At 46.1% G+C, this 57,671-nt stretch carries 54 protein-coding genes and 2 pseudogenes (2 of these 56 only partly in view); 18 read left to right on the top strand and 38 right to left on the bottom strand.

All coding sequences use genetic code 11. The features are described from left to right. Positions 1–858, bottom strand: the beginning of a protein-coding gene (locus tag AC1MEO_RS18070) for a DNA/RNA non-specific endonuclease (protein WP_480333082.1). Its footprint begins 879 nt before the window's first position; only the first 858 of its 1,737 coding nucleotides appear in the window; its start codon is at positions 856–858; its stop codon lies beyond the left edge, outside the window. Positions 859–1,009: 151 nt separating this feature from the next. Next, positions 1,010–1,285 carry a hypothetical protein gene (locus tag AC1MEO_RS18065; protein ID WP_480333080.1) on the bottom strand — a complete coding sequence of 92 codons (276 nt, stop codon included), beginning with the start codon at positions 1,283–1,285 and terminating at the stop codon, positions 1,010–1,012. Positions 1,286–1,880: 595 nt separating this feature from the next. On the opposite strand from AC1MEO_RS18065, the gene AC1MEO_RS18060 reads away from it, so the two are divergent. The 3 genes from AC1MEO_RS18060 (at position 1,881) to AC1MEO_RS18050 (ending at position 4,225) form a co-directional block, all read left to right on the top strand. Further along, positions 1,881–2,705, top strand: a complete 825-nt coding sequence (locus AC1MEO_RS18060; protein ID WP_480333078.1) for an aldo/keto reductase — start codon at positions 1,881–1,883, stop codon at positions 2,703–2,705. A 126-nt stretch (positions 2,706–2,831) separates the two neighbouring features. Continuing rightward, complete coding sequence (locus tag AC1MEO_RS18055) at positions 2,832–3,233, top strand: DUF2512 family protein (protein ID WP_480333076.1); 402 nt, start codon at positions 2,832–2,834, stop codon at positions 3,231–3,233. Between the two features lie 218 nt (positions 3,234–3,451). Beyond that, the gene (locus AC1MEO_RS18050; protein WP_480333074.1) at positions 3,452–4,225 is read left to right on the top strand and encodes an acetoin reductase; all 774 of its coding nucleotides are present in this window, start codon (positions 3,452–3,454) and stop codon (positions 4,223–4,225) included. Positions 4,226–4,402: 177 nt separating this feature from the next. Here the strand turns inward: AC1MEO_RS18050 and AC1MEO_RS18045 are convergent, their stop codons facing one another. The 18 genes from AC1MEO_RS18045 to AC1MEO_RS17960 form a co-directional block, all read right to left on the bottom strand. Next, complete coding sequence (locus tag AC1MEO_RS18045; protein WP_480333072.1) at positions 4,403–8,554, bottom strand: tetratricopeptide repeat protein; 4,152 nt, start codon at positions 8,552–8,554, stop codon at positions 4,403–4,405. 185 nt (positions 8,555–8,739) lie between these two features. After that, positions 8,740–9,612, bottom strand: a complete 873-nt coding sequence (locus tag AC1MEO_RS18040; RefSeq protein WP_480333070.1) for a polysaccharide deacetylase family protein — start codon at positions 9,610–9,612, stop codon at positions 8,740–8,742. Then, positions 9,609–10,067, bottom strand: a complete 459-nt coding sequence (locus AC1MEO_RS18035; protein WP_480333068.1) for a hypothetical protein — start codon at positions 10,065–10,067, stop codon at positions 9,609–9,611. Before AC1MEO_RS18035 ends, AC1MEO_RS18040 begins: the two co-directional genes overlap by 4 nt. After that, a complete protein-coding gene (pgaC, locus tag AC1MEO_RS18030) occupies positions 10,025–11,212 on the bottom strand; it encodes a poly-beta-1,6-N-acetyl-D-glucosamine synthase (RefSeq protein WP_480336135.1) in 1,188 nt (395 codons plus the stop codon). Before pgaC ends, AC1MEO_RS18035 begins: the two co-directional genes overlap by 43 nt. A gap of 843 nt (positions 11,213–12,055) precedes the next feature. Then, positions 12,056–12,556 (bottom strand): hypothetical protein, encoded by a 501-nt coding sequence (locus AC1MEO_RS18025; protein WP_480333066.1) that lies wholly within the window; start codon positions 12,554–12,556, stop codon positions 12,056–12,058. A gap of 250 nt (positions 12,557–12,806) precedes the next feature. Further along, positions 12,807–13,283: a VanZ family protein gene (locus AC1MEO_RS18020; protein WP_480333064.1), complete on the bottom strand. Its 477-nt coding sequence runs from the start codon at positions 13,281–13,283 to the stop codon at positions 12,807–12,809. A 69-nt stretch (positions 13,284–13,352) separates the two neighbouring features. Next, positions 13,353–14,828 (bottom strand): S1C family serine protease, encoded by a 1,476-nt coding sequence (locus tag AC1MEO_RS18015; protein ID WP_480333062.1) that lies wholly within the window; start codon positions 14,826–14,828, stop codon positions 13,353–13,355. A gap of 129 nt (positions 14,829–14,957) precedes the next feature. Beyond that, entirely contained in the window at positions 14,958–15,749 is a 792-nt protein-coding gene (nagB, locus tag AC1MEO_RS18010) for a glucosamine-6-phosphate deaminase (RefSeq protein WP_480333060.1), read from the bottom strand. 46 nt (positions 15,750–15,795) lie between these two features. Next, positions 15,796–16,638 (bottom strand): MurR/RpiR family transcriptional regulator, encoded by an 843-nt coding sequence (locus AC1MEO_RS18005; protein WP_480333058.1) that lies wholly within the window; start codon positions 16,636–16,638, stop codon positions 15,796–15,798. Between the two features lie 13 nt (positions 16,639–16,651). Beyond that, complete coding sequence (locus tag AC1MEO_RS18000) at positions 16,652–17,548, bottom strand: ROK family protein (protein WP_480333056.1); 897 nt, start codon at positions 17,546–17,548, stop codon at positions 16,652–16,654. Between the two features lie 81 nt (positions 17,549–17,629). Further along, positions 17,630–19,333 carry an FAD-binding protein gene (locus tag AC1MEO_RS17995; RefSeq protein ID WP_480333054.1) on the bottom strand — a complete coding sequence of 568 codons (1,704 nt, stop codon included), beginning with the start codon at positions 19,331–19,333 and terminating at the stop codon, positions 17,630–17,632. 21 nt (positions 19,334–19,354) lie between these two features. Next, positions 19,355–20,863 carry a sodium:solute symporter family protein gene (locus AC1MEO_RS17990; RefSeq protein ID WP_480333052.1) on the bottom strand — a complete coding sequence of 503 codons (1,509 nt, stop codon included), beginning with the start codon at positions 20,861–20,863 and terminating at the stop codon, positions 19,355–19,357. A 23-nt stretch (positions 20,864–20,886) separates the two neighbouring features. After that, positions 20,887–21,753, bottom strand: a complete 867-nt coding sequence (locus tag AC1MEO_RS17985; RefSeq protein WP_480333050.1) for an N-acetylneuraminate lyase — start codon at positions 21,751–21,753, stop codon at positions 20,887–20,889. After that, positions 21,750–22,451 carry an N-acetylmannosamine-6-phosphate 2-epimerase gene (locus AC1MEO_RS17980; RefSeq protein WP_480333048.1) on the bottom strand — a complete coding sequence of 234 codons (702 nt, stop codon included), beginning with the start codon at positions 22,449–22,451 and terminating at the stop codon, positions 21,750–21,752. Before AC1MEO_RS17980 ends, AC1MEO_RS17985 begins: the two co-directional genes overlap by 4 nt. 308 nt (positions 22,452–22,759) lie before the next feature. Then, positions 22,760–23,056, bottom strand: coding sequence for a putative quinol monooxygenase (locus AC1MEO_RS17975; protein ID WP_480333046.1), 297 nt, complete (start codon positions 23,054–23,056; stop codon positions 22,760–22,762). Positions 23,057–23,094: 38 nt separating this feature from the next. Next, entirely contained in the window at positions 23,095–23,523 is a 429-nt protein-coding gene (locus tag AC1MEO_RS17970; RefSeq protein ID WP_480333044.1) for a MarR family winged helix-turn-helix transcriptional regulator, read from the bottom strand. A gap of 112 nt (positions 23,524–23,635) precedes the next feature. After that, on the bottom strand, positions 23,636–24,274 hold the full coding sequence (locus AC1MEO_RS17965) for a nitroreductase family protein (protein ID WP_480333042.1): 639 nt from the start codon (positions 24,272–24,274) through the stop codon (positions 23,636–23,638). A gap of 136 nt (positions 24,275–24,410) precedes the next feature. After that, entirely contained in the window at positions 24,411–25,832 is a 1,422-nt protein-coding gene (locus AC1MEO_RS17960) for an IS1096 element passenger TnpR family protein (protein WP_480333040.1), read from the bottom strand. 176 nt (positions 25,833–26,008) lie between these two features. On the opposite strand from AC1MEO_RS17960, the gene AC1MEO_RS17955 reads away from it, so the two are divergent. Together AC1MEO_RS17955 and AC1MEO_RS17950 are read left to right on the top strand one after the other, a co-directional pair. After that, positions 26,009–26,758: an SDR family NAD(P)-dependent oxidoreductase gene (locus AC1MEO_RS17955; RefSeq protein ID WP_480333038.1), complete on the top strand. Its 750-nt coding sequence runs from the start codon at positions 26,009–26,011 to the stop codon at positions 26,756–26,758. 283 nt (positions 26,759–27,041) lie between these two features. Then, positions 27,042–28,145: a Fic family protein gene (locus tag AC1MEO_RS17950; protein WP_480333036.1), complete on the top strand. Its 1,104-nt coding sequence runs from the start codon at positions 27,042–27,044 to the stop codon at positions 28,143–28,145. Positions 28,146–28,777: 632 nt separating this feature from the next. Here the strand turns inward: AC1MEO_RS17950 and AC1MEO_RS17945 are convergent. Continuing rightward, positions 28,778–29,083: a putative quinol monooxygenase gene (locus AC1MEO_RS17945; RefSeq protein WP_480333034.1), complete on the bottom strand. Its 306-nt coding sequence runs from the start codon at positions 29,081–29,083 to the stop codon at positions 28,778–28,780. A 71-nt stretch (positions 29,084–29,154) separates the two neighbouring features. Continuing rightward, a complete protein-coding gene (locus AC1MEO_RS17940; protein ID WP_480336134.1) occupies positions 29,155–30,222 on the bottom strand; it encodes an S-layer homology domain-containing protein in 1,068 nt (355 codons plus the stop codon). A gap of 255 nt (positions 30,223–30,477) precedes the next feature. On the opposite strand from AC1MEO_RS17940, the gene AC1MEO_RS17935 reads away from it, so the two are divergent. After that, a complete protein-coding gene (locus AC1MEO_RS17935) occupies positions 30,478–31,851 on the top strand; it encodes an LA2681 family HEPN domain-containing protein (RefSeq protein ID WP_480333032.1) in 1,374 nt (457 codons plus the stop codon). A 724-nt stretch (positions 31,852–32,575) separates the two neighbouring features. Here AC1MEO_RS17935 and AC1MEO_RS17930 read toward each other — a convergent pair. The 3 genes from AC1MEO_RS17930 to AC1MEO_RS17920 form a co-directional block, all read right to left on the bottom strand. Continuing rightward, positions 32,576–34,129, bottom strand: coding sequence for an S-layer homology domain-containing protein (locus AC1MEO_RS17930; RefSeq protein WP_480333030.1), 1,554 nt, complete (start codon positions 34,127–34,129; stop codon positions 32,576–32,578). Positions 34,130–34,622: 493 nt separating this feature from the next. Next, on the bottom strand, positions 34,623–35,189 hold the full coding sequence (locus tag AC1MEO_RS17925; protein ID WP_480333028.1) for an NADPH-dependent FMN reductase: 567 nt from the start codon (positions 35,187–35,189) through the stop codon (positions 34,623–34,625). Positions 35,190–35,201: 12 nt separating this feature from the next. Then, positions 35,202–36,260 carry an LLM class flavin-dependent oxidoreductase gene (locus AC1MEO_RS17920; protein WP_480333026.1) on the bottom strand — a complete coding sequence of 353 codons (1,059 nt, stop codon included), beginning with the start codon at positions 36,258–36,260 and terminating at the stop codon, positions 35,202–35,204. A gap of 118 nt (positions 36,261–36,378) precedes the next feature. On the opposite strand from AC1MEO_RS17920, the gene AC1MEO_RS17915 reads away from it, so the two are divergent. Next, positions 36,379–36,729, top strand: coding sequence for a winged helix-turn-helix transcriptional regulator (locus AC1MEO_RS17915; RefSeq protein ID WP_480333024.1), 351 nt, complete (start codon positions 36,379–36,381; stop codon positions 36,727–36,729). A gap of 675 nt (positions 36,730–37,404) precedes the next feature. After that, positions 37,405–38,025, top strand: coding sequence for a hypothetical protein (locus tag AC1MEO_RS17910; RefSeq protein WP_480333022.1), 621 nt, complete (start codon positions 37,405–37,407; stop codon positions 38,023–38,025). Positions 38,026–38,037: 12 nt separating this feature from the next. Here the strand turns inward: AC1MEO_RS17910 and AC1MEO_RS17905 are convergent, their stop codons facing one another. After that, a complete protein-coding gene (locus AC1MEO_RS17905) occupies positions 38,038–38,196 on the bottom strand; it encodes a hypothetical protein (protein ID WP_480333020.1) in 159 nt (52 codons plus the stop codon). A 314-nt stretch (positions 38,197–38,510) separates the two neighbouring features. Beyond that, complete coding sequence (locus AC1MEO_RS17900; protein ID WP_480333018.1) at positions 38,511–39,005, bottom strand: hypothetical protein; 495 nt, start codon at positions 39,003–39,005, stop codon at positions 38,511–38,513. A gap of 338 nt (positions 39,006–39,343) precedes the next feature. On the opposite strand from AC1MEO_RS17900, the gene AC1MEO_RS17895 reads away from it, so the two are divergent. Next, entirely contained in the window at positions 39,344–40,435 is a 1,092-nt protein-coding gene (locus AC1MEO_RS17895) for a ketopantoate reductase family protein (RefSeq protein ID WP_480333016.1), read from the top strand. 222 nt (positions 40,436–40,657) lie between these two features. Here the strand turns inward: AC1MEO_RS17895 and AC1MEO_RS17890 are convergent, their stop codons facing one another. Next, the gene (locus tag AC1MEO_RS17890) at positions 40,658–40,933 is read right to left on the bottom strand and encodes an excalibur calcium-binding domain-containing protein (protein ID WP_480333014.1); all 276 of its coding nucleotides are present in this window, start codon (positions 40,931–40,933) and stop codon (positions 40,658–40,660) included. A gap of 501 nt (positions 40,934–41,434) precedes the next feature. Between AC1MEO_RS17890 and AC1MEO_RS17885 the strand changes: the two genes are divergently transcribed. Beyond that, positions 41,435–42,181 (top strand): polysaccharide deacetylase family protein, encoded by a 747-nt coding sequence (locus tag AC1MEO_RS17885; protein WP_480333012.1) that lies wholly within the window; start codon positions 41,435–41,437, stop codon positions 42,179–42,181. A 395-nt stretch (positions 42,182–42,576) separates the two neighbouring features. Further along, positions 42,577–42,831: an AbrB/MazE/SpoVT family DNA-binding domain-containing protein gene (locus AC1MEO_RS17880; RefSeq protein WP_480333010.1), complete on the top strand. Its 255-nt coding sequence runs from the start codon at positions 42,577–42,579 to the stop codon at positions 42,829–42,831. Between the two features lie 124 nt (positions 42,832–42,955). Here the strand turns inward: AC1MEO_RS17880 and AC1MEO_RS17875 are convergent, their stop codons facing one another. From AC1MEO_RS17875 to AC1MEO_RS17850, 6 genes and pseudogenes are all read right to left on the bottom strand, one after another. Next, on the bottom strand, positions 42,956–43,429 hold the full coding sequence (locus AC1MEO_RS17875; RefSeq protein WP_480333008.1) for a ParB/Srx family N-terminal domain-containing protein: 474 nt from the start codon (positions 43,427–43,429) through the stop codon (positions 42,956–42,958). 147 nt (positions 43,430–43,576) lie between these two features. Then, positions 43,577–43,840, bottom strand: coding sequence for a hypothetical protein (locus AC1MEO_RS17870; protein ID WP_480336150.1), 264 nt, complete (start codon positions 43,838–43,840; stop codon positions 43,577–43,579). Between the two features lie 87 nt (positions 43,841–43,927). Then, positions 43,928–44,014: pseudogene (locus tag AC1MEO_RS17865) on the bottom strand (zinc-ribbon domain-containing protein); the annotation flags it as partial. Positions 44,015–44,045: 31 nt separating this feature from the next. Then, complete coding sequence (locus tag AC1MEO_RS17860) at positions 44,046–44,402, bottom strand: DUF2085 domain-containing protein (protein WP_480333006.1); 357 nt, start codon at positions 44,400–44,402, stop codon at positions 44,046–44,048. Between the two features lie 18 nt (positions 44,403–44,420). After that, complete coding sequence (locus tag AC1MEO_RS17855) at positions 44,421–44,816, bottom strand: double zinc ribbon domain-containing protein (protein ID WP_480333004.1); 396 nt, start codon at positions 44,814–44,816, stop codon at positions 44,421–44,423. 386 nt (positions 44,817–45,202) lie between these two features. After that, positions 45,203–45,793, bottom strand: coding sequence for a hypothetical protein (locus AC1MEO_RS17850; protein WP_480333002.1), 591 nt, complete (start codon positions 45,791–45,793; stop codon positions 45,203–45,205). A gap of 200 nt (positions 45,794–45,993) precedes the next feature. Here AC1MEO_RS17850 and AC1MEO_RS17845 point away from each other — a divergent pair, with 200 nt between their 5' ends. Next, a complete protein-coding gene (locus AC1MEO_RS17845) occupies positions 45,994–47,352 on the top strand; it encodes a hypothetical protein (protein WP_480333000.1) in 1,359 nt (452 codons plus the stop codon). A 274-nt stretch (positions 47,353–47,626) separates the two neighbouring features. Here AC1MEO_RS17845 and AC1MEO_RS17840 read toward each other — a convergent pair whose 3' ends face one another. Then, positions 47,627–50,320 (bottom strand): CDP-glycerol glycerophosphotransferase family protein, encoded by a 2,694-nt coding sequence (locus AC1MEO_RS17840; protein ID WP_480332998.1) that lies wholly within the window; start codon positions 50,318–50,320, stop codon positions 47,627–47,629. A gap of 888 nt (positions 50,321–51,208) precedes the next feature. Here AC1MEO_RS17840 and AC1MEO_RS17835 point away from each other — a divergent pair. The 6 genes from AC1MEO_RS17835 (at position 51,209) to AC1MEO_RS17810 (ending at position 54,756) form a co-directional block, all read left to right on the top strand. Beyond that, positions 51,209–51,886, top strand: coding sequence for a magnesium chelatase domain-containing protein (locus AC1MEO_RS17835; RefSeq protein WP_480332996.1), 678 nt, complete (start codon positions 51,209–51,211; stop codon positions 51,884–51,886). Then, positions 51,796–52,233 carry an ATP-binding protein gene (locus tag AC1MEO_RS17830; protein WP_480336133.1) on the top strand — a complete coding sequence of 146 codons (438 nt, stop codon included), beginning with the start codon at positions 51,796–51,798 and terminating at the stop codon, positions 52,231–52,233. Before AC1MEO_RS17835 ends, AC1MEO_RS17830 begins: the two co-directional genes overlap by 91 nt. A gap of 14 nt (positions 52,234–52,247) precedes the next feature. Further along, positions 52,248–52,379 carry a magnesium chelatase subunit ChlI family protein gene (locus AC1MEO_RS17825; RefSeq protein WP_480332994.1) on the top strand — a complete coding sequence of 44 codons (132 nt, stop codon included), beginning with the start codon at positions 52,248–52,250 and terminating at the stop codon, positions 52,377–52,379. Positions 52,380–52,382: 3 nt separating this feature from the next. Continuing rightward, positions 52,383–52,994, top strand: a complete 612-nt coding sequence (locus tag AC1MEO_RS17820) for a transposase (protein WP_480332992.1) — start codon at positions 52,383–52,385, stop codon at positions 52,992–52,994. A gap of 351 nt (positions 52,995–53,345) precedes the next feature. After that, positions 53,346–54,197 (top strand): macro domain-containing protein, encoded by an 852-nt coding sequence (locus AC1MEO_RS17815; RefSeq protein WP_480332990.1) that lies wholly within the window; start codon positions 53,346–53,348, stop codon positions 54,195–54,197. Beyond that, positions 54,187–54,756, top strand: coding sequence for a TIR domain-containing protein (locus AC1MEO_RS17810; RefSeq protein WP_480332988.1), 570 nt, complete (start codon positions 54,187–54,189; stop codon positions 54,754–54,756). The genes AC1MEO_RS17815 and AC1MEO_RS17810 overlap by 11 nt, the downstream gene beginning before the upstream one ends. Positions 54,757–55,137: 381 nt before the next feature. Here AC1MEO_RS17810 and AC1MEO_RS17805 read toward each other — a convergent pair. From AC1MEO_RS17805 to AC1MEO_RS17795, 3 genes and pseudogenes are all read right to left on the bottom strand, one after another. Beyond that, positions 55,138–55,488, bottom strand: a pseudogene (locus AC1MEO_RS17805) (DUF7686 domain-containing protein). 197 nt (positions 55,489–55,685) lie between these two features. Continuing rightward, the gene (locus AC1MEO_RS17800) at positions 55,686–56,081 is read right to left on the bottom strand and encodes a hypothetical protein (RefSeq protein WP_480332986.1); all 396 of its coding nucleotides are present in this window, start codon (positions 56,079–56,081) and stop codon (positions 55,686–55,688) included. Next, positions 56,074–57,671, bottom strand: the 3' portion of a protein-coding gene (locus AC1MEO_RS17795; protein ID WP_480332984.1) for a dynamin family protein. 184 nt of this gene lie beyond the right edge of the window; only the last 1,598 of its 1,782 coding nucleotides appear in the window; the start codon falls outside the window, past its right edge; the stop codon is at positions 56,074–56,076. The genes AC1MEO_RS17800 and AC1MEO_RS17795 overlap by 8 nt, the downstream gene beginning before the upstream one ends.

The following is a 57,671-nucleotide window of genomic DNA, read 5'->3' as shown; positions in this document are numbered from 1 at the left end:
TTTGCGCGCGCGTTCATTTTCCAATCGGCTCCGCGCCTGGCTGAGATGATGGATAATCGAGCTGATGCGGATACCTTCATTGGCAATCCAGCGTGCGTTGTCTTTCGGATCCGGCACGCCGGCGTGGTGCAGCGCAACGACCACCCATTGATCGTTGAAGACTGGCGAGCCCGATGAACCCGGCTCCGTATCGCTGACGTAATGGACAAAATCGGAAGAGATGAACTTGACTTCATTTTCCCGGATGGTGATCGCTTTCGGACCGCCGTTCGGATGCTGGATGATGGTCACGTACTCGCCTTCGAGAATTTTCCCCGGCTTCGGCAGCAGCGGCAGGTAGCCGAAATCGGTCAGCGGAAAGGCATGGAGATTGCTTTCCTCCACCGCCACCAGCGTAAAGTCCAGCGCCTCATCGGTAATAAAAAGCGCTTCCGGATCCAGGCGGAAGCTGATGATATCGAGCGGCATGAACTGGACATCGTCCTCGTAATTAAACTCCACCACCGCGTACATCGCCGCTTCCGGAGTTTCCAGCACATGATTGTTGGTCAGCAAAAGATTCGGCGCCACGAGAAATCCGGTACCGTAGCTCTGCAGCTGGCCCGAGCGGCTGCGTATGGCAATGCGGCAAACCGCTTTGCTGACATCGAGCCCCGCCTGCAGATGCGCAATCGGAAACAGATCGCTCTGGTTGATGATCCGCTCCATCGCCAAATTGTCATGGTGATTGATGATGCTCGACCGCGTCATCATCCGCTCCTGTAATGTTGCTGCACCCTTTTCCAATCTGTGCTGTTCCTCGAATGCCAAATAGCGCTGCAACGCTTGTTGTTCAATCCGTTCCATTTTATTGGCCATCCTCATCCATCCCCTTCCGACAAATAAACTATATTTTTCAATTAAAAATTTAATATTCTATTAATTTCCTTTAGAAAAAGTTTATCACAAGTTGACACAGAAAACCCATTCCAAACAGCGGAATGGGTTCTATTTGATCCTTTTAGCGCGATCATTTTTTGTTGGCATTCTTGAGAGGCGTGCGATCATCGTTTTGCGGATTGCGGTTGGTTTTCTCGCCCGCTGAGACATTTACTGTGCCTTCTTCGGATGTGTTCCGGAACTTGTCGTGCGCTGTTTCGCGCACATCATTTTTGCCTTTGGATTCCCAGCCTTCGTCGCTGCCGCTCAACATTTCACTCGTTTTCTTGACGACTTTATCGAACGTCGATCTTTCGGCGTCGCTGTTGTGTTCCGGATTTCTATTTTGTTCGTCGTTTCTGCTCATGGTGCATCCCTCCTGAATGGTTGTTGCTCCTCTTTACCCGCTGCTGGTGGAAATAATCATGCCTTCTGGAGACTTGAGGCCTTGGATGGCAAAGCCATGGGAAAGCGCAGGCCTGCGCTTTCCGCTTTTGAGGCGTCATTTTGGGTTGCGGATCATATTTGGGGCGTAATGGATCGTATTTAATCTAGTATGGACCGTATTTTTTGTCCAACGGATCGTATATCGTGTAGAATGGATCGTATTTCCATAATTGGCTTGAATCCACTGTGGTTTCTTCCCTATGGACCGGATGCTTTCTAAAAACTCGAATGCCTAAAACATGGGAAAGCGCAGGCCTGCGCTTTCCGCTTTTGAGGCGTCATTTTGGGCTGCGGATCATATTTGAGGCGTAATGGATCGTATTTAATCTAGTATGGATCCTATTTTTTGTCCAACGGATCGTATATTGTGTAGAATGGATCGTATTTCCATAATTAGCTTGAATCCACTATGGTTGCTTCCGATAAATTTCCAACCTACGAAAAAATGCTTAGAGTTGCGAAGTAACGGGTAAACATTTACTCTAAACAGAACAACACAAAAGGAGAAATGCATAATGGATTTTATTACACTGAACAACGGAATAAAAATGCCGCAGCTGGGCTTTGGTGTCTGGCAGGTTGAAGACGATCAGGCGACTGCTTCGGTAGCGAAAGCGCTGGAAACGGGCTATACATCGATCGATACTGCGATGATCTATAAAAATGAAAAAGGTGTCGGCAAAGCGCTGAAGGAAACTTCCGTGCCGCGCGAGAATTTGTTCATCACCACGAAAGTCTGGAATAGCGACCAGGGCTACGACAATACCCTGCGCGCATTTGAGGAAAGCCTTGAGCGCCTTGGCCTCGACTATGTGGACTTGTACCTGATCCACTGGCCGACTCCGGAATTCGATAATTATATTGATACTTATAAAGCGTTGGAGCAGCTGTATAAAGATGGCCGCGTCAAAGCGATCGGCGTCTGCAACTTTGAAGTCGAGCACCTTGAGCGTTTGCTTGCGGAATGCGACATTCCACCGGTCCTAAACCAGGTCGAATGCCATCCCTACCTGGCGCAAAACGATTTAAAAGAATTCTGCGCCAAGCATGATATTTTCGTTGAAGCCTGGAGCCCGCTTGACCAGGGCGGCGACGTGCTGAAAGACGAGACTATCCAGAAAATCGCTGATGCCAAAGGCAAATCACCGGCTCAAGTTGTGCTGCGCTGGCATCTGCAGAACGGGACGATTGTGATCCCGAAATCGGTCACGCCGTCACGCATCGAGGAGAATTTCAATGTCTTCGATTTTGAATTGACGGAAACCGAGATGAACGGAATCAACGAGCTCAACAAAGACCGCCGCAAAGGCTCCCATCCGAATGAAATGAATGTACGGTAACTAGTAAAAACCGCCTCTTCAGAAATGGAAGAGGCGGTTTTCTCTGTTATTTTCACATTTTGGCATACTCCCTGCGAAAGCGGGTAAATCTTTGGTAACGAGAACTTATTGGAGGAGGAAAAACCATTGAGACATCTTCTTGCACTTGCGATTAAATTTGTGATGGTGGCCGCTGTCCTGTTAATTGTCCTGACCTTGGCCTTCGATGTATCGTTCGTTGACACGCTGCTGATCAGTTTGGCGCTGACCGCCTTGTCCTATGCAATGGGCGACATCATGATTTTCTTGAACGCCGGCAAACCGGAAAATCAGTCGACGCGCAATAGCATTGCGACCTTCGTTGATTTTGTCACGGCGTTCCTGGTCATTTGGCTGATCGGCTGGCTGTTGACCGGGCAGAATTTCGAGATGGTTGCGCCAGCACTGGTATCGGCATTGGTCCTTTCAGCCGGCGAATGGTTCTTCCACATGTATGTCGACCGCTCCGTGGTGCCGGAGTATAACAATTACAAGTCGGCTAGAGGGTAAAGAAAAACATTTTATTAGAAAGAGGCAACGCCGTTCTTTATAAACGAGGTGCCTCTTTTTGTGAAGTCTATTTTCTGCAGCTTCATTTTAATACATTCACAACTCTTCTATCTCTAAATAAATATAAGATTTACCCCATCTTAAATAAGTGAATATTCTTGCAATTTACATCAATTTTGGTATAACTGACTTGCAGTCTAATTTAAGGGAGGTATTTTATGGAAAAGGTAGCGGTGATAACAGGATCAGGCAGTGGATTAGGAAAAGGAATTGCCCAGCGCTTAGCAAAAGACGGGTTCAAAGTGGTGCTGAACGACATCAATGAAGATTTGCTGAATGCAACCTTAGAAGAATTCAAGAACGACGGCTTTGAAGCGATTGGCATAAAAGGCGATGTCTCTAAACGAGACGATCAGTTTCAATTAGTGGAAGAAGCCGTGAATGCGTTCGGGCGATTGGACGTCTTTATTAATAATGCGGGAATCGATGTCGTGACGCCCTTCCTGGATGTTGATGAGCAGCAATTGACCAAAACGTTTGCCATCAATGTCAATGGAGTGGTCTTTGGCACCCAAGCGGCGGCAAAACAATTCATCAAGCAGGACAGCAAAGGAAAAATCATCAATGCCTGCAGTATTGCCGGGCATGAGTCTTACGAAATGCTGTCGACTTATTCAGCCACCAAGCATGCGGTGAGGTCATTCACCCATTCTTCCGCTAAGGAATTGGCGAAACACAATATCCGCGTCAATGCCTATTGTCCTGGGGTAGCGGGAACAGCGATGTGGGACAGAATTGATGCCGAAATGGTGAAATACTACGACCACATGGAACCTGGCGATGCGTTCAAACAGTTTTCCGGAAATATTCTGTTGGGCCGCCCCCAGGAACCGGAAGATGTCGCGAACCTGGTTTCCTTCCTCGCCTCTGATGACGCGGACTACATTACCGGACAAGCCATCATCACAGACGGCGGCTTGGTCTTCAGGTAATTAACACAGCTTGCCGAAAATAAGGCTCTGTACTCGAGGGCCTTATTTTTTCTGGCGTGATTCCAAGTCGGCTTTTCCTGAAACAAAAAACACCTTCGAAATCCAATGATTTCGAAGGTGTCGATTTTTGTTTAGTTGTGGCCCATCAAACGCAAAATTCCATCCTTTACGACGCCCCTAAGCCCCAACCGCCAAAACTTCTTCCACTATCTCTTCAAACAGTTCCTCGTCGACTGCCGCTTCGATGAACAGCTCGCCGCCGTCTTTAGCGAACAGTGCGCTGAGCAGTTCTTTGGCGCGAGTGGACTGGCCAGCTTTCATGGCAGCGCGGGCGAGTTCGTAATCGGCCGGCAGGTAATCCGGTTCGTCGTTTCGCAGCGCGGTGAGGCGTGCCGTGGCTGCCGCGTTGTCGCCCGTGGTGATTTCACTCACGGCGAGCGACAGGCGGATCCATTCGTTGACCAGCAGCTCTTCGGGCAGGCAGCTTTCAAAGTGCCGCGCCTTGTCCGGCCGGTGCTCAGCCAGCAGCTGCAGCAAGTGGACATAGCTTTCGCTGTGGTATGGATTCAAGGCTATCGCCTGCTCGTAATAGGCTTCCGCTCCCTCCACTCTCTCTTGGATAGCAGCCATATCGCCTTGCCACAAGACAATTTCAAAATCCGCCGGCAGTTTCTTATGGAGATCCTGCGCCTGTTCGATGGCCCGTTTCAGCAGCTTCTCGGACTGCTTGCTATTGGCCTGCTGCAAAGTTGCCTGAAGCAGCGCCTTGGCCGCACCCGTATGCCCGGTCCGTTTGACGAATGGCTCCAGCTCGCCGGCGGCTTCTGCTGCCATGCCGCGATTCATAAAGAACTCGGCAAGGTGCAGCACCGGCACTTCACTGTCTTTGAATTTTTTCGCTGCGTCCCGGTACAGCGCGATGGCGTTGGAGAACATCACGATATGCCGTGATTTTTCACGCAGCTTCTTGAAAAAGCCTGTTGGCTCGGGCTCGTCCTGCTCATCCAACCACTCCGTCAAGTGATCGGCACTATAGGTTTCGGCCATTGCCAGCTCTTCGCCTTTCAAGCGTTTTTTCAGGCGTTTGTGAAGGTCGCCGCTCCTGCGCATCTCCACCAGCAAACGGACGTATTCCCCGTAGAATCCTTCTTCGTCCGGATGTTCGGCGATCAGCTCTTCCAGCATGCCGACTGCCCGCTTCCTTTCGCCTTGCCGCACACAAAACTGTGCATGCTGATAGCGTGAAGGAAGCGCGCCATTGACCGCTTCGGCCCGAAGGAATAAAGACTCGGCTCCCGCCACGTCGCCTTTTTTCTCTGCCAGATGGGCTTCTGCCGACAACAGCCATTCTTCCGGCACCTGTGCCGACACTTTGTGCAGCGCTGACGCCACCGCGTTCATCTGCGCTTCCGTGTCGACCAGCTCAAACAGCTCGCTCAAATCAAGCGGCAGCGGCTCGTTTTCCAGCACATGCAACGCTGCCGTAAAGGCTTTGGGCTTGTCTTCCAGCGCCAGATGGGTCCGCATCAGCCCCTCGTGAGCCGCTGTAAATCCGGCGTCCGCTTCAGCGCTTTTCGTGTAGTGGACAAGGGCTTTATTCCATTTTCCGGATCCTTCGGCAAGCAGCCCCAAGTTGTAATGGGCCAAATGCAGGCCATTCATATCCGCAGCCTGGCTGTACAACAGCTCGGCAAAACGCTGGTGGTCTTCAAGTTCATAGAGTCCCGCTTCATAACACAGCAGCAAGGGATCGGGATTTTTCACACGCAAACGCTTAAAGGTGTCCAACAGACGGCCACGAAACTGCGGCGCTTCGCCAAACTCTGCATACTGCTCGGCCATTTCGTGGAGATCCAGCGCTTCCCGGCCCATGCCATTTTCGAGCAGCTCCAGCGCCAGCGCTTTGCCGGCGTCGTCCTGCGATTCCTGCCACAGCATGGCCCCGTTGCGGACAAAATAATCGGTGTCTCCGGCGTCTGCACGCTGCAGGACCAATCTCCGCACTTCCCCAGTCCGCTGTTGCTTGAGCAGCGCATGGGCGATATGCGTCACCGTAAACAAATCGGCCGGATCCAACTCGAGCGACTTGCGGTATTCCGCTTCCGCCTCTGTGTACTGCTCCTGTTCCATGGCAATATGCCCCAAATATTGATGCAGCACATCGGTCGGCCCGCATTGGTCGATGCCTGAGCGGATGACGTTTTTCGCCTGCTGCCAATCTTTCGCTTCCATATGGATTTCAGCAATCCGCAAATAGGCGAAAGGCTCTTTGGAATCAATGTCCCGTGCCCGTTCAAATGCTGCGATGGCTTCTTCCTCCTGCCCCAACAGCAGCAGGCAGCGGCCCATTTCGTAAATGAAATAACCGTCTTCCGGATGTTCCGCCGACAGCTCGCGGAAACGCGCCAATGCTTTTTCGTAAGCTCCCGATTCGTATTGGATCAGGCTGTGCGTAATGCGGGCAAAGACGTCCGACGGCTCCTGTTCAAGCGCGATGCTCGACCATTTGAACGCCTGATAAGTCTTGCCGGTTTCCAGGTAACAGCGTGCCAGATGGCTGTAGGCTGCCGGCTGATAATGATCCAGCTCGATCGACCGCTTCAGGAACGGCACGGCTTTTTGGTGTTCACCGCGGCTCATCAAAATCGCCGCCTTCAAAAACAGCGCATATGGAGAGTTCTTCTCTTTGACGCGCACCAGGTTTTCGAGTGCCTGTTCTGTTTCTTCCCGTTGGTAGTGCATATGCGCTGCCAGGAGCGCCACTTCCGGATCTTCCGCGCCCAGATCCCGGTGGAGCTTATCGAGCCATACCGGATGAAGCGCTTTTGCCTCTTCCGAAAACTGGGTGACCAGCCCGACCACCGCACCGTAGCGCTCGTCCGGATGCGCTTTCAAAAAATCGACCGCTGCGGTTTTGTCTTTGGTCTTTTCCTCCAAACTCCAAATGGTGAACAGGCCATGGAAGAATTCATGTTCTTTGCTGTCGAAGAGAGCCAGCAACTCTTCCTGCTCAGAGGTTACGAACAGCATGCTCAAAGAATCGCTCAGCTTATACGTGTCTGCGACGTCCTGATAGGACAATAAAAACGGTCCCAGGTCATTCGGATCCTGGATGATCAATGCCTGCAGCCGGTCGTCATAACCGATCACCACCTGCACATGTGCATTGTTTTCGATTATCATGCTGAGCAGCACCGGGATGCCCTCGTCGATCAGCCGCTTATACAGGTCGATCGTCCCTTTGAAATAACGTGCCGTGAACCCGAGCGACTCCATGTATTGCATGGTTTTCTGCAAGTCTGATCCCGTCACATCAAAAACATGCTCCGCGATTTCGTCCTGCCCTTTTTTCATGCCATAAGCTTCCAGCATCAACGCAAGCGATGCTGGGACACAGTAATTGAGCTTTTGGATGTTCGGTGTCAACCGCAGTTCGCGGCGCTTGGCGTCCCGGCGGATTTCACCTTTGCCATAGATTGTTTTTCCAAGCTCTTTGCCGTGCGTGCTGACCCATGCCTCCAGCTCTTCCCAGCGCTCGAGTTTGTACAAACATTCCGCCGCCACCTGAATCCATGCCGGACGAAACACATGAAATGGATTTTCTTCATTATATTGCGCCATCCCATCGAGCGCTTTTTCGTAATGCCCGAGGAAGAACAGCGTCCGGATAATGTCCCCGCGGAAAGTCCAGTTGTCCGGATCCAGCTCCTGGCCCCGTTCAAGAACAGCGAGCGACTCTTTTTGGCGCCCGGTCATCGCCAGCACATCCGCATACAACAGCCGGACATAGTCGCTCCGTTCGGTGACGGCATCAACCAGTTCCTTTTCCAGCACCTGTTCCGCTGCCAGCCATTCCCCGCTGTGAATAAAATAAAAGCCTTTGAGATCTGGCCAGACAAAGCCCTTGTACTCGGCGTAGCGATCAAGCTGCGCTTTCGCTTCCGGCAGCCGGTTCAGCTGCGCAAACACCCGCAGCAGCAATTGATGCGCCAATGCCAGCTCTTCCGCCGAATCATTGCCGGACGAAATGCCCTGCAGCCTGCCCACCATGCGTTCTTCCGCTTCCAGGCTGCGGCCGGTTTCCAATAGGCGTGAGCATTGCCAAGTAAATGTCCGCAGCGTCCCGAAACGCTTATGCGCCTGCGTTGCCAACAGGTGGCTGTACGTATATAAATCCGCCTGATCCGTCAACCGGATCAACCGGTAAAAATCATCTTCAGTTTCCAGTTCTCCAAGAAATCTGTGCAATTCCCGAATTGAACCTTGTGCCCATAACCCGCGGATCGCCTCGACTGCCTGCTTTGCGGTCGCTATCTCTGTCGCTGTCATTTTTGTCTCTCCCCTTGCCCCGTATAGATGTGGTTGATTTATTATATAGTGGGAAATTATAGGTTGCAATACGATTCTCAGTAGAATAAAACATAAAAAACCGCCGCCTCTTCAATGGTCGAAGAGGCAGCGGTTTTATCCATCATCAAGCAGGGCATTATGCCGTTTACTTTTGAGCGGAAAAATCATTCTTTTTCCAGGTAAGGGAGCAGCACATCGTCAAACGTTGTTTGGTTAACGATAACTCGATTGATGTGATAATTATCATCATATGGCCGAATTACTTGAGGAGCTAAAATATATCCGGCTTCAAGCCCCTGCTCTTTGACCAAACGAGTGACCAATTTATTGGTATCGCCATAAGGATAGGCGAAACTTTTGACGGTGACATCCAGCTCCGACTCTATTTTTTCCACACTTTTTTTAAGATCTTCCTTAAACGCTTCCGCTTGTTCGGGGATTAGAAAGACAGGGGTTTCATCTTCGAACCGGTGCATATCAAAGGTATGTGAACCAAAATCGGCCAACCCACTTTTGTTCATTTCCCGAAGTTCGTCCCATGTCGCCATCTCGAGATTGCTGAAATCTTCGCTGCCGACATGCCCCGCAATAACGAATAGCGTGAACGGGATATTTGCCTCTTTTAAAATAGGAAAGGCATTTTCATAAACCGATTTGTCAATATCATCAAATGATATCCATACGCATTTTTCGGGAAAATTGTCTTCTGCTTTTGCTTTCAATAGCTGTTCTTCATTCAAAAATACAGCGCCCGCATCTACCAATGTGTCCATTTGTTCTTGGAATTCACTTTCGAGCACGCTGTATTGCACCAATTCTTTGGATTGAAGAAAGCTTCGGGCTGCTTTAACAAGAACCGTATCGTCTTGCACCCGGTGATAGTTCAATCCGAGACAACCATTTTTTATCAACTTTTTAGGAAATGACATGGCCGGTTTGTCTTCGGAGAATGCCTCGATGAAAAGATCTTTTCGCAAAAAGAAAAAGAGGCCAATCATCGCGATAACGGTGACCCAAATTAATATCCGTTTGATCACGTTTTTTCACCTCCAAGAGGAACAATAGGATTTTTTTCAAAAACGCTATAATCTTCACGTTGCAGCTTCTCAATTGTCTCTATATCCATTAATCCCAATGTCTTGAGTTCTGCATTGTCGACTGGAGTGGGATAGCATCGTCTTTGTAAAGAACCGTATCTCTTCTTATTGTATAAACGGTTCAGGTAAAGCAATGCGTAAAACAGAAGGAAAACAACAAAGGCTGCGATAACAAAACTTCGGATATCTTGATTTATCGTATTGAATGAAGAATTCAAGATTCTTGTCAAAATATTATTGAATCCAATAGTGGCCGATACCATAAACAAGACCACCACCACACTATAAAACCAAAAGAGTAGTGTAAACATTAAATCAAGGCCGGCATACAACCAAGATCGCTTGACTACAATCAGGAAACTTTCTTCTTGATGCCGCGGTCTGGACTGTTCCATACAGCGTAACCTCCTTTCAGGCGTGATGAAATAGACCGTGGGATGGCTGCTATAACAACAGCAGTATTAATCATCCAATAGATGGCCGGGTACCATGCTGCCCAAAAATAGTATTTTAATTTATTGTTGTAGCGGGAGTCGATCAACAGCGCGATAAGCAACTGAATCAGGCTGACGAACACTAACGCAAAAGAACTGAATGTAAACCAAAGGAGTATTTGCTGCAGCGAGTTGGCCTTAAACAGCAATAATAGCGTGATGGAAAGCCAGCAGAATGCCCAGATGATGCTGAGCCATTGTTCGAGGTAAATCAACCAGATTCTGCGTTGTTTCCAACTAAACAAGATTCTCCAATGGCGGAGAATGACCTCTTGGCCTCCTTGTGCCCACCGGACGCGCTGTTTCCAAAGACCGGATAAGGTCTCCGGCACAAGCATCCAACAAATGGCCCGAGGTTCATAGCGGACATCCCAAAAGCGCTTTTGAAGTTTCCAACTGATTGCAATATCTTCCGTGATCATATCGCGGTCCCATAAACCAACATCCACCAGCGCCTTTTTGCGGAAAGCAACTACGACTCCGGAAACCGTCATGACTTTTCCAAGCAGCCTTTGTGTCCGCTTAATCGCTCCAATAATCGAAGCATATTCGACCAACTGCATCCGGCTAAGCAGATTATTGCGGTTGCGGATCGTGGGATTGCCTGTCACAGCCCCCAGCCTTTCGCCTTTTTTAAAGAAATGATGAATCAAATAATAGGGAGCGCTATCGGCAAGCAGAGCATCCGAGTCGACGCAAATGAGGTATTCAGCTCTGGAAGCGAACAAGCCGACTTGCAAAGCATTCGCTTTGCCACGGTTTTCATGCAGCTGAATGGCTCTGACATTGTCGTATTGCTCCGACAATCTTTTTATTATTTCACTCGTTCTGTCTTTCGAACCATCATTGATCAAAATGATTTCTTTTTTTGGATATGAAAGCCCACTAAGATTCCGGCAGGTTTCTTCAATGGTATCTTCTTCGTTATAGCATGGCACCAATATACTGACCATCGGCCAAGCAAAATCCTCGATGTTTAAGGAATCTTTTTTGGATTCATTGGTTCTAAGGAAAAGCAGAGAACCAGCTATCCAAAAAAGCGCCATAAAAAGAGGATACAAAAAGACATATCCCATTATAAAACTGTAAGGTCCGGAAAAGAGCTCGGAAAATTCCACAGGATGTTCCTCCATTCTTAGATTTCTGATTTACCTGTATATTATAACTATTAAGCTACAACTATAACTAGGTAGATATAAAGTGTCAATATAATTACAAAAAAAATAATGACATATCATTAAATAATAAAATATACCCATATTATTTATTGAGTAAAGATAAAATGAGTATTTATTTAATCTTTTTTTGATATTGTTATTCAGAATGAAGAAGACCATATATCGCCAGAGGCTAGTGGCCAAGCAGCGGACTTAAAGACCCCAGCAAGCTCAGAATTCGCGTCGCGACGAAAAAACAGCAGATACCCAATATCCTTGCTCTTCCGTAAAACTTGAAAACAGCAAAGGGAAAACTGCATCTTTCCAAGTGGATTCCATGTCGGCTGAAGCGACGGATAGGGAAGCAGCGGTTGGTGAAATGAAGTGGATGACGAAGCAGGATTTTTTATAACGAAGATGGGAGTGGAGGCGGCAGAACCACAAACAATTTTTTGAAAATGATCCCGCTGTGGCCGTTGCAAAAAGCTGTCGTGCAGCCGATCATTAGAAGAAAAACTTTGTAGATTGTCATTATTCCCCCATAGTTAATAGCCGGAAGAAAAAGGACCGATAGTCACATTGGAAGAGATTTTTCTACGGAGACATGGAGCAGACCGGTACCAAAAAATAAGCAACCGGAGTCCAATTAGATATCGGACCCCGGTTGCTCTATAAAAAACACCTTGATTATGGATGGCTGCTTGGCACGGACAGGGCACGGAGGCGCGAGTTTCAAGTGAATCTGAACATCCTCGCGTACCCGTCAAGGCTCGTCAAGAATACTTCAATCTTTCCGTCTCCGTCGATATCCACGACCGTCGGAAATGGTTCGTTCTGCTCAAGCGAACTGAACCTCCACATCACGTCACCTGTGCTCGCGTTGAACTTTACGCATTGATTGTCAAAGCAGGTGGTGTATAAGTACCAGCCATTCGGCTCTTCCACCAGCTGCCCTGCGTGCTGGTAATAAATATCAGATTCATGAAAAGGCCGGATTTCGTAAGTCGAGGTGGCATCAGGCAAGGTGGCAAATGCTTCCTCGATCCAAATGGTGTCCGTTTCGACTCCGCTAATCTTCCGCATCTGCCCTTTCCCAGTGCCAGAAGTAATCACTAGATCGGCGCTGAAAACAGCAAACACCGGGGAGGAATAGATGGGTTCATCACCCGCTTGCATTTCCCATAAAATTTCGTGTCCAATCACTTTTGTGCCATCTCTGTTCAGTAAATCCATACTTTTGCCCCTTCCGTTTTTGTATTAGCATCTATCGAAATGAAAAAAAGAGTAAACCAAAGCAAGCGTCCAATCGATCCTCTCTAGAGTTATCTGAATTTATGGACTTCAAGAAATAATAGCTTATTTATACTTTTTTCGGCAACTCAAGATAATCCCACGACAAAAAAACTCCACCCCCGTGAACACAAGGTCCCGGATGATGGAGTTTATTATTTATATAGGAAGCGCTAGTTTTATTCTGTACAGTTCAGCGTTGCTTTTCCTCGAAAAACACGCCGGCGATTCTTTGCGTCGTTTTCCAAAAAGCCGGACTCAGCCCGCCTTCTGCCGCAACAAAGGCACTCAAGCGGTAAGCGAGGTAAATGCCGCCGATATCAATCAGCACGTCGCTCAATCTCCCGCTCCGTTCAAAAAACAGCTGCAGGAATTCCGTAAAAAAGGCAAACAAGCTGCACAGAATGATGGCCTTGCTATTGCTATTGATGGTTTTGGCCAGGATCAGGAACAGGATGCCGAAAGACAAGGCATGGCCAGTTTTCTGGAACACATAGGTTTTGCTTTCCAAGTGAATATCGCTGGTGATGAACAGATCCGATAAGTTCGGGAACAGGCGAATGTTAAAGCCAATTTCCTGGGCGAATAGCAGGGACTGAAAATTGTGGTTGTTGGTGGCCAGCAGGATGCACAGCGCCCATAAGATAACCGGTATGTACTTAGCTTTCAAAATACTCTTCCCTTCAGGTTTCTTCTATTAATTGTGCGGGAATTGCGTGGGTGCCTGGCACCCGCACAATTAGTTAGCGGCAATATCCGAAATCCAATAAGCGCCGTATTCATCCGCGATAACCGTGTAAGTTTTCGTGCGCTCCTCGTATGTCCATTCGCCAGCTGCATTCATGAAATCGAAGGCTTCATAAGTTTGGACCAATGCATAATCATCGTATATTTCCACGCCCAATATGGATTGGTCAATAAATTCAAAGACCATTCCCTGTCCGCTGATTTCATCGATATAATCTGAAATGCCAGAGTAGATCGCACTATCCGGCAACAGCATATCCGCCACATAATAGAAATCTTCATCTGCCAATGCCATTTCATAATAGCTTCGGTAATCACTGACAAACCCGCTGAGCGATGCTTCATCAAATAAAGCCACGGTTTCTTCCGGTTCTTCTTCGACAACTTCTTCCTCATATTCCTCTGTGTAGTCTTCATCGGCAGTTTCATCGGTGTAGGTTTCCTCATACGCCTCTTCTTCAACCTCAGCGGTTTCTTCCGGAACCTCTACATCTTCTTCAACGGCCACTTCTTCCTCCACGATGATTTCTTCTTCATAAACGGTGTCTGTTTCAACGTCATACACCGGCTCATCCTCGTAATCGTAATCCTCCAGCCAGTCGAAATAATCATAGCTGTCGTAGACTCCGAATACCGAAGCCACGGCTGCCGCCGACATGGGATGGTTGACCCAGTCCATCAGCGAGCCATGAATGGAGTGAAGAGGAATCGAAAAGCCGATCGCATTACCATCAGTATACAGGAGCGAGTTGATGCCGATCACTTTTCCGGTTTCGGCATCCACCAGCGGACCGCCGCTGCTGCCCGGAGCAATCTGTGCATCAATCTGGTAAATGTCCTCGTATTCAAAGTCAAAGCTGATGTCCCGGTCCACTCCGGTCAAATAGCCGATCGATGCTGAGTTCTCAAAGCCATTCGGGCTGCCGAGCGCAATCACTTCGGATCCCACTTCAGTCACTTCCATTTCCGCAGGCAGCGGTTCCTGCCCTTTATAGGCGTCTACTTGGATGACGGCGATGTCCTCGACATCCGAAATCCCGATCACCCGGCCCGGCACTTCTTCCCCTGCACTGTTGCGGACTGTAACGTCCGTAAAGCCTGCCACCACATGGGCGTTAGTCACGACCATTCCATCTTTGGTGAATAGAAAGCCGGAACCGATGCCGTTATCTGTGACAATCGTGTAGACTTTCTTTTGCGCCGCTTTGATGATTTCCTTTTTCCCCTGCTGAACGGGCTGCACTTCTTCTTTATTGTCCTGAACGATGAGAGTATCCGCATCCGCTTGCTTTGTCAGATATTGCTGCACGCCAAACCCGCCGCCCGCTGCCAACAGAATCGACAACACAATCGCAAATGCATGATTCTTCTTCGCCGGTGCAGCCCCGCCGTTTTCTAGCTGCATCCCGCACCCCTTACAGAACTTTGCTGATTCTTCGTTTTTCTCTCCACAGTTCCTGCAAAACATACTGCCACCCCTTACCGATTCTCTTCTGCTCATTATAAGCCGAGTGGTTATAAATGACTAGTAGTATTTAACTACATAAAAAGAAAATTGAGCGGGTGCCAGGCACCCGCTCAATTCCCGCTCAATTCACTATTCGATTGATCCCATTTGTTTCTCTTCAATTTTCAGGCTGTCCTTGTCTTCTCCATAAAAAGGCAGTACCTTGGACAACGCCAATTCATCGGCGATGATGGTGACGTCAGGATGTGTCTGCAAAATCGAAGCCGGGAAGTCCTCCGACACCTCGCTGTTCATCATCTGGTACAAGGCTTCCGCTTTTTCTTTTCCAGATATGAGGAGCAGGATCTTTTTGCTTTCCATAATGGAGGTGATTCCCATGCTGATCGCTTGGGTCGGCACTTCGTCGATCCCCGAAAAGAACCGGGCATTGGCACGGCGTGTGGATTGGGCCAAGTCGACCACATGGGTTCTGCTTGAAAACGGTGTTCCGGGTTCATTGAATCCGATATGTCCATTCAGTCCAAGCCCCAATACTTGAATGTCGATACCCCCAGCCCTTTGGATCTGGCTTTCGTAAGCCAGGCAATCCTGTTCCACTCTTTGCGATAGGCCGTTCGGCAAATGGACCTGCATGGCGGGCACATCAATATGGGCAAAGAGTTTATCGGTCATGTACCATTGATAGCTGTTGGCATCTTCTACTCCAAGGCCGACATATTCATCCAAATTGAATGTCGACACGTTGCGGAACGAAACTTTCCCTTTTCGATATTCTTCGATCAGGCAACTATAGAGCTTTTCAGGTGTGGAACCGGTTGCCAATCCGAGCACCGGAAAATCGCTTTGTTGAATATGCTCCACCAGCAACGCACAAGCGCTCCGGCTCATTTCTTCGTAATTTTTCACTTTCAGAATCTGCATGCTTTCACCTCGTAACGGCAGCCTATCGATCAAACGCTTTTCAGCTTTAATACAGCTTACCGGCAATATGTTCGGTAATCTCCCTTTTCACGCTTTCGGCATCCTTGACATTGTTCATGGTCAATCCGGTGCAGATCAAATCGATCAAATACAGCTGTGCAATTTTTGAGACGAGCGATCCGCTGTCTAACGGACTTTCTTTCGCAGAAGATAAGAGAACAAAATCGGCGTATTTGGTCAACGGCGATTTCACGTAATTTGTTAGGGCAATGACTGTGGCATTCTTTTCTTTCGCCAATTTGACCGCATCGACAATGTCTTTCGTGCTTCCGGTCAAACTGATGGCAATCACTACTGATTTTTCATTCAGCGAAGAAGCTCTCATGATCTGGAAATGCGAGTCCGTGATGGCATTGACGTGTTTGCCGATCCGCATCAGGCGATTTTGCATATCCAGTCCGGCAATTCCAGACGAGCCGATGCCAAAGATCACAACATCCTGCGCTGCATCGATTGCCTGGATCGCTTTCTCCAAGGTCTCCATGTCTACAACCTCGGATGAGTCTTCAATCGCCTGCACGATGCTGTTGCGGATTCGGTGGACAAAAGACTCACCCTGTAAGGAATGGTTCGCGGGCGGCACTTCCTGAGCAAACAGGAATTTAAAATCCTGGAAGCCTTTGAAACCCAGCTTCCGGAAAAAACGCAATACGGTCGCTTCTGCCACGCCACTGAATTCGGACAGCTCCGTCAATGAATGATAGAGAACTTTGTCTGGATGCTCCAGGATGTAGTCGTATATCTTGTTTTCGGATTTTGTAAACGTATGCTTATGCTGCTCCATTAATATGGAAGGTTTCGGGCCCGAGATTGTCTTAGCTTCCACCATGTCTGCCTCCCTTTCAATTCTCCAAGAAATGCTTTGCCGCTCCCAGTAAATTTGATTTATTGTCGTACTCGGCCATCTTGATCCGCAAATGCTTTTGATGGTTCGGCATGATTTTCCTATTCAGCGAAGATTCAATTGCCTGCTGCAAAAATTCCCCCTGCGCCGAGATGCCGCCGCCGATGACGATCAATTCCGGATTGAACAGATGGACGAGCGATTGCAGGCCAGTTGTCAGGTCGTCAATCCAATCCTCAAACAGCATCAGCGCTTTAGAATCCTTAGAGTTTACATATCTAAAAAACGCTTTTACGCTCATCCCCTCACCGAATTCTTCTGAGATCAACTGCTGAAGAGCCGAACTTGAAGCATATTGCTCATAGCAGCCGCGGCTCCCGCACGTACAGTTTCGGCCATTCGGGTAAAGGACCATGTGGCCGATTTCCCCAGCAGAAAACCCCGCTCCGGTGTAAAGCTTGCCGTTCAAAAACAACGCACCGCCAACCCCGGTTCCGATCGTCACACAGAGGAAGTTTTCTACTCCACGCGCTGCGCCTTTCCAGGATTCGCCGAGTGCCGTACAATTGACATCATTTTCAATCCTTACCGGCAAACCCGTATGGGCGGACACCAGCTCGGACAGTCTTGTTCCAGTATAGCCCGGCAAATTATCTGTCGCAAAGACCACCACTCCCCGCAAGGCATCAATCTGTCCGGCTGAGCTGATGGCAATCCCTTCGATTTCAAAATCCTCCATCATTTGGTCACAGAGCCCCAACACTTTGGCTATCAGGTTTTTACTGCCATTGTGGGCATCTGTCGGAACCGAACCATGGAAAAGAAAGGATCCTTCCTGATCGATGACCGCATATTTGATAAATGTACCGCCGATATCAATGACCGCAAGCTGCATCTTGTTTTCCTCTTTTCTTAATGAATAAAAAGAGAAAAACCGCATTCAGGCTTTTCTCTTTTCGTTTCAGGCGTTGCTCCTTCACTCGTTCCTAAATTCCAGCGACAGCCCGCCATCCCGTGTTTCTGAAACGAAGAGGCGTCTGGAAAATGCCGGATCTTCAGTAGGGTAATCTTCCCGGTAATGCGCACCGCGGCTTTCTTTCCGTTCCAGCATCGCGTGAAGCAGCAGTTGAGACAACTTCAAAAAATTCTTCGCTTTGATGACCATTTTCCGATTTTCCCGCCGCCTGAACAAACGGCTGATATCCAGCTCGGACTGGAGTGCTTTGAGCTGTTCCAACGCATCCATTAATTGCTCTTCTGAGCGGACGACGTTGCCGGCATACCACATGAGTTCCCTGATGTTCTCCACTGTCTGATGGAGTTGTGCCTGATCAGTTTCAGTGGATTTATCCAGCTCCTCGCTGCTGTCAGCCGAATTGCCGAAGGCGTTTTCTAAGTGCAACCTGGCTTCCCGGTCACTGATTTCAGAAGGATCCACTCTATTTAAATAATCGCCGCAGTCTGCAGCCGCTCTTTTGCCGAACACCATGCACGCGCCGGTCGAGTTGCCTCCAAGCCGATTGGCTCCTTCAATATTGCAGGACAGCTCTCCAATGGCATACAAGCCTGGAACACCCGTGCGCCCGTATGGATCGATAAAGACGCCACCATTGCTGGCATGGGCAAACGGCGCAATCCGCACCTCGTCCTTCAACATATCAATGCCCTTTTGTTTCAGCCAGTCTAAGTATACGGTATAGAATTCTTCTTTGTTTTCATATAATGTTTGATCGAATAGCAGCTTAAAACCTTTTTCGTTTCTGGAGGCGATGATTTCCTTCATCATGGCGATGTCCACATATTTGGATTTCAGCGAATCCGTAAATGGCCCATGGCTACTGCGGATATCCAGGCATTCTTTTTTTGACAGCCCTTCCGGAAGTGCAGCATCCAACAGGCTCTTGCCATCCTCTTTCACGATGTCTGTGCAGTACGCCAAGGTATGTTCACCAAATAAGGTCTTATAGCGCGGTGACGTAATACCAGGGATGAATTGGATAAATTCCATATTGACCAGGCTAGCTCCGGCTTCAAGGGCTAGGATATGTCCCGATCCATCAACATCATTCGGATTCAAATTATGCTTATAGAGACTGCCGAACCCGCCCGTTGCGAGAACCGCTGCTTTGCATTCCACCAGCACCACCTGATTGTGCTGATCCAACAGGAGAGCACCGGCAATCTGCTGTTCTTTTTTTATCAGTGAAATGACCACGGTCCGTTCCATCACCGTCAAATTTTCATAGCTTCCAAAAATACCGGCAACGTTTTCCCTAATCTGGTCCCAATCGCTCAGCAAATGAATATCTCGTGGATGCTCGGCAAAACAAGCTTTCCGCTCGCCTTCGAGCTTTTTGGACACGACGCCGATAGCGCTGTATTCTGCGACCCGGTCCCGGATTTCTTCTACATAGACTTCCGCCAAGTCCTGGCGATGCATGCCCCTGCTGGACGCTGCGATATCCGCTAAAAAAACCTTCTTGTCAGCTTCATTGCTCGTCACTTGAGTTCCGAGCGAAGCTTTTAAGGGATAGAAGCTTGAACCAGAAGCCAGTTTCATTTTTGTTGCCATCAACACATCATGTCCAAGGTCGGCTAACTCTTTTGCCACTTTAATCCCTGCCAGTCCACTGCCGACTACCAATACCTCAGTTGTGATTTTCCTTGAAATTTCCACCATGCTCCCACCTAAATCTAACGCTTATTTCTCTTTGACTACTTTATTGTAATCGAAGAACGTGACCCCTTCCTCGTCATCCCGTTCTTCTTTCTTGGCGAACAGCAAACTGAAGCCGTAGCCGAAAACAATAGAAGCGATCAAGTTGATGATTGAATAGGCCCATAACGTAATGTCTGTGAAGTACGAGATGTAGATAGCCATCAGAGTAGTGGCGATAAAGCCGAACAATGCCCCGTTGGCGTTTGCGCGTTTCGTCAACACACCCAGCGTAAAGGTACCGCCGATAATCCCGAGCGCCAAGCCCATCAAGCCGTTAAACCAAGAATAGGCAGAACCGACGCTGGAGTAAGCAAGGATGATCGCGAAGGCAATCGAAAAGATGCCGACGACGGTCGAGACGATACGCGCCATCCGTGTGCTTTTTTCATCACTCATATCTTTTCTCAATACTTGCTGGATATCGAGCGTCCAGCTTGTCGCTACGGAATTGAGCCCTGTAGAAAGCGTCGATTGGCCCGCTGCGAACAGTCCGGCAATCAATAATCCTGAAACGCCCACAGGCAATTCACTGACGATGAAATTTGCAAAGATCAAATCTGATTTCCCTGTCGGCATCGCAGCCGTTTGCTGTGAATAGAAAACATACAGCGACGTACCGATCAAGAAGAACAACGTAGCTGTTCCGAGCGACAATGCGCCGTTCAAATACGTCATCTTGTTCATTTCCTTCAAATCTTTCGTCGTCAAATAGCGCTGCACCATATCCTGGCTGGAGATATACGAAAACGTCGTCGACAAACCGGCACCCAGGATGATGATCAAAATGCTGTTATTGACCAGGTTCGGATCGAATAACGCGATGTCGCCAAAGAATTTCTCGTTGCTTGTTCCCACACTGATGACTTCCCCAAGTCCCCCGTTAATGGAGAACAACAAAATGATCAAAGCGAATATTCCGCCGCCGATCAAGACAACGCCTTGGATGAAATCTGTCCAAAGTACGGATTTCAATCCACCGAAAGCCGAGTAGATGGTGGCGATGACACCCATAAAGAGGATGATGACAATGACATTGATGCCGGTGACGGTTGCTAAGGCAATCGCAGGCAAGTACATGATGATCGACATGCGGCCGATCTGGTAAACGATGAAGAGCAGGCTTCCTAAAATCCGCATGCGCTTATCGAATCGGCGCTCCAAGTATTCATACGCTGTATCTAAATCCAGTTTCCGGTAAACCGGCAGGAAAAAGTAGATGGCTACAGGAACCGCGATCAGCAGCCCCAGTTGCGCAAACCACAATTGCCATGTTCCGGAATACGAATTTCCCGCAAGTGATAAAAACGAAATCGGGCTGAGCAAAGTGGCAAACAAACTGACCGAAGTCACCCACCATGGAATCGAGCCGTCCCCTTTAAAAAATTCCTTACCTTTCATTTCCTTTTTGGCAAAGGCAATTCCGACATACAAGATAAACAATAAATACGCAAACAAAATCACATAATCGATAACCGCAAATGTTCCATCCATCTATCCCATTCCCCCGTTAGTCCTTACAGATATTTTTTAGCAAGTTCACGTGCTTTGACCGCTTTTTCTTCTGTCAGCTGTTTCATCGGTTTTCTGACAAATCCAGCGTTGACTCCTTGTGTTTCGAGCATTTCCTTGATGGTCTGGTAAAGTCCGTTCTTCAAGATCTCTTCGATCAGATCATTCGTCACTTTTTGGATTTCGCGTGCTTCGTCAATCTGTCCGCTCTGTGCCAAGGTGAAAATCTGCTTGGCTCTTTTGCCGTTGACATTGAATGTACTGCCGATTGCCCCGTCCACATTCAAGACACTGGCAGACAATAGCATTTCGTCAAAGCCCGAATAGATCAGCTTGTCCGGATACGCATGCCGTAAGCGCTCAAGCAGGAAGAAATCCGGTGCGGTGAATTTCACGCCGATAATTTTTTCATTTTCAAACAGCTCGCCGAACTGCTCCAGGTTCATGTTGACACCCGTTAAAGCCGGAATGGAATAAATGATGAGCTGTGTATCGACGCCTTCAAGAATCGTATTGTAATAATCTTTGATTTCTTCAAAATCGAATTTATAGTAGAACGGCGTCACGGCCGAAATCGCGTCATAGCCAAGATCCGTTACGAAATGGGCCAACTCTGAAGCTTCTTCGATGTTCAACGAACCGACTTGCGCAATCAGTTTCACCTGATCTTTGACCTCGTCCTTAACGATTTCGAAAATCTGCTTTTTCTGTTCGGTGGAAATGAGGAAGTTTTCTCCAGTGCTGCCGTTGACGTATAGGCCATCCACTTCGGAAACCTCAATATTGTAACGGACAATTTCCCGCAATCCTTTTTCGTTCACGTTTCCTTGTTCATCAAATGAGCACATTAATGCTGTGTATAAGCCCTTCATTTCATCACCTGTCCCTTTTCTGTTTTTTCTTCGATCGCTTTTGCAAATTTCTCGGTAATCAGCTGCGGCCGTGTGATAGCGCTTCCAACCACCACGCAATGAGCCCCGGCGTCCAGTGCCAGCTGCGCTTTTTCGGGTGTATCGAAGTTTCCTTCCGCAATTACCGGAATCGTCAGCTGGTCGGCCATTTCCTTGACCAGTTCTAACGGAACCGTCCCGATTGAATATGGGGTATAGCCCGCCAACGTCGGTGCCGCAATATCCACGCCGGCTTTTTCCGCTGCAATCGCTTCTTCGATGGTCGAGACATCCGCCATGAACAGCTGATCGGGATACTTCGCCTTCACTTCGAAAAAGAAATCTTCGAAGCTCCTGCCATCAGGCCTTGCCTGATGCGTCGCATCCATCGCAATGATGTCCACGCCTTCCTGATAAAGTTCATCGATTTCCTTCATCGTCGAAGTGATGTAGACATTGTTTCCGGGATAATCCTGTTTGATGATGCCGATGATTGGCAAATCGACTTCTTTCTTGATCGCTTGAATATCTTTCACTGTGTTGGCACGGATGCCTTCAGCGCCGCCCATCTTTGCGGCTAAAGCCATTTTCCCCATGATGTAGGGATCATGAAGCGGCTCGTCCTCCAATGCCTGACAGGAAACGATTAGTTTGTTACGGATCTGCTTTAAAACCACCATTTGAAAACTCCCTATCTTTTATGATCAATGCCTATGTTTGCTGTTTCCTTAATATCGCCAGCTGCCCTCCCATTCATTGTCGAAATATTTTATTAATCGAACTATATCATTTTGACAACCAACTTTCAACTTATTTTTTATTTTGATTAATAACTATCACATTCGAATGAATTGTTTGGGTGCCAGGCACCAGTTCTCCAATCCCTAGTAGAGAAACGCTAAAAACATCAAAACGCAAGGCTCAGTCTGCTGCAAACCAAAAATCGCCGCCCTGCGAAAAGCAGGACGGCGATAAAACATAAATGGATTTATAATTGCACGGGCTCTCCGCTGAATACGTCGAGTTTCATGGGTGCTGCCATGAAAGCTGCCGCTTTTTGGCCAAAAGCAGTGAAATGTTCACTCGTGTTGTGGGCGGCAATCGCTTCGGCATCTTTCCAAACTTCCACCATGGTAAAGTGGCCATCCTGCTCAGTGGATTTCTTCAACTCGTAGCTGATGTTGCCCGCTTCTTCCCGTGAAGCGGGGACAAGTATCTTGCATTCATCTAAAAATGCCTGCTCTTGTTCTGGTTTTACCTGCAAGTGCGCGTGAATAATCATCATAATAACATCAACCATCCTTTTAACTATATTTTTGACTTTCAGTATTCACTAATATTCGTTTGCATGCGGGACAGCATGTCTGACAAGGCCTCTATTTCTTCGGGAGTGAAATCATGCAGCGATTGTTTTACAAAGCCCATGTTCTCTTTTCGGTATTCAACAATCCGCTTACGGCCTTCCGGAGTGAGGCTGACAAAGATGACCCGATTATCGGCAGGGTTTCTGCGTCTGACGACCATGCCATCGGCTTCCAGTTGCTTGAGATGGCGGGTGATGGCCGCTCCGTCGATATTGACTGCCTTTTGAAGCGTCGACTGGTTTATTTCATCTGTATTATATAGCTGGGACAACAGTTCATAGCGCGATGCACTAATGCCCGTGCAGCGTTCAAACTTTGGGTTAATTTGGTTCGCCAGTCCTTTAAAGAGCTGCAGAACTTGTTCCTGTTTTGAAAACGAACACGACATAGATGGACCTCCTAGCTGCAAGTTAAAGCCAATCGATAGCAACGCCCACTATTCTTTGACCAGTCAAATATAATACAAAATCGGCCAATACTCAATCTCCAGTCCCTTTTCCTCAGCTCCACGTGGTGATGGTATCGACCGGGAGGCGGTAGGAGTTGAACCCTTCATTCAGCGCTTTGCCGATCGTTATGAGCATCACCGGGATATACCGTTCTTTTTCCATGCCGAAAGCTTCCGCAATCCGCTCTTTGTCATAGCCGCCGATCGGATTCGTGTCGTATCCGTAAGCGCGGGCCACCAGCATCAGCTGCATCGCCACAAGGCCCGAATCCAGCATGATGATGTCCTTCAGCTGTTCAGCTGATATCCCTTCATACAACGGCTTGAAATAGTTTAATTGGAATTCCTTCACTTCTTCGGGCATATAGCCGTGTTCAACCGCTTTGCCATAGATCTCTTCAGCATAGTCAAAGTTTTGGCGGTCCCCAAAAACCGCGATCACTGCGGAAGCGCTCATAACTTTGTCGATGTTGAATGAAGCAAGCGGCGCGAGCTTTTCTTTCCCTTCAGCCGTGTCAATGACAAGAAAGCGCCACGGCTGCATGTTGATCGAGGATGGGGCTTTTGAAGCCTGGGCAAGGATTTCACTCATTTCTTCCCGGCTGATTTTGACTGTCGGGTCATATTGCTTAATGGAACGGCGTCCGTTGACGATTTCATTGAAATCATTTGTTTTTTGTAGGGTTTGCATGGTTTATGTGCTCCTTTTTCTCTGTTCTTTTAATGAGGCATTAATGCTTGACTCCTCAATCATTGATGGCTCATCTAATATAAACCGAATTGGCGCAACATGCAACTCTGAAGTTGTGCCGGTGCCTGGCACCGGCTCAATTCCCGCAGCATTTCTTGTACTTTTTCCCGCTCCCGCATGGACAGGGATCGTTGCGGCCGACTTTTATATCGCTGCTGCCAATTTCGTCTGGCACATCCGGGAGCGGCAGCGGCATCAGCTGTTCCCGCGGAAACAGCTCGAGCGGCTTTTGGCCACGATTGGCCCAATGGCGGGATTGGTTGGCAAAATTCGAGTACAGGCCGATCAGCTCGTTCAAGTCCCGCTCATTTTCGAATCCACTTATATTGATCAAGGTCTGCGCCGTCTGAGTCGTGGCCGTCTCGACCTGCATAACTAACATGATCTCTTTTAATGCCTGCTGCAGGCTGACGGGCTTGAGCGGTGGAAAATGAGGTGCAAGCTTCTGGTACAGCGCCTGATAGGCGGGGGTCGGTTCGATATACAAATCATCCATATAATTCAGCAATTCCGTTTTTGCCGGAACGTACCAGTCTTTTCCGGCACCACTGCCTTCAATAAAGGCTTTTGCTCCAGACTCCAGCACCTGTTGATGAATAAAATCCAAGCCATCCTGTCTGACTTGAGATTGCTCGATCCATTTCTTAAAGTCGCTTTCTCTCATGGCTTTAAACGCATGGCCGCTTTTGATGTACATCTTCGGATTTTGCCGGTTGAAGATTTCCAGAACTTTATCGACAGGGACCACCCCGTATAAATGGGTGCAGGCCTTGACGTATCCCCAGAACAGCTCCTTGTCGAAATCCGCAGGCAAGGCGCCCCATTCCACATCTTTTTCAACCGGCCGGTATTTATCCGACAGCACCTCATAGTTTAGATGATCAATTTTATTCCATTCCGTCTTCTTGATCTTTTGCTCAGCCAAAGAACGATTGATGCGGCTCCGGTTATAGGGTTCGAAACGCTGCTCCCTGCTCCACCACAGCATATGCTCAAAATCGTGATGAGACTCATCCGCCAGTATCGACAACAGTTGCTGGAATCCTGGAGGTCCGCCGACATCTTCCGGCGGCGCATCTCCGGCTCCGTCCAATACCGTCGGATAGCCAAAATAATAGTCATCAACCGTTTTCTCCAATTGAATAGCAAACTCCCAATTGTCGCCGAAGTCATAAGTATAGGAAAGCTGGCCATACCGCTCCAGGTAGTCATCAATCTTCAACGACTGTGGTTTCCGTACCGTCTGCCCGCCAACGCTTTTTTTCCGCTTCTTGAACGCCTCATAAACTTCCGGCTCATTGGTTACCAGCAAATCCTCTTCAGGCAGGCGGAACTCATGGAAATGCATGGGCCAGTCCATGTACTCACTTTGAAAATTCGTCATCTCTTGAATCACCGCATGCAGCCGCTGAAACGTCGCTCCTGCCGGCAAGATCACACGGCGCCACACTGCTGGTTCCAGTCCGATCATCTCCACTTTCAATAGATACGCCTTCATCCACTCACCATCCATTTTCTTTTTAGCTTATCATAATTGCGCGCGTTCCTGTATTGTGCGCGTGCCAGGCACCCGCGCAATTAATCCTTTCTGTTGATTTCAAAAACAGGAAGAGTAGAATAGATGGTGCAACGCTTTAATTTCCATCAATTTAGTCTTAGGAGGAGAAATCGTCTATGGGAAGATTGCAGGATAAAGTAGCAGTGATTACAGGTGGCGCCGGAGGAATCGGCAAGGTCACCGCAAAACGGTTTTTGGATGAAGGGGCTTCTGTCGTATTAGTCGACCTATTCGAAGATGCGCTTGCTGAAGCGAAGAAAGAGTTGGGCGACAATGTCCTGACGGTTGAGGCCGATGTCACGAAAGAAGAAGACGTCCAGAAGTATGTCGATAAAACCGTAGAACATTTCGGCAAAATCGATATTTTCTTCAATAACGCCGGCATCGAAGGCAAAGTCGCACCCATCACCGAACAAAAAGTGGAAGACTTCGATAAGGTCATGGCCGTCAACGTACGCGGCATGTTCCTGGGGCTCCAGAAGGTCCTTCCCGTCATGATCAAACAGAAATCCGGCAGCATCATCAACACCTCGTCTGTTGCAGGACTTGGCGGATCGCCGAATGTATCGCCATATATCACGTCCAAGCACGCGGTCGTCGGCTTGACGAAAGCGGCAGCGGTTGAAAACGCAGCACATAACATCCGCGTCAACTCGATCCACCCGTCTCCTGTCAACACGCGCATGATGCGTTCGCTCGAGACCGGGCTGCAAGTGGACCAAGCCACGATGGCGAAAAGCATTCCGCTCGGCCGTTACGGCGAGTCGGAAGACATCTCGAACCTCGTGCTGTTCCTGGCCTCTGATGAAAGCACATTCATCACCGGTGTCCAGTACCGTGTCGACGGCGGCATGGGCGCAGTTTAAATAGAATGAGTGGAAACTAAAGAAACAGCCAGCTTCGGCAAGAAGCTGGCTGTTTTTCTATTTTTCTTGAACGTGCGTATTTTCTTTTAAGCGTGCATAAATTCCGCTGAGCGTGCGTATTTTTTTGAACCGTGCATAAATTCCGCTGAGTGTGCGTATTCGATTGAATTGTGTGCGTGCCGGGCACTAATTAACAATATTTTTTCAATCTAAAATAGCGCTAAACCTTATTATGGTGTATTATTGATAATAATAAAATAATATTAACGTTAGAGGTGATTTGATGAAGACTCCTTATTCTTTGCCGTTTCTTCCATTGAAATTTGATACCGAAACTGAATTGCTTTTCTATAAAAAAGTAGTCATCGCTTCATCAAAATTGGAAAAACTAAAAGAAAAACTCAGGTACTCAGTGGTTAATCAATCTTTTTTGGAATTGATCACTTTACTTGAATCTGTTCAGTCCACCAGAATAGAAGGAACACAAGTTACATTCCACGATATGCTTGAAGACCAGCTAGATCATCAAGAGGATTGGGAAAAAATTGAAGTCCGCAATTATCAGGATGCTTTATCTATAGGTATTGAGGCAATCCAAGCCGGTTATCCTTTATCCGAGAGACTGATTAGGCAAATGCATGAAACGCTGATGCGCAAGGCACGAGGATCAAGTGGCGCTTCAGGAACCTACCGAAAAGTACAAAACTTTATTGGTCCGACCAATAGAATCAAAGATGCGGCTTATATCCCCCCAGAACCGCAATTAATGGATCAATACATGACGAACCTGGAAAGATTCATAAATGGTAATCCTTATGAGATACAAACCGAGGAAGAGTTGCATCCGCTCATAAAGGCAGCTATTGTGCATGCCCAGTTTGAATCCATTCATCCGTTCCTCGACGGCAATGGCCGATTAGGACGCATTTTAATTGTCCTTTACTTATTGCAGAGTAAACTGATAGAAACTCCTTATTTCTTTTTAAGCGAAGAATTGGAAAGGGAGAAATTTAAATACTACGCTTTGCTAAATGGAGTCAGAGGAATTGATAAAACTTCACCCGACTGGAAAAGCTGGATTAATTTCTTTTTGGAAGCCACCATTAAAATGGCCGATCATCAATATGCTAAACTGGATCAGGCAGAAGCCCTTTATCAAAATGGGTTGAAAAAACTATCGCAAACTTCAACAAAAACAATCTGGAAAACCATGTTTACTTTGCCAATCGCTAATGTAAACCAATTGGAAAAAGAAACCGGCCTATCACCGGCTACAATCCGGAATAGCTTAAAACAGCTTGTTCAGGAAAATATGATTTTTGCAAATGACCGGCAGCGCAATCGCCGTTATTATTTCTATGATTTGATTGGGATTATTAAAGACTAGATTCTGTTGAGTAGGTGCGTGATACCCATTTCCATCAATTCTAATAACATACAGGGAGAGAAAATAATGACTGTTGCCCTTAGGGGGCCCTGCAGATTCTCCCAATATATTGATGGAAGAGATGATCACCGGTGTCCAGTACCGGGTCGACGGCGGCATGGGCGCAGTTTAACTAGAATGAGTGGAAACTAAACAAACAGCCAGCTTCTTGCCGAAGCTGGCTGTTTTTCTATTTTTCTCGAACGTGCGTATTTTCTTTTAAGCGTGCATAAATTCCGCCAAGCGTGCGTATTTTTTTCGCACCGTGCATAAACTCCACCGAGCGTGCGTATTTTTTTCGCACCGTGCATAAACTCCGCCGAGCGTGCGTATTTTTTTCGCACCGTGCATAAACTCCGCCGAGCGTGCGTATTCGATTGAATTGTGTGCGTGCCAGGCACCAAATATCCAATTCCTACAACGGAAAAAATAAAGGTATCACGATCATCGTCACCACTAACATGATCAGCTGGAGCGGGATGCCCGCTTTGGCAAAATCGCTGAATTTGTAGCCGCCTGCGGTCATGACGAGCGCAGGCGGTCGGCGAGGCGATCGGTGTCGCTAACGCCAAAAGCAGAGCGGCGATCAAAGATTAAGGTATTTCCACTTGGATAGACTCGCCGTCAAACACCTTCAGCTCCAATGGCGCAGCCATAAAAGCCGGCGCTTTTTGAAAAAAGGATGTGAAATGTTCACTTGCCATATGCGCCGACGCCGCTTCGAAATCCTTCCAAACTTCCACCATCGCATAAAGGTCATCCCGTTCAGTGGATTTCATCAATTCATAGCTGATGTTGCCGGCTTCTGGAAGCGTTTCTTGAATAAGCGTTCTGATTTCCTCTAAAAATACAGGTTCTTTATCAGGTTGTATTTGCAAGTATGCATGAGCGATAATCATCTTGAATCACCTGTCCTTTACTCGTTTTTTTTGCCCCGCGTGAATTGTGTGCGTGCCAGGCACCAGAACCTCTACTCCACGCTCACCAATTCGCTCTCCACACGCCCCTGCGCGTTGATGGATTTGATGGTCGCAAAACCTTCCGCCATGTAATACTTGAAGCCGTCTTGCGTCGTCACTTCCGTGGCGTTTGTAAATGTCTTGTACGGGGTCTCAACTGTCCTATTGACACCTGTGATGGTACGGATAATCGTTTCGTCACCCAACCCGACATCAAAAGTTTTACCCACCCCGACCGGATACACGAGCGCCACATCGTACTCGGAATACGGATAGCCGAATGCAAACAGCTGGCGGCTTTCGAATTCCAGGTATTCATAACTGTCGCCATCCACATCCGCTGTCCACATGAATCCATAACTCAAGCCACCCCGGTCCGGCACATCCACAAACCGGTGGACGGCTGTCGTCCCGTCTGACATGCGGTACGTGTAAGCTTTGGTTTTGTCTTTCATGTAAGAACGGGCAATGACCGCATCATTTTTAAATGCCGGCTCCAAGGCGCGCGCCAGGAAAGCGGAAAACTGGCCGCGCGTCACGGCCTGCTTCGGCCGGAACGTATTGTCGGGATAGCCGATGGTGATGTTGACCGCTAAGATCTTGCTGATGGCTTCTGTGTAATAGGCGTTTTGCGGCACATCCGTAAACGGCTGGTTGAACGTGAATGCCAAATCAAAGACCCGTTCGATGATCAACGCCATATCCCCTCGGATGATCGGCGCATTCGGACGAAATGTCCCGTCACCATTCCCCAGGATATACCCCGCTTCCGCCGCCTCAGCGATATAACCGCTGGCATAATGCCCAGCCGGCACATCACGGAACGGCGTGGCCCGCTTCGTTCCATCCAAGCCTTTTAGACGCCCGATCATTACGGTCGCCTCCGCACGGGTCACGTCTCTATCCGGCCGGACCGTGCCATCCGGATAGCCCGTAATCACTCCTTTCTCCATCAAATAGGTCATTTCCTCATAAAACAGATGATCTTCCCGCAAATCCGGGGCGGCAGCAGCAACAGGAATGGCCAAAAATAAAGACAGCACAATGACAAACAGACCCATCAGCCCTCTCACAATCATCACTCCTCCGTTCCTTTATCCAGCTTCTTGCCCTTAGTTTAACAGCAAATTCCTATTAATACCTCTATAAATTACTAAAAATTCAGAAAATAATAAATCCAATAAAAGTGCTGTTCAAACGTTGGATTAGCTTCCTTTTTATTACCTGTCCTGAACAAAACATCCCAATCCCAAAAAATTCCGACAACAAAGGGTGACCCCTGCCCCGCTCTTCGATACAATAATAAGAGAAGCACTTATTCAAGGAGGGTTCCCATGTCGACATTACATGATATTGCCCAATCAGACGATTACGGGCAGTTTGAATTGAAGGAAGTTTACCAAGCTGCACAACACCTGCTGCAGCAGTTTCAGAAAACCCGCACCGAGCCGGAAAAGCTCAACGAGATCATCACCCATTTGAAAAAACGCCTGGAAGGCCAAGCCGCCTATCCGCTTGCCATCTTGCTCGAAAGCAGCCAGTTGGGCATCCAGCATCAGCTGCAAAAAGAATGGAACAGCCCGATGAAACAGCGCCAGCTATTCCTGTTCGAAAGCCTGCACGCCCAGTTCCGCGGGAAAGTGCCGCCCACCGTATGGAATCAAATCTGCCTGAACTATGCAGAAGCTTTGATTTACGTAGGCCGGGCGCTCGACGGGCTCGATGTATTGGAACAGATGACCGAAAGCGAAAAGGATCCATCCTACGAACGCAAAGACGCTGAACGCGGATGGGGGCTGTTGTTTTATTCCACCTTCCTGCGCGGCAAGGAAGAAAAAGCCGAAGCGCTCCATCTGTCCCGTGACCTGCTTCGAAAAGGCGCCGAAAACATCAGCAACACCAACGGACGTGCATTGTACGCAGACCGTTTGAAGCTGGCAGAGAAAATGCTGGATGAAATCGGGCCGGTCGACATCACTGGAAACTACAAGCCGAATTTTTTCGAAGGCCGCGAGTGGGAATACCGCGAATGGTGCGCCAAGCATCGCTTGCTGTTGAATGATAACAACGAAGTCGACCCGACCGGCACCATGAAAATCGATACGTTGAAATACCGCCACAAAGAAGCGGACGACAAAGAGCGCGGGCTATTCCTCGAAACTTTCATGGACTCCATGATTTCAGAATTCACCGTGCTTCGCTGGAACCTATTCGAAGCAATCGAAAAAGAACCAAGCCCTGAACGCAACGAGCAATTAAAGAGCGTCTACCGCCAGTCTTTTTCACTGTTCTCGAAAGTCGCCCAATTTGTCAGCCATTACTATAAGCTCGATATGAAAGACCCGCGGGCCGGCATGCAGCGCATCTGGTTCGAAGACGAGAAACCAAAAAATCCGCTCAAGCCGTTCATCCGCGATACGAAAAACGGCGCGCTGAAAGCCTTGTTCTGGCATTCCAAAGAACTTTTCGGCTACGAGCAATCCCAGACCCAGAACATTGCCACCGTCCGCTCGCTGCTCTTGCGCGACCTGATGGAACGAAGCTTTGTCCAAGTCATCACCAAACAAGAAGAAGTCGCCCAAACCGGCGAGCTGCGCAAGCACCAGATGACGCAGGCCGAACTCGACCGCATGGCGATGAATACCACCTTCAAAGCACGCAACGCCTTGATGTATTTAGGTTTTGCGGTGGGGTTGGAGAAGAAATAAAGCGAATTGAAAAGCGTCCCCCGGCATCTAATTGATTCCGGGGGACGCTTTTTTTGTTGAATCCTGCTCCTTCTCGCTGGTTTCTTTAATTGGTGTAGGGGATTTTTTCTAACCCGGGTGTTCGCTTTTTCAACATGAAAGTTCTTCTTTTCTACCTGAACGCTTCGCTTCTCTACCTGAACGTCTCCCTCTTCTACATGAATCTCTCTTCTCTACATGAACGCTTCGCTTCTTTACATGAACGTCTCCCGTCTCTACATGAACATCTCCCTGTTCTACCTGAATCTCACTTCTCTACCTGAACGCTTCGCTCCTCTACATGAACGCGTCACTTCTCTACATGAACGCGTCACTTCTCTACATGAAAGTTTCCATCTTCTACCTGAAAGTTCATTCTCTACATGAACGTCTCCTGCCTCTACATGAACGTGTCACTTCTCTACATGAAAGTTTCCCTCTTCTATCTGAAGATTCCTTCTTTACCTGAATGTTTCTCATCTCTACATGAACGTGTCACTTCTCTACATGAAAGTTCCCCTCTTCTACCTGAAAGCCCATTCTTTACATGAACGTCTCCTGCCTCTACATGAATGTGTAACTTCTCTACATGAAAGTTTCCCTCTCCAACCTGAAAAACCACTTTTCTATCGCAATCCCCCTTCAACAACAACCTTTATACTCACAAAAAAACCGGCAGAAGAACCTCTTCTGCCGATCCCTTCATTCACTCGCCCACATCAATCGTCTCAATCCCCACATATGGATACGTAGACTTTCCGAATCTCACAGTCGTCAAAGCGATCAATTCGTCCCTCGCATTGTCATAAAAAAGCTTGTTGATTTTTCCGTAGGTGACGAGCTGATTTTTGCTGACGAGAGCGGGATAGTCGTAGGTCTGAATCAGGCTGGTATCGAATGCAGTATGCAGTTCGCCGGAATCCACATCAACCGCAAATGCCGAAAACGGCCGATCCAGGGTTCCGAGGTATTTCATGGTATTGGCACTGAACATGTTGCCGAAGCCATTCAAAATGTATTTGCCGTCCGGCGTCAAACCGATGTCAGGCGTCAGGTCATAATCCCCGTGGTAAGGCGAACGGATTTCCAGCTGCAGCAAGCCACCCACAATCGGAAACGCCGAGATGTTCCGCGGTGACAGCCCCGTTGAAATGACCATCAGATTTTTCTGGTCCGGCGTCATGGACAGTTTCGCTTCCATATAAATGCTTTGCTTAGACAAAATGGCACCTGTTTTCGAATCAAAGCTGGTAAGGTAGGTATGCTGATTAGATCCTCCGGATATAAAAACATGTCCGTCGTTATTGGCTTCGATATCATAAGGGTCTATTTCCAAATGCCATAGCTTCACCATGTCCAATGAAGCGGCATCAAAAATCGCATAGGCCCCTTCTTCTTTCCGGTCGCCCGTCCAGTATTCATGATTCATTTTATGTTGCGTCACATAGACTTTTCCTTTGGCATATGCCAGGTTTTCCGCCCTGTAAGGCAGACCTGTATTATTCATTTCAGAAGTCTCGTAGTTAAAGGACACCAAGCTGTTGGTCAATCCATCCAGTATGTAGAAAACCGGCTGTTCCGGATGTTTGACGACATCCATAATTTCAACATCAATGATGTCCTCCAGAAGGGAATCAGGCATATCCGGATAAACGGGTTTAAAGGCAGGTTTGAGGATCCGTGCCAAAAATCCGGCAAATTGTTCACGGTTGATGGTCACTCCGGAACGGAACGTACCATCGGGATACCCGTTGGTGACGTTATGGGCAGCCAGAGCAGAAATATATGGATAAGTCCATTGCCCTTCAGTCACATCGTCAAAACCTGTCGGATACAAGCCGTCAAGTTCGTAAGCGAGTGTCAGCACCTTTGACATTTCGCCCCGCGTCATGTGCCCTTTCGGATCGAAACGCTGGTCTCCTTTTCCTTCAATCAGTCCATAATATGAGGCGGCGGCTACATCTTCATAGCCCATGTCCCCTTTTCGGATATCGCTGAAGCCCGGATCCGGAATTCCCTCTATCTCCAGTCCCATTTCACGCATGATCATCATGATCGCCTGCACACGCAGAATCGGTTCGTTCGGCCGATAGGTTCCATCCGGATAGCCATTGATGATTTTCTGGTCTGTCAGGTACTGAATCTCTTTTTCAAAATTCTTCACATCCCCGAATTCTGCAGCAGAAACCGACTGTTCTGATGGAAGCAGAAGTCCGAGCAGTAAAGCTGCCATGCATAAGCTACTAATCTTTTTGAGCATCTTTTTTCCTCCCCCTTTTTTGATTTCTCCCACTTTAACGGTCAGCCACTGATAGAAATTGCTCTTTACTTGCCTTGCAGACGGCTACTATAGATTGTGCTTGCTAAAACCGCCCAATCAGCTACCACCCACAATCAACCTAAAAATCAATACACCAATTGCGATAACAACAATCAAAATGATCAGGAATTTTATTTTTTGCATCCCTCATTTCCCCTTTTGCTCTACTTTTTCTCAAAGTTCAAGAAAGACAAGCGATTATTTAATCTCCACCCTTAAAAATAGTTAATTTAACCTAATTATTTTAAATTACGTATAAAATAAATGATTTAACTAGATTTAAAGAACTATATTTATCATAGTTTAAATTATCTAAATATTCAAATTAAAATTAAGGAATTCTTCAACATATGTTTCAGCCGATCTATTCAACTGAATATCCTCTATACAGAAAAAGAGCCGCTGCATCCGCAGCGACTCCTCTCCACTCTTATTAAAAATCATACTCGGCTTCCTTTTCTTCGCGGATCTTTGTAAAGGTCTCCGTCAACACCACGGTGTCTTCTGCCAGGCGCTCGAGGCGGAACAGCACGTCGTGGTTGATGATTTGCTTTTGATGGAAATCCACTTCTTCAATAAAGACGAAAGTCTGGACCATCTGCGCTTTCATGTACGCGAGGATGGGTTTCAACTGGGTGTCGGCCACCATGTAATGCTTGGCGGACCCTGCCGTCACCAGCATGCTGACGACTTTGTCGCGGAAAGCATTGACTGGAAGAAGATCAAAAATGTTCTTCAACGCAGCTGGAATCGATGCCTGGAAGATTGGCGTGCCGATGATGATGGCATCCGCTTCCATGAGGGTTTTCGTCACGTAGCCCGTGTCGCCCGTGTAATCCAGGTAATTGCGGCCGTCGCTGAACTCCATCTTGTAATCAGCCAAATCAATCAAAGCTGTTTCCACTTCCGGATATTTTTCCGAGATCACCTTGAGTGTGGCGTCAATGGCGATTCTCGTTTTCGAACCGATTTGGGAACCGGATAAACCAACAATCTTCATTCCAATTCCTCCTTATTTCGTCGCTGTGTATTTCTTGATTGCCGGCAGGATTTCTGTCCCGATCAAATCCAGGTTCCGCTTGATATTGTCCATCGGCATGCCGCCAAAATCGATTTGGGCGATATAGCGTTGATGGCCAAACACTTCATGCTGGTAAAGGATCTTCTCGATGATCTGCTGCGGGCTGCCGATGTTCATAATGTTATGCGGATCCACGCCCTGTGCGAACAGCTGCTTCGGAAATCCGCCGCCATTGGTGCGTTTCATGCCTTCATTGATATGAGGGTACAGCTCTTTCAGTGCCTGTTGGGACGTCTCGGCCGCATAAAAGAAGCCGGCCGTCGCGATCGGCAGCTGGGCAGGATCGTGTCCGCCTGCCCGCGCAGCTTCCCGGTAGCTGTCCACGGTTGCTTTAAACTGTGTCGCGGCTCCGCCCAAATGCGCCATGAACATCGGCACGCCGGCGAATCCTGCTTTCATCGCACTGGCAGGGGTGCCGCCCACTGCCCGCCAAATCGGCAGAGACCCGTTGACCGGACGCGGCAGCACTTGCGCATCCCGCAGCGGTGCACGGAATTCGCCGCTCCAATTGACGGTTTCATTGTCATTGATCAGACGCAGCAACTCAAATTTCTCTTCAAACAATTCCTCGTAATTGTGGAGATCGTACCCCAGCAAGTCAAAAAGGCCGATACGGGAAGCGCGTCCTGCGACTATCTCCGCCCGGCCATTGGAAATCAAATCAAGGGTCGCAAAGTTCTCATAGACCCGGACTGGATCCGATGTGCTGATGATGGTAGAAGAGCTGGCGATTTTTATTTTCGAAGTCGCCTGTGCAATTGCCGAAAGCACCACGGCATGCGCTTGTGTTGCGAAGTATTCCTGATGGCTTTCGCCCACACTAAAAAAATCCACGCCTGCTTGTTCGGCAAGCACCGCATAGTCGATGATTTCATGAATCCGCTCCTGCACCGAAATCCGTTCCCCGGTTGCGGGATTCGGAAGATGATCCCCCAGTGTATAAATGCCAAATTCCATGCCTTCGTCTGGATTGATCCGATATTTTTCCATAAAGTAAATCCACCTTTCTCTCTCATAGCTCTCCCTAGTATAAGCAACAATCCCCAAAAATATAAGTACGCACTTTAAAGTGGTATAGTATACAAAAAGATACCAAGGGGGAACAGCTGTGGAACGGAAACCAGAAAATTGCCAGGTGGAAGATGCGCTCGGCATCCTTGTCGGAAAATGGAAGCCCGTAATTCTTTTATTCCTATTGCAGGAAGGCACGAAACGGTTTAGTGAATTGAAGCGGAAGATGCCCGGCATCACCCAGAAAATGTTGACCAAACAATTGCGCGAACTGGAAGATGAAGACATCATCAAACGCGTCGTCTATGCCCAGGTCCCGCCGAAAGTCGAATACTCGATGACCGAATACGGCCGGAGCCTCGAACCCGTCCTGGACGCGATGCACGAATGGGGCGCCAAACATACGATGCATAGAGGCTTGAAGCAAGACCAAATCAAGAGTTCTTAAGTGGAATTGTCCTGCCCTATCTTCAAGTTTGGGCACCATTTCACGGATCTCCAATCAGTTTCTTTACACAAATCAAATATATCTATGAGTTGAATTAAAGAATCATCATAAATAAGCCGCTTCGGCGCTTTGGACAAGGCTCCCGCAATAAGCCAAGAAGACCACTTGGCTTATTGCTCCGCTCGGCATTCGCCTGCTCCTGAGCCGCGCCGGCGCTAGAGAAATCTCTAGAGATATGGAGCAAAACAGCGAAGACGCTATCCCTATCCATTGAGTAGCTTTAAAAATCGTGCTCCTTCGTGCTGCGCACTACGCCGCAAAGCTATCTCCTCGCAAGCTACGGCTAATGTCTTCGGAGCTGTTTTGCGGAATATCAGCTACTGTGGTTATTTTCGTTCAACTCATCCAGTTTACAAACATGCCGCATCCAGGAACTAACATGGATGCGGCATATTTATTTGGCAGAACTGCCTTCCGCAAAGGAACGCCATTGCAACCTCCCTCTAAAAACCTCCATCCCGCTACTCACTATCATTATTTTCCTTCTATATAAATGCCAATCAAAAAAGATGAAAAAATCTGCCTTTCCGATATAATGGGAAACGTTGAGCATTAGATTTCGAATACAACGGGGGGTATCTTCATGATGAATAGAGAGCGACTGGAGAAACGGCTGTGACTTATGTGCCGATATTTCACCTGACCGTGCCGGCTGTATGGGTGGCTGTCCTTTTGGGAGCCGCAGCGGCAAGCCTGATGATGCGTTTTGTGATGGGGAATAAAACCGGCGACTGGTATTGGAATGCCGTTACGCTGTATATCCTCGTCTGGAAGTCTAGCTACATCCTTTTTAATTTTGATTATTTTCTCGATATGCCCTTATCCCTTCTTTATTTTAACGGCGGCTTGTATGGCCATCTGCTCGCCATCGTGCTGGTCTCCGGTTATTTGGCCTTGGCGCAGAAAAAGCATGCCGATTTGGCAAGGCAAGCGCCGGTTGCCTGGCTGCTGTTTTTGCTGTCGTACCAAACCGTCCTGCAAAGCATTGAAAACAATTGGGTGGAAGCTGCACTTCACGGCTTGCTGCTCGCCGCAAGCATTCTGGCGATCCGGCTGCTTGCCGAACGCCGGGACGTGCCGACCGGATTATTGCTGGTGTTGCTGTTCACCTTGGAACTGCTGATTTTGAGCATCTTCGGCCCGCTCCTGACGTGGCAAAATGCGACAGTCATTGTACTGGCCGCCGTCACCACCGCGATGTACGAGCGTTCCGAAAAGAAAGGACAGACCCTATGATCAAAAAAACGATTATCGCCATCCTGCTTGTCGCGGCCATGCCATCATTGCCATCAATTTCTTTGATGAAAGCAGATCCGCCACGTCGTAATAAAGCGTCACTCCCTGTACATCAACGACAAAAATATTTTCAAAATCCACCAGCTGCATAAACTCTTTAGATCTGCTCATTCTGATCGCTCCTCCAGCTATCCAAATCCCAGCAACTCTCCTCTTGAGGATGCTAAAAAAAACAGGTAATTTTCCACAAAGGGCAATTCTGAACGGCCAAAGCTTATAGACTAGAGGGAACAGCAATTGCTGGTGAAGAAATACGGCAAGAGAACCTTGAGTACGCAGCCAGGCTGACTGGCTGCCGGCAAAAGAAGGCATCAGAAAAGGCTCGGCTCTGTTTTAACAGAGCCGAACCTTTTCAAGCATTTCCGCGTCTTATTTTCCATCAACACTAAAGTTTCCTATCATATAGAAGAAAGCGCGATTTCCACTTACTCTCTTGGGGCCGTAATTTCTGCTCTTTCTTCATCCGTCAGTTCATCTGAGCGTTTTAAGCTCCAATTTCCGACCCATCCTTTAAATATGTTCAGATTTTCCTGCCGTTCCTCATTTGTCCTGCCCAGGTTGATATACATATTGCCGGGTTCGCCGTCCTCTGTATTGGTGCCGTCATCGAGCCTGCGCATGATGGCTCCGGCATCCTCTCCATTGACTAAGACCACCAAGTCTTCGTAGTTATCCAGCCTTGGCCCCTTCAACTCGGCAATATACTTATCCGGATCTTCTTTAAACTCCGCTAAAGAAGGTGAATCCCCTCCATGGCAACTAATGCAGCTTTGTTCGATAACCTCTTCTACATGACGCTCATATGTAACCCGAGAAATTTCTTCACTGCCACCTGTTTCTTCATCCGCTTGGTTACAGGCACCCAATAGAAGGACTAACCCGAATGCAACGATGCTTACACTAAATTTTTTTCCGTTCATGAGAAAACCTCCTTTTTATTTCGTTGGTTAAGCGGTATGACAGTTTTATATAGACAATTCTATTATAGCACCATAGACCCTTCAAAATACTGAAAATTCAGATTACATAAGTCGAATTGTGACAACTGCACCTCTTTCGACATAAAATCCAGCCACTTCCACGAATAAAACCATATTTCCAGCATCTTCAATCCTTAAAAACTGCTCTATCACTTAAAGGTGCTATAATATATCAAATAAGTAACAAAATTAAGTTTATTCACTTCTACACCTCTCTTCTCCTCTTACATATCTCTGCTTTAGAGATTCCAGGCTATTAGAGAAAAGGAGTGACAATCATGAAGAAGAAAATTCTCATTTACGGCGTAGGGCCTTTCGGCAGTTTGTTCGCCGAACGCCTTGCAGAAGCTGGCCACTCGGTGTTCCTGCTCGACCACGGGAAGCGGCAATATGAACTGAAGGATTACGGCGTGGTCACCGAAAATACGGAAACCAAGAAACTGACTGTCACCGCCCTCCCCGTCGTCGACAGTTTGGGGGAAGAAGACTTCTACGACTTGGTCATTGTGCCGATGCGCAAAAACTGGGTCGTTGAAATTCTGCCCGTGCTCGCTGCCAATAAAAACGTGCCGACATTCCTGTTCATGATGAACAACGCCGGCGGACAGCAGGCATTCATCGACGCCCTCGGCAAAGAACGGGTCATGGCCGGATTCCCACTTCCCGGCGGCTTCAAGAAAGGCCACATCATGCACATGATGCCGGTCGATGAAAAGAAACCGGTAATATTGCCGATTGGCGAAGTGGATGGCAGCATCACCGACAGAACGTATGAAGTCGCCGAAGTGTTAAGTTCGATGCGCGGCTACCGGGCGGAGATCCGGACAGACATGGATGATTGGCTCAAGACGCATGTGGCGCTATTGGGCCCAACGTTCGCTCCCGCTATTTATGCCTGCAACAGCGAGCAGCAACATTTTGCCGCTACCCGGGATGCGCATGTGCTGTTAAAACGCGCTCTTCATGAAGCGCTGCTGGCAACCGAAGACGCAGGAGTCACCTTAACGCCTCCAGCAATCAAGCTGATAGACCGCATTCCCGAACCACTTTTCGTCTCGATCATTGGCAACATGGCAAAGACCCCAATATTTGAAAATATTTTGGGCCACTTGAAAAATGCCGGAGACGAAATCGAGTATTTGACCGATGAGTTTTATGCCTTGATCCGAAAAGGCAATACCCCGACGCCGACTGTCGATCAATTGACGGCCTACACCTATGGCAGCAAACACTTCCTGCCTTTCGGATCGAAAGAAATTCCGCTTCGCTGGGGTGCCGTCTACGGGATCGCGTTCGGCGCAGCAGCAGTTGCCGGCCTAGCCGTACTGGTGAAAAAGCAACGGAAATCGAATCGTAGGGATTGCCGTTAAAAGTCGTTCGGCTCACAACAATAAAGAAGAGGCGCCAGAATTAGAGCGCCTCCTCTTTATTGTCGTCCTATGAAATTTCCTTACCAACCACACGCGGATTCCTTCTGTGGAGGCTCTGGTTTATATAGAAGAGACTCAATTTTAAAGGGTGACAACTCACTTACATACAAAAACCGGTGCCAGGAATCGTTATGATTCCCAGCACCGGCCCGCCTTACATTCTTATCGTTCGCAAGCAATCAAATCTTTATCGCGATCGCTCTTTTTATTCGCATCATATAAAGCTTTAGAAACGAATGGCTTGTGTTTTGTTTTGCCGCCTTTGTTCTTCACTTTTGAAGTGCGGGCAATACCGCCTTTATACTTTTTATTGATTTCTGTACAGTTGGCATACGTCTTCGCTTTTACTCCTGCGGCATCTGCCGGCTCAGGTGCCGCGGTGACTGTAAAACTAATTGCCACCATTAAAGACATGAGTGCAAAACCAATTTTTTTCATACTAAATTCCTCCCTTTTTCTAAGCTATTCTTCTGGAATTTGTCGTTGATAATTTTCCCAACAACGAAGTAGAATCATCCAAATATTGTTAGCAAATCCAGTGTACCAGTTATTTGTATCCATGACTATATGCTCAAACAAATAATTTGAAACCTCTTCAAAATCAGTTGATTCCATTGAAGAGGATAGCTTGTTTTGCATATTTCTTCAATAAACCGAATCTACCCGGCTACAGGTGCGCGATAAGACCCTTTTTAATAAATTAATTAGAAAAATCTGAAAAATCTCACTTTTTACATCAAATAACTATTAAGTGGTGGTATAATAAGGGCGCGCACAGACTAGATATAGTTTGTATTTTCTTTACTTCTCCAAATGGGCCTGCGGAAAAAACGGGAAAGGAGGGCTTAGCAACATCTTGCAAAGCAGTAGAAAATTCATCTCCATACCTGCAATACGTTTTAAAGTGAAAACAACATCAATCGGAAAGGATGATTTTCCATGAAAAAAATAACCGTAGTTTTCCTGCTTCTTTTCTCCCTTTTGTTGACGGGGTTCAGCCCTCACGCGTCCGCAGCTGACATTGAAATTCCCGTTGTGAATTATCATGTGATTTCTCATGATCCCGACCCGGATAACCTTTATCAGTACAGCGTAGAAGATTTTGAGGAACAGATGGTTTACTTGAAGGAAAACGGCTACCGTTCGTTGACCCTCAGACAGTACTTCAGAATTTTGGATGGGAAATCGCCCATGCCGGCTAAACCGATCCTGATTACATTTGATGACAGTACCAGCGATTTTTATCCGAACGTCTACCCAATCTTGGATAAATACAATTTGAAAGCAACCCAGTTTGTGGTTACTGATTGGATAAACGACAGCTGGAGCATGACGGCAGAAGAAATCACAACCGTCATGAAGGATGGCATCGATATCCAAAACCATACAGTCAGCCATCCATCTCTCGACGGACTGAGCTACGATCAACAATACGACGAGATTTATGATGCGTCGGCGGCGCTCAATTCTCTTACCGGCAAAAGGATAAATGTTTTCGCGTATCCATACGGAGCCTACAATGCCGACACGCTTGCAGTCGTTAAAAATCTTGGATTTAAAGGAGCATTCACAATAGAGGGAGGCATAAGCACGAACGAGGACAACCGTTACGAGCTTCCCCGCTTCATGATCCTAAACGGTGATACGCTGGATGATTTTGTACGGAAACTGTCGACCGGCCATTAATCGTATTAACGAAAACCAGCAGCTGGGGTTATCCAGCTGCTGGTTTTTTAATTGTTTGCGTGCCTGGCACCCAAACTTCCTCGGGATGCCTTTTTATCGGTTTTTCGGTTTCAACCCGGGTGTTCGGGCTGCTTACCCGGGTGTTTTCTTTTCCAACCCGGGTGTTCGGACTTCCAACATGCATATTCGGGCTTCTTACCTTAATGGCTGCCTTTTCAACATGTATTCCGCATCTTTCCTGGAAATTGTTTGCGTGCCTGGCACCCAAAATTTTCGGAAAGATCTTTGAATAGGAATCCAGCTTCTTGCCTGACTGAGAAGCAAAGGTTAATATGGTTATAACAAATACCTTCCGTTATAACTTACTCTAATGAAACATTAAGGAGGAAGAAACAATGGCCATGACAGAAAGACGCATTACGAAAATCGGCAACTCGCTGGGGTTGACGCTGCCAAACGATGTGCTGAAAGCAATGAATGTCAAAAAGGGCGATGAGGTCCAAGTCGAACTGGTCGATGATCAAATCGTCATCAAAAAAATACCGAAAATGATTCCGCTTCCGGAAGGTGTCCCGTCAGATTTCTTCGACCGGCTTGAAGAAGAAATGGAAGCACATCATGAAGCATTAAAAGGGCTCGTTGACCGATGACGCTTTTTTTCCTGACGGCGGAGATGGCAATCTTGATTAACCAGAAAGTGATTCTCGAGCATTCTGCTGATGAGCAGACCGGTAAATTCGTATTAGAATACTCTTGTAGTTGATAAATTATCTCTCAAACCTTCATTTCCCCAACAACACCCCAACGCCCTTTATCTTTCTTAAAAAACTTCAGCTTGTCATTCCAGTAATCCACATACCTCTTGTCCATATCTTCGGAAGTGAAAAATTGCCGGTGCTCCTCCTGTGTCAGGTAATAAGCCGGCAATTCGGCTAGACCTAAACGCCTGGCTTTCGCCACACGGTGATTGCCATCGATCAACCGGAAGAATTCGGGACGCATCCTGACCACGATGAGCGGCTTCGACAGATCCGCTTGTGGAATGAATGCCTCGTCCAAATTTGCTGAGTCTAACCCTGGACCAGGTGGCTCTACCTGTACTATAGACTGTTCCACCTCACTCAGGTTTTCTTGGATCCAAGCCGAAGCCCGGATGATATTCCACCCGAACGGAAAGCCGCCCAAGGTTTCGTCCCCCACGACCGGCTCCTTCGGGATAAATGCTGGATTCTCTTTTAATTTCTTCATGAATTTCCTCCCGCTTTGCTGAATTCTAATTGTTTGCGTGCCTGGCACCCAAATAATTTTTGACATAAAAAAACCGCTGGGCTCGATGCCCAACGGTTCACATTCGAACGTGTTTCAACGTTATGTGCAGTGATTTTGTGGATTGGCTTAAAAGAACTCCCAATCCCTTACAGGCACTCCCGCTTTCTTTTTCTTCGCTATTAAATAAGCATCGATAGCGGAAAGCGGAATTGTAATGAACGCTGAAGCGCTGGCCGTCATTACAGCGAGAATCATGCTGCCAATCAACATCGTGGCACCTTTTTTGCCTTGCCCCATGATCATTTGGCTCAAGCCGGTCAGGAGGAAGGAAAGTAAAGCTGCAATACCCGGTTCCAATCCAGATCCGCCAGTCCCGGACTTCATTGCCATGTCATTGTGTTGTCTTGCAACTGTTCGCCCACACTGAACACACATCTCCTGGTTCGGCTTTAAAGTTGCTCCACACCCAGAACAATAGTTATTTTCACGAAAAGGCCGGACCCCACATTTCGGGCAGATTTCTGCTTTCTCCGATATTTGTTCACCACAACTTGTACAATTCATTTTCTCTCCTCCAATTTTTCTTAGCTCGTCATTAAGCAATCAAATAGTGCACGATATACTTTCCATGCGACATGCCCAGTACTACAATCCCACATAGTATAAACACAGTTCCGACACCCGCTAAAATCCCAGTTGCAAACCGCCGGGTGTTGGTACTTTCTTTTTTGATGACATACTGAATTCCACCATCAATAAGTAGCGGCAGGATTAGCAGCAACGAAAGGATGATTGAAAAATAGCCCGCTACCGCGGCCCATACGATTCCCACCATATACCCCAACAAAATCCCCGTACATCTGGCACAAAGCGGAAACTGCTTCCCTTTATAGTAAAACGAACGATGTGGCATTTGATGGCAGCCAAATGAGACTTTTAGAAATTTCTCCATCTAATGCACTCTTCCCCATTAATAGTAGTACATCATTTCACTCATCACTCCAAGAACAACTGCTCCTGCGTAAACGGCAATACCAAGCACAGTTCCGACGATAGCCCATGTACAAACTGATTTCGCTGATTTCGGTTTTTCATTTTTCCATATGAAATATAAAATGATTCCTACAATTGGAAAACAACAGACTGCTGTGTTCAATAATCCTGAAGGTTGATCTTCTCCGGCAGAAATCGGTCTACTGATTGAATTTTTTAATCCAGCTCCACATTTTACGCATAGTTCCTGATTAGCATTTGTCGGAGCAGCACACGATTGACAATACTCCGTACTATTCAATGGACGAACTCCACAATTCGGGCATATTTCAGCGTACTCTTTTACCCCATGCCCACATTCTCTACAAAACATTCCTCTTCCTCCACCTGTCTGATTAATAGTTACTAAAAGTAATTATATCTTTACACATGCTATTTGACCACTTATTTTTACATAATAAGTAATCTTTTTATGCTATTTGTATTTAGCAAATTGATTCTATCGATAAACTAAATGCCTGGAAATAATTCACTTTCTCTTACACATGACAAGTGCCGACCGCTCCAAATACATCAGATCCCTATTTTGGATTCACGGCTGGGTTGGAGAAGAAATTGAAAGGAAAATTGAAGAAGCGTCTCGGAGAATCTTATTGATTCTCCGAGACGCCTTTTTCTATTTGGTTTAGTGATATGAATCATTTTCCAATTACCACGATTTCTTTCTATTATTAAACTGAAGCTTCCTGTACACAAAAATTACTTTTTAAGCTTTTTGGAAGGAATAACCGAAAAAATAAGATTAACTATCACCACTGCAAGGTATAACACAAAACACTCGGCTATTATAACAAGATTTCCATCGGCCATTGATTGGGTATTATACCCTTGATAATAAAGCCATTCTTGAAAGTCTTTATACATTGCCAAGGTAGGGAAAATACTGATAAAAGCTATAATGATCGGTATCGAAACTGAAGCACTTTTCTTCCTTCTTTGCAAAAATACCGATAATACTTGCAGAAAGATAATAATAATTATGGTTTGGTTTATGTATGCTCTTCCCCCTCCCAAGTCAACTTGTCTTTCAAGCAGCAAACTTAAGTTGATTAATGCAATACCCATACATATATGCACCAGTATGTTTGGCCAAGTTTTGGCAGTGACACTTTTTCTTTTTTCTAGATTTGTGTTGATTACCGGTGCAGGCGAGGCATCTCTTATCAAATCTGCAGCAGCTATCACTTCAAAGCTCGTATCATTCGCTTCGAATTCGTCACCACAATTTGCACAAAACTTCCCATTCCTGACTCTTTTATACCCACAATTCACACAATAACTTTCTACCACTTTCTATTCCCCTAACTCGATATACGCGATTCTTTATTAGGTATATTTTACTTAACTGAACAAAAAAACGCTATACTTTTTTACTATAAATTAGTAAAATTTATCTTGTATTTTAAATTTAAAAATCAGGCTTACTACTATTGTTAAGCCTTGATTGAAAAACACTAAAAATAAAAGGTATCTATTGAGGAGAAACAATTATGAAGGTTGGTTATTTTTTATTGTCTGCGGTTTTATCTCTCTCTTTATACGGCTGTAGTGAAGAAACCGAAACAAATCCTGCAGCTGTTGAAGCACAAACAGCACAAACCATTACACAAACAGAAACAGCCCCCGATAATATAAATGAAGATGTCACCCGTTTCGTAGAACTTTATGTTAAATTTCAAAGTGTTTCAAATGTAGAAACCGCAACAAACAACCAGTTAGGCATTAAAAACTCTGTTAAAGATGATTGGGATGAAATTGAAAGTTTATTGGCGAAATACAATTCTTACACTGAAGATGCTTCAACAAACCCCGAATTAATGAATGACTTCAGAGATTTATTGGAGCATTATTCAAATGGCCTAAGCTTTTATATAGATGGAGTTGAAACTAATGATTATGCATACATATCACAAGGTTTCGAGAAATTTGTTGAAGTTGGTTCGCTGTTGGAAGATTTAACAGTTTCACTAGAAATTCCTTTCGACTTAGGAATTCAAGAAAGCTTTGATAATAACGATGAAACCCCCGGTTTACTGGAAGCCACTTCCATCAAAAATGCTTTAGAAACAAGCTTCGGCAAAGATATAGTAATTAATGATATTTCCTACAACAAATTTACTTCTGTAAACCAGTATGAATTGGATGAGGAACAAACCTTAAGCTTAGAAGTTATTACTGACAGCTTAAATAAAGATTCCCTTGAAAATTATGGATCAAAAGATGCAATTAAAGAAGAACTGGAAAATGTTCTTCTGACAGCGTTCAATAACGATGATATTGATAAAATTGGAATTACTTTTCTATTGGACTTTAATGGAACTATACTCCCCACCTACTCTATCGCTTTTTCAAGACAGGATTTTCAAAGCTGGAATTTCGATAGTAATAGTTTCGAATTGATTATTGGATACTTTGGATCCGATTTCTCTGAAGAAAATTTGAGCCAATCCTACACAATCGTTAATGAAGAAGAAGAAGTAAATGACTCCGTTGAAGTTAAGGAACCGGTATTAAAAGAGGAAACACCTGAAGAAATGGAAGAAAAAGAGGAAATGCATGATTTGCTGGAAAGCACCAATGATTTTTGGGGAGAATTAAATGCAGAAGAATGGAATCAAAAAAGTGATGAAGAACAGATTTCACTGGTTCGTGATTGGATTTCTGAATATGAAAATCAAGGCGGTATCATAGAGGAAGACCCAGAATGGTTTATAATAACAATTGAAGAAGCCATTAACTACTACGGTACTTCTTTAGCAGAAAACGGAGAAACGTTACACGTATTAGTCGGCAGCGTGATTTTTCAACACCTTGCTTTTGGCGGTATGGTTTCTCAACCTTTTCGATAAAAAAGACAGCTATTCTCAAAAGTTATCAATGACTATAAATGCTGCGTATAAATTTCAGTTTCGTGAATTTTTTCAACCCGGGTGTTCAGGCTGCTTACCCGGGTGTTTTCTTTTCCAACCCGGGTGTTCGGACTTCCAACACGCATATTCGGACTCCTTACCTTAACGGCCGCCTTTTCAACATGTGTTTCCGCATCTTTCCTCATATCATTTGCCCCATAAAAAAATAAGTCCGGCAGCAGACCGGACTCATTTCCCAAAAGGCCATCTAGTTTCAGCTGCCAACCGCTGTCAATAAGCTACTGCGTATGCCCATCGACTGGTAGAACATTTTCATGGCTTCTTCATTGTATGTTTTGTAATCAAAGACTTTGAAAACGGGCTGCTCTGTCAGCAATTTGTCCATGCCAACAAAAAGGCCGGTAACCGAGTTTTCGACAATCTCTCCATAGCCGTCTTCCAGGATGCTTCTGTTTCCTGGAATATCGGTGGCCAGGATCGGTTTGTTTAAGATCAGGCATTCCAACAGCACCATCGGCTGGCCTTCATGGTTGGAAGGCAAGACGAAACAATCACACGCCTGGATCAGCGGAAACGGATTTTCCAGCTGCCCGACGAGGTGGACAGCGTCTTCCAAGCCGCATGCCGCGATTTGTTGCACAAGCTCTTCTTTTAATTGCCCGGTTCCGATAATGAACAATTCAACATCGGACCTCTTCTCATGAAGAAGCGCAAAGGCGCTGATCAATTTCTGGTGGTCTTTTTCAGGGGACATTCTCCCCATGGTAACAAAGCTGAATCGCTCCGCATCGGGCTGGCGCATCGTTCGGTCCATTCCAACAGCCGCATCCGCCGATTCAGGAAGTGCCGGGTCGACTGCCCCCACTTCATGGATGGCCTGCAGAACGTGCTCATGATTGATGGAATTATGGACATAAATCATTTTTTCTTCACTGTTGGCAACCAAATGAGACAGTCTTTGCTGATTTGTATTTCTGGTGTGCTTCGCCACAGAAATGATGGCATCAAAGTAATTGTAAGCCGGGAAGATGATGTTCAAGTTTTGCTGGTGTTTGTATTTGCCCGCAATGACTTTGACGTACTCTTCCATCATCTCGTTATGTTGAAAGATCAACTTTTTGTTGAAGTCATTGGCGGCAAAAAGCAGCGTCCAAAACTTCACATAGCCGCTGAAGTCGATGACGACGTCAATTTTGCTGTGGCCGAACATCCGTTTATATTCGCGTCTGTAGATGGCCAGTATTTTTTCACCAAGAAAGTTTTCAGGTCCATGATGATAGAATTTTTCAGAACCATTCTTGAACAAGAGTTCCTGTTCCAACAATTCATCCAGGTTGTAGTTGATGCTTCCTGAACGGTAGTATTTCTTCACATGCTTATTCAATTTCATATGATTCCGGGCACTTTCTTCATCGAAATTGCTTTTATCGGCAATCACGACATTGTACCGGGAATAATCGATGTTGTTCATCAGATTGATGACGGAACTGGTCACCCCGTTGTTCATGAATCCACCGCTGTAAATCAGGATATTCGTTTTATCATCCAACACGGAATACGTATGCCGCTCATCATTGTGGAAGACCGCATCTATCACGCGCTGCGTACTGAAACCGTCTTCCAATGAAACAAAGTTCTCGCGGACTGCCTGGATTTCCATCCCATAATCATCCTGATAATTTTGTGCACGGCCGATTGCTTCGGTCACCTGGCCGATATCTGCGCAGATTGCCCCCGGCATGTCTTCAAGGTTCAAATAGAATCCCCGGTCCATTTCGTACGCAAAGCGGTCGTACGCATAAAAGATGATGGGCTTTTCGGTTACCATGAAATCGAAGAAAATACTGGAATAATCGGTCAGCAGAAGATCGGTGATGCTCAGCAGTTCGTTCGTATCGATCGAATCAGACACGACATTCAACTTCAGGTTCTTCTCTTGTATCTGTTTTTTCATCAAGCTATGTACTTTCAATAAAACCGTGTAGCGATCCCCGACCATTTTCTCCAGCTGCTGGGCATCGGCGATGAACCGGTCAATTTCAGAATTGACCTTGCCCACTTCCCCTCTCCACGTCGGTGCATACAAAAGCACTTGCTTTGTGCTGTCGCAATTCAATAATTCCTTTAAGTGATCGTGGTTTTCCTTTACCGCATCAATGCGGGGGTAGCCGGTCTCTGCAATTTTCCCGGCATAAATCCCTCTAAGATCATGTGAATCCACGATTTTGTCTGCAGTAAATCGGTTTGGCGCCAGGATAAAGTCGGATTGCAGGAAATTCTTCATCAGGTTCTTATGTTGCCCCAACGTGCCATTCATGTCCTTGCCAAGCGTTTTCAAAGGTGTTCCGTGCCATGTGTTCACATAGACCTGTTCGTCTTTTTTGATGAAGTACGGCGGAAACGAGGTGTTATTTATCAAGTATTTGGCAGATGCCAAGTATTGCAAGTACTCATCACTGGAGATGGAGACCAGTTCCACATTCGGCAAATGCGCAATCCACTCCGGGCAATCAGCCCGATCATTCAATGCCCATACATGCCGGTACGCCGCGAATTCCGGATTTTTCACCAGGTTCTTAAAAATAGCGTAGGGATTGCAGCTGATGTTCTTGCCATGGAAGCTTTCGTACAAGATGACCGAAGAATCCACGTCCATTTTTTCAAAGTAGCCGGTGTAATCTACGGTCCGCTTGAATGCTTTATTCGTGCTGTGTTTTTTTACGATTTGGTGGATCGCCAGTCTTTTTTCTTCCGACTGCAGATCCGCTTCAGAAAAAACACCTTCATAAGCCAAGCCGACTTTGTCCATTTTCTTTTTGAGCGCTGTCGTTGACTTTGGTTTCAGCGGCAATTTCGAATTTGGTTTTGACACCGTAATTTTATATCCCGACACTTTTTCAATTAATTTCTTCACTTTTTTCAAAGGCATTGCTATGTCATTTTTCATATTGATTTTCTCCCTGCTCTTTAGTAATACATCTCTTTAAAGCTGTCCCATTCGTTCATTATGTATGTTTCATCAAGCTTCTTTTTAAACAGTTCCAAAATTTCCCCACGCAATTCCGGCCTTTTTAATGCAAACTCGATAGCCAGCTCAATAAACCCAAGTTTCTCGCCGGCACGCTAGTTCGGTGCCAGCCCTTGGCAGCGGGCGAAACAAAGTGGCTGATTGAGCTTACATATAAAAGCAATCCTTTATTTCACATTACTTTTGATAATAACACTATTTCATCAATATGTAAAATACTAGAATTTATCAGAACACTATTAACCATCAAATATACCCTTTAAAGATACTATAGGACCACTAAGGTCTATTCATCACAGTTAAATACGCTGAACACTAGATGAAATCTATCAAGTAACCTGTTCCAAGTTTTACGCTGCTCTCTTTTCCGGCTTTTAGCCACGTATAAAAATAGACTGAAGCTGCAGGAGCAAGCCATGCCGCTTGTTGAATGAAACAGGCAGGACTAATTTGCATGCCTTAAACCATGCAAAAAACCGCATCCAGAAACCCCAATGGTTTCGGAATGCGGCTTTTTTGGCCTCTACTCATCGAGCATGAACCTTTGCCCATGATAATCTCCTGTTTTCACACTTACATTCACGATTTGGTATTCCACACCATCCTGTTAATGCTATTTCATAATGTCTAAAAGTTGATGGGATTGTCTCTCCAGGAATTAACGAATATGCTGAAGCAACTTCTATTCCTCTTTTAAATTAATTAAATATTCATGCAATAAAAAGCACTTCCCTTACAATGAAAAGGTACAGCCAAACTAGATAGAAAAGAGGGATTTGTATATCCAGTTACATCTACAGTGTCGGCATGAGCGGCCTCTCCGGACAAGTGATCCGCGTCGAGGCGACCGTGCGGGAAGACAAAGAACAATGCGTCATCATCGGCTTGCCGGATGCGTCGATCAAAGAGTCGAAAGAACGGATTTTGAATTGCCTGCACGCATTGAAAAAAGACATCGACATGAAGAAAATCACCATCCACCTATCCCCCGCCGATGTGAAAAAGCAAGGCACGTCCTATGATGCGGCGATGCTCTTGGCAGTGTTGCAGGCCATGGAGAAAAAGCCGATTGAGATCCCAGAGCACACCTGCTTTATCGCGGCGTTGACCTTGTCGGGCGAACTGACGACCTTCCACAGCATGATCCCCACCATCCACCAAGCGATCTTGCTGGGCTTCAAACACATCTACATTCCACCCATCGAAATCTCCCTGTTTGCGCAAGCTGCGGATGTCCAATTGATCCGCATGCCGGACATGCCCTCACTGCTTTCCCACCTCGGCGGGAAAACTTCTCTTTTTGACGACGACCTCACTCTATTGCAACCCGAAATTCTCTACGAAATCGCGGGGTCTTATTTCTCGATGAACTTGGCCATTTTCCGCGGCGTGTCATTGATACCTTGCGCCAGCCGCTCGAAAGCGGTTTTGCTGTGGTCATCCGTGTCGAAGGGTCTGATCAGTTCCCCGCCGCCATCAACTTGATCGCTGCGACCAACCCGTGTCCACGCGGCTATTGCGGCTCCCACGAGAAGTATTGCACCTGTGGCGACAAAGCCCGCTTGAAGTACATGCAGAAAATCACCGGCCCCATCATCGACCGGGTGGATTTTGTGCTGGAGATGAAAAATCAGGGCGTCCTGGCACAACCGACCGCGGTCACTTCCGAAGAACTGCGCAAGCTGACGGCATCTGCAAGGATCCTTCAACGAAACCGCTGCGGCGCAAATTACACGAATGCCATCGTGCCGATCAAGCTGTTCGAGGAAAAGATGCAGTTTACGTCTGTACAACTGGCACGGATCGAATCGGTCAGTTTCCAGGAACACTGAGCAGCCGCTCCACGATGAAAATCCTGCGGCTGGCCCAGACCATTTCCGATCTGTCGGGCGACGAACGAGTGATGGATGCGGCAGTTGAAGAAGCGCTCGAGTGGAAAATCAGCGCTTTACGCACTCACAGTTCGCTGATGAGGTGAGCCATGACCCGAAAACGTGCGTTCAATCCGAATGCCTATTACCACGTCATCATGCGCAGCAACAATCGGCAATCGATTTTTGGAACCAAGGAAGACATGTTCGAATTAGAGCGGGCCTTCCTGCACGTCCATGCTGATTACCCGTTCCAGCTGTTGACTTATTGTTTCATGACTAATCACTACCATATATTTATCAAAGCTGAACGCGATCCGTTGCATAAGATCATGGGGCTGGTCAACCAGCCCTATAGCGCCTCCTATGCCAAACGCTCTGGCCACATCGGCCGGATCTACCAGAAGCGCTATTTCGCCAAGGAAGTCGATTCCCGTCTTGGACTTCTAACCGTCAGCAGCTACATCCACCGCAATCCGATCCAGACGAAAAAGCCGATGGTCGAGCGCCTGGAGCAGTATTCGTACAGTTCGTTTCCGCTTTACTGGGATGATTCTCTTCCGGCCCCGGCCTTTTTGGACCGGGAGTTGTTGCGGGGCTTACTCTTACTGCCTCCTCCGTTCGAGAAGAACAACATGGCGTATTGGATGTATTGCCTGGCCTATGCGCAGAACACGGAAGAAGATAAACACGTAGAGGATACGGAGCCGCCGGTGATGTAGGATGCGCAGTGTTCAAAGGGTATTGGTTCCCATCATTCCCCAAATGTTCCTTGTGTACGAAACAATTATGACTATTTAGCACCTACTGTAAACATGCCAAAGCCGCTTCTTGAAACTGTTGGGGTTCTTGGATGCGGCTTTTTGGGGATGCAATTGTCGTGCATAGACTGAATTGTCTCTGACACAGAGGAGCGATTTTATCGAGGAATTTTTGATACATTATATAGAAAGTGGTATCCTTGACTATGAGCAACCTCCCTTTTTTCTGGTGATTTATTACTATTATTCAGAATAGTAGAGATTAATGATTAGCATATTTAAAGCTTAAATATAATGTTATTGGAGACTATTATGTGGAAATTAAAAGAAATCTTTCTAGACAAGGATTTTTGGAAAAGTTCATGGGTTTTTCCTGGAGCATTATTCGGAATAGCCACAACCCTACTTACATTTATTGAATTCGATAAAAATTTCAACAAAGTCATTATTTTAATTGGCCTCTTGATTCTAAGTTTCTTATACATCCTATTCAACTTAATTAGAAGTTATAAAATGAAGGAGATCAATTTAAACATTGATGGATCTGAATTTGAAATAAAGAAGGGTGATATTTTCGCAGTCCCCCGCAACGTATTTAAAGTAATCGCATTTAATGAGTTTTTCGATACAAAGGTAGATGACAAAATAATATCTACTTCATCTTTAAATGGACAGTATTTAAATAAGTTTTATACAGATACTTCAGATTTAGATGAGAAAATCATACAAGATCCTCGTATGGGGTCTAGAGTAATTGAAAAAAACGTAGAACGCCCTTTAGGAGGAAATGAAACTCGCTATCGTTTAGGCTCTATATATAAAGATATGGACTTCTTCTTAGTGGCGTTTTCAAAATTTGATGATGAAAATCAAGCTAATTTAAAGCTATACGAATACGCTAACTGTTTAATGAATTTCTGGAATGAAGTAAATAGCCTATATGCTCAACAAGAAGTCGTTGTTCCATTGCTAGGTTCGGGTATCACAAGACATAAAGATTTCGATGCTACTGCTCATCAATTATTGGAAGTAATGATTTGGACTTTTAAAATTAGTAAAGTTAAATTTAGAGAGCCTTCTAAAGTTACTATCCTGCTTCATGAATCTCAACATAAACAAATAAACTTTTATAAATTAAAGGAGATTGAAAAAGATGGCATATAGAAGTGGTAATTATTCAGCGTTCTATGTTAGTGAACCTTTCAGTGAAAGCAACCTCGGAGCGTCTTCTACAAAAGATTTTTCATCTTATAACTTATTAAGAGCATGGAAGGGCAAAGATAGTAGTTTTCCCTTTGATGACTCCCATAATAAAAACTATAACGTGAGAGACGGTAGTGACTGGGAAAAAACATTAAAGCCTCGATTGCGTGAAAGGCTGAGAAATTCAAAGAATATAATCTTGTTTTTAAGTTCTTCGACTAAAAACAGTCGAGCATTACGAGAAGAAATTGAATATGGAGTCAATATATTAGGTCTTCCAATAGTTATCATCTATCCAGAGTTCAGTGAAAAAAGCGATATTATAAATTGTACAACGAAAACGTTCAAGCACCAGACAAAAAAATTGTGGGACAATTTCCCTTTTCTTCAAAAGTGTATGGAAAGTACTCCAACGCTCCATATTCCTTATAAGAAAGAACTAATTAGAAATTCACTTAATGATAAAGACTTTATGCTTGATACGAAATGTACTAATAATAAATATTTTTATTCCTGCTAATTCATCATATAAGTTAATTGACGTTTATTACGGTTCTCCAACAAGATACTCCTTGTATTAGATATAATTATAACTATTTACATTTCTAAATAAATATAGAGAAACTGCAATTGTTATGTATAAACTGATTTTTTCTGACACAGGAGCGATTTTTTAGAGGACATGCAGCCGCAGGTGATGTAGGATGCGAGGTGTTCAAAGGACACCAATTGCTAGTATTCCCCAAATGGCCCTGCGTTCAAAACAGATATAACTATTTATTACTTCCCATAAACATGACAAATCCGCATTAAGAAACTCATGGGGTTCCTTAATGCGGATTTTTTGGCATGCAATTTTTTTGTATAAACTGAAATGTCTCTGACACAGGGGCGCGATTTTTCAGGGCACATCTTCATCTGCGGGATTCCATTCAACCCTCCCAGCCAACCGGTTGTTCTTGAGCGAATCATACGATTGGCCATTGGGGAACGTTCGCCTCTCCACAGAGTGTTCAGCCATTCCCCGTTCGGCTTTCGCAATCAAATCCAAAAGCAGCCTCCCCTGGTCGCAGTATAAATCTCCTTGCGCCTTAAAGTGATATCCCGAGGATTATAGTTCTTCCGCTTCCATGAAAATGTTGATTGGATCCTGGCGTTTACGCAATTGAAAATGATGGGTTTCTCCTAACCCGTCACGAATGGCGACGCCTTCCGGATAGCTGGTTGCTGCAACCCCGAACTGCTTGGCCATCCGCCCATTATAACGGTTCAGGCAGAGCGTTTCTTCACCAAAATGGACAACACTTCGTTCTGTTGGCAATCCTGACATTTTGACACCACAGCCACCTCTTTCAACTATTCGACTCTCTATATAAGAAAATACGGACCAAAAGAAACATGGTTCATGCCCTTCATACTAAATAGCATGATATTACAAAAAAGTTATTGCTACTTTAGATTATTAAAAGGATTCCCATCAGGATTAGACCTTGTATAGCCTCCGCCTTGATTACCGGGTGTATCTATATCGGGATTTCCATCGCCATCTCTATAGTATCCCTCAACGAGGGTTCCGTCAGTGCGAATATAAGGATCTACGTAATGCGGCTGCACAAAATGTGTATTGTTCATATCCAGATTTAAGGGCTCAAATTCAAATCGGTGAACATGTTTGAGTGGATCACTGAAATTAAAAATTTCCTGTCCTTGGTGCTGGCCAAACGTTGTGTCTATATAATCTACTGGTGTAGGATCCGAAGTTACCAACTCTCCTGTTACCCCGAAGTCATTATCAAACGCATTAGATGTATCTGCTCCTGAAAATTCATTTGTCCAATTATCCATGTACACTAACACTCCTTTTGTAATTTTCTATCCATTTATTTAATTCATTGAGTAGCGTTAGGTGAGACCCTATACTATTTACCTCACGTTCGTGTTTAGCAGCTTCTTGCTGAAGAATCATCTGGTAAGAGTGAAGTAAACGAACGAATTCTTCGAGTGTATTACTCTTTATTTCATCAATAGACTTATTAATGTAACGTTTCAGATGCAAACCGAAATCTTTCAATAAAGTATCTAGTTGCTTATGTGTCTCTCTTATTAAATCTGGTTTTATACTTTCTAATTGCGTCTCAGCAATTTTTTGCTGAATCAATGGCAGGCCAGCCATCGCAACGAGTGGCAAGAAGAAAGGCGCTCCTAATACTAGGGCAACTGAACCTACACCACCGAACAGAATACCCGCCTTAACATTTGCATTTCCGCTCTTAGTATTTAAAATCGGTGCTTCAGCTTGATACTGCAAAGATTCCCCTTGATGCGCCTGAACCTTCACCTGTTTTTGGAAAGAACGGGAAAGGCCATTTGATACTTCTTTTTCTAATTTAAAAAGAAGCTGTTGAATATTCGGTTCATATTGATCGATCCATTTCGTAAATTGGCTACGGGTTGTATAAGGAATCTGTTTCTCCACGAGCCCTTTAATATCGGCACCATTAAAAAGAAAAATTTGATTATCAATATCCTCAACTAGCTTATCCCCAAAATGGCTCAATGATTTTCCAACTAAAAAGTTGATTTCTTCTTCCCGTTCAAGTAAATAATTCTGTAAATCCGCTTTCTGGTTTTCTATGCCGACGAACCATCTGTCCACCGCTTTCATCTCTTCATCCAATTGCTCTATTGTCTTAGAGGATGCTAATTTTGCTGTTTCAATTTCACGTTCGATAACTTCAAATACTTCATCTAATCGTTCTTCAAACCTCACAATTTTCTCTTGGCTTCTAGAGCCCGATTCAATTCTTCGATAAATCTCTTGTTCTATTTCAATCAAACCCGAATACTGAAGCATTTCCTCATCATTTTGCAATCTGCCAATAAGCGCTTCTTTTGCTGAAACACGATATACTTTTGCCAACTGCTTGCCTACAATATTTTCTAGACGTCTTTCGACAAACTCGATAACATCTTCAATTTCTTCTTCATCAATAGAATCAGCAAAATTCGCAGCAAACATTGTTCGATCAATACCGTCTTTTAACAACTGCTCTTCGATGAAAACTTGCTCTGAATACTTTATAGGCGAAGTTAGTGAACACATAAAAATCACAACATCCGCTCGGGGAAGAAATTGATGCGTGACTTCTGTACGCTGGTCACTCAAGTCATTGACCCCTGGTGTATCGATCAATACAACACGGTTTTTCAAAATTTCTGATTCCATGAATAGTTTTATATATTTAATTTCATCTGAGTTAAAATCTTGTGCTGCAGTAAACTTATTTAAGATATCAATCGAATCGTATTTTTCCACTGATCCATTTTCTTTCAGCACATGGACTTCTGGCTGATTGCCATGAAAAACGGTATTTATAGTCGCAGTAGTAGGAGTAACACCTCGTGGCATAACATCTTGGCCTAATAGGGCATTAA

This window comes from Planococcus sp. BI3 (genome assembly GCF_056680115.1).
Note: the sequence above shows the minus strand (reverse complement) of the source record. Positions and strands in the feature narration are given on the sequence as shown.

Coding starts and splice junctions, on each gene's coding strand:
- AC1MEO_RS18050 (WP_480333074.1), top strand. CDS start 3,452: ATGGAAAAGGTAGCGGTGATAACAGGATCAGGCAGTGGATTAGGAAAA.
- AC1MEO_RS18000 (WP_480333056.1), bottom strand. CDS start 17,548: ATGCAGCTTGCGGTCATTGATATCGGCGGTACATTTATCAAATATGCG.
- AC1MEO_RS17995 (WP_480333054.1), bottom strand. CDS start 19,333: ATGGTGGAAATTTCAAGGAAAATCACAACTGAGGTATTGGTAGTCGGC.
- pgaC (WP_480336135.1), bottom strand. CDS start 11,212: ATGGCGCTTTTTTGGATAGCTGGTTCTCTGCTTTTCCTTAGAACCAAT.
- nagB (WP_480333060.1), bottom strand. CDS start 15,749: ATGCAGATTCTGAAAGTGAAAAATTACGAAGAAATGAGCCGGAGCGCT.
- AC1MEO_RS17950 (WP_480333036.1), top strand. CDS start 27,042: ATGAAGACTCCTTATTCTTTGCCGTTTCTTCCATTGAAATTTGATACC.
- AC1MEO_RS17935 (WP_480333032.1), top strand. CDS start 30,478: ATGTCGACATTACATGATATTGCCCAATCAGACGATTACGGGCAGTTT.
- AC1MEO_RS17840 (WP_480332998.1), bottom strand. CDS start 50,320: ATGAAAAATGACATAGCAATGCCTTTGAAAAAAGTGAAGAAATTAATT.
- AC1MEO_RS17815 (WP_480332990.1), top strand. CDS start 53,346: ATGTGGAAATTAAAAGAAATCTTTCTAGACAAGGATTTTTGGAAAAGT.
- AC1MEO_RS17930 (WP_480333030.1), bottom strand. CDS start 34,129: ATGCTCAAAAAGATTAGTAGCTTATGCATGGCAGCTTTACTGCTCGGA.
- AC1MEO_RS17980 (WP_480333048.1), bottom strand. CDS start 22,451: ATGGTGGTTTTAAAGCAGATCCGTAACAAACTAATCGTTTCCTGTCAG.
- AC1MEO_RS17920 (WP_480333026.1), bottom strand. CDS start 36,260: ATGGAAAAATATCGGATCAATCCAGACGAAGGCATGGAATTTGGCATT.
- AC1MEO_RS17860 (WP_480333006.1), bottom strand. CDS start 44,402: ATGGAGAAATTTCTAAAAGTCTCATTTGGCTGCCATCAAATGCCACAT.
- AC1MEO_RS17880 (WP_480333010.1), top strand. CDS start 42,577: ATGGCCATGACAGAAAGACGCATTACGAAAATCGGCAACTCGCTGGGG.
- AC1MEO_RS17905 (WP_480333020.1), bottom strand. CDS start 38,196: ATGAGCAGATCTAAAGAGTTTATGCAGCTGGTGGATTTTGAAAATATT.
- AC1MEO_RS17890 (WP_480333014.1), bottom strand. CDS start 40,933: ATGAAAAAAATTGGTTTTGCACTCATGTCTTTAATGGTGGCAATTAGT.
- AC1MEO_RS17845 (WP_480333000.1), top strand. CDS start 45,994: ATGAAGGTTGGTTATTTTTTATTGTCTGCGGTTTTATCTCTCTCTTTA.
- AC1MEO_RS17825 (WP_480332994.1), top strand. CDS start 52,248: ATGAAAATCCTGCGGCTGGCCCAGACCATTTCCGATCTGTCGGGCGAC.
- AC1MEO_RS17960 (WP_480333040.1), bottom strand. CDS start 25,832: ATGAAGGCGTATCTATTGAAAGTGGAGATGATCGGACTGGAACCAGCA.
- AC1MEO_RS17895 (WP_480333016.1), top strand. CDS start 39,344: ATGAAGAAGAAAATTCTCATTTACGGCGTAGGGCCTTTCGGCAGTTTG.
- AC1MEO_RS17925 (WP_480333028.1), bottom strand. CDS start 35,189: ATGAAGATTGTTGGTTTATCCGGTTCCCAAATCGGTTCGAAAACGAGA.
- AC1MEO_RS17885 (WP_480333012.1), top strand. CDS start 41,435: ATGAAAAAAATAACCGTAGTTTTCCTGCTTCTTTTCTCCCTTTTGTTG.
- AC1MEO_RS18035 (WP_480333068.1), bottom strand. CDS start 10,067: ATGGAACAGTCCAGACCGCGGCATCAAGAAGAAAGTTTCCTGATTGTA.
- AC1MEO_RS17800 (WP_480332986.1), bottom strand. CDS start 56,081: ATGGATAATTGGACAAATGAATTTTCAGGAGCAGATACATCTAATGCG.
- AC1MEO_RS18015 (WP_480333062.1), bottom strand. CDS start 14,828: ATGTTTTGCAGGAACTGTGGAGAGAAAAACGAAGAATCAGCAAAGTTC.
- AC1MEO_RS17970 (WP_480333044.1), bottom strand. CDS start 23,523: ATGTCGTGTTCGTTTTCAAAACAGGAACAAGTTCTGCAGCTCTTTAAA.
- AC1MEO_RS17855 (WP_480333004.1), bottom strand. CDS start 44,816: ATGTTTTGTAGAGAATGTGGGCATGGGGTAAAAGAGTACGCTGAAATA.
- AC1MEO_RS17875 (WP_480333008.1), bottom strand. CDS start 43,429: ATGAAGAAATTAAAAGAGAATCCAGCATTTATCCCGAAGGAGCCGGTC.
- AC1MEO_RS17975 (WP_480333046.1), bottom strand. CDS start 23,056: ATGATGATTATTCACGCGCACTTGCAGGTAAAACCAGAACAAGAGCAG.
- AC1MEO_RS17940 (WP_480336134.1), bottom strand. CDS start 30,222: ATGATTGTGAGAGGGCTGATGGGTCTGTTTGTCATTGTGCTGTCTTTA.
- AC1MEO_RS17835 (WP_480332996.1), top strand. CDS start 51,209: ATGAGCGGCCTCTCCGGACAAGTGATCCGCGTCGAGGCGACCGTGCGG.
- AC1MEO_RS17900 (WP_480333018.1), bottom strand. CDS start 39,005: ATGAACGGAAAAAAATTTAGTGTAAGCATCGTTGCATTCGGGTTAGTC.
- AC1MEO_RS17955 (WP_480333038.1), top strand. CDS start 26,009: ATGGGAAGATTGCAGGATAAAGTAGCAGTGATTACAGGTGGCGCCGGA.
- AC1MEO_RS17965 (WP_480333042.1), bottom strand. CDS start 24,274: ATGCAAACCCTACAAAAAACAAATGATTTCAATGAAATCGTCAACGGA.
- AC1MEO_RS18045 (WP_480333072.1), bottom strand. CDS start 8,554: ATGACAGCGACAGAGATAGCGACCGCAAAGCAGGCAGTCGAGGCGATC.
- AC1MEO_RS18005 (WP_480333058.1), bottom strand. CDS start 16,638: ATGGTGGAAGCTAAGACAATCTCGGGCCCGAAACCTTCCATATTAATG.
- AC1MEO_RS17945 (WP_480333034.1), bottom strand. CDS start 29,083: ATGATTATCGCTCATGCATACTTGCAAATACAACCTGATAAAGAACCT.
- AC1MEO_RS18065 (WP_480333080.1), bottom strand. CDS start 1,285: ATGAGCAGAAACGACGAACAAAATAGAAATCCGGAACACAACAGCGAC.
- AC1MEO_RS17810 (WP_480332988.1), top strand. CDS start 54,187: ATGGCATATAGAAGTGGTAATTATTCAGCGTTCTATGTTAGTGAACCT.
- AC1MEO_RS17985 (WP_480333050.1), bottom strand. CDS start 21,753: ATGAAGGGCTTATACACAGCATTAATGTGCTCATTTGATGAACAAGGA.
- AC1MEO_RS17820 (WP_480332992.1), top strand. CDS start 52,383: ATGACCCGAAAACGTGCGTTCAATCCGAATGCCTATTACCACGTCATC.
- AC1MEO_RS17870 (WP_480336150.1), bottom strand. CDS start 43,840: ATGGCAATGAAGTCCGGGACTGGCGGATCTGGATTGGAACCGGGTATT.
- AC1MEO_RS18060 (WP_480333078.1), top strand. CDS start 1,881: ATGGATTTTATTACACTGAACAACGGAATAAAAATGCCGCAGCTGGGC.
- AC1MEO_RS17990 (WP_480333052.1), bottom strand. CDS start 20,863: ATGGATGGAACATTTGCGGTTATCGATTATGTGATTTTGTTTGCGTAT.
- AC1MEO_RS18025 (WP_480333066.1), bottom strand. CDS start 12,556: ATGGATTTACTGAACAGAGATGGCACAAAAGTGATTGGACACGAAATT.